General features: G+C 56.7%; 53 protein-coding genes (2 of these 53 cut by a window edge). 38 read left to right on the forward strand and 15 right to left on the reverse strand.

Annotated elements, in window-relative coordinates; translation table 11 throughout:
• From R84865_RS07685 to R84865_RS07710, 6 genes are all read left to right on the forward strand, one after another.
• Positions 1-227, forward strand: the 3' end of a protein-coding gene (locus R84865_RS07685; protein ID WP_435639312.1) for an electron transfer flavoprotein-ubiquinone oxidoreductase. It extends 1,435 nt beyond the left edge of the window; 227 of the gene's 1,662 nt are visible here — the last part of the coding sequence; its start codon lies beyond the left edge, outside the window; the stop codon is at positions 225-227.
• Positions 228-415: 188 nt separating this feature from the next.
• Entirely contained in the window at positions 416-1,516 is a 1,101-nt protein-coding gene (locus R84865_RS07690) for an iron-containing alcohol dehydrogenase family protein (RefSeq protein WP_435639313.1), read from the forward strand.
• A 275-nt stretch (positions 1,517-1,791) separates the two neighbouring features.
• Positions 1,792-2,793, forward strand: coding sequence for a FecCD family ABC transporter permease (locus R84865_RS07695; protein ID WP_435639314.1), 1,002 nt, complete (start codon positions 1,792-1,794; stop codon positions 2,791-2,793).
• The gene (locus R84865_RS07700; protein ID WP_435639315.1) at positions 2,794-3,594 is read left to right on the forward strand and encodes an ABC transporter ATP-binding protein; all 801 of its coding nucleotides are present in this window, start codon (positions 2,794-2,796) and stop codon (positions 3,592-3,594) included.
• A gap of 88 nt (positions 3,595-3,682) precedes the next feature.
• Entirely contained in the window at positions 3,683-4,648 is a 966-nt protein-coding gene (locus tag R84865_RS07705) for an ABC transporter substrate-binding protein (protein WP_435639316.1), read from the forward strand.
• A 123-nt stretch (positions 4,649-4,771) separates the two neighbouring features.
• Positions 4,772-5,314 carry a lysozyme inhibitor LprI family protein gene (locus tag R84865_RS07710; protein ID WP_435639317.1) on the forward strand — a complete coding sequence of 181 codons (543 nt, stop codon included), beginning with the start codon at positions 4,772-4,774 and terminating at the stop codon, positions 5,312-5,314.
• A gap of 217 nt (positions 5,315-5,531) precedes the next feature.
• On the opposite strand, the gene R84865_RS07715 is transcribed toward R84865_RS07710, so the two are convergent.
• Entirely contained in the window at positions 5,532-5,819 is a 288-nt protein-coding gene (locus R84865_RS07715; protein WP_435632513.1) for a hypothetical protein, read from the reverse strand.
• A 316-nt stretch (positions 5,820-6,135) separates the two neighbouring features.
• Here R84865_RS07715 and R84865_RS07720 point away from each other — a divergent pair, with 316 nt between their 5' ends.
• Together R84865_RS07720 and R84865_RS07725 are read left to right on the forward strand one after the other, a co-directional pair.
• On the forward strand, positions 6,136-6,828 hold the full coding sequence (locus R84865_RS07720; RefSeq protein WP_435639318.1) for an XRE family transcriptional regulator: 693 nt from the start codon (positions 6,136-6,138) through the stop codon (positions 6,826-6,828).
• Positions 6,829-6,843: 15 nt separating this feature from the next.
• On the forward strand, positions 6,844-7,188 hold the full coding sequence (locus R84865_RS07725) for a LexA family transcriptional regulator (RefSeq protein WP_435637201.1): 345 nt from the start codon (positions 6,844-6,846) through the stop codon (positions 7,186-7,188).
• Between the two features lie 85 nt (positions 7,189-7,273).
• Here R84865_RS07725 and R84865_RS07730 read toward each other — a convergent pair whose 3' ends face one another.
• The 7 genes from R84865_RS07730 to norR form a co-directional block, all read right to left on the reverse strand.
• On the reverse strand, positions 7,274-7,438 hold the full coding sequence (locus R84865_RS07730) for a hypothetical protein (protein ID WP_435639319.1): 165 nt from the start codon (positions 7,436-7,438) through the stop codon (positions 7,274-7,276).
• Positions 7,425-7,622: an Rz1-like lysis system protein LysC gene (gene lysC, locus R84865_RS13295; RefSeq protein WP_494337608.1), complete on the reverse strand. Its 198-nt coding sequence runs from the start codon at positions 7,620-7,622 to the stop codon at positions 7,425-7,427. The genes R84865_RS07730 and lysC overlap by 14 nt, the downstream gene beginning before the upstream one ends.
• Positions 7,546-7,890, reverse strand: coding sequence for a hypothetical protein (locus R84865_RS07735; protein ID WP_435637199.1), 345 nt, complete (start codon positions 7,888-7,890; stop codon positions 7,546-7,548). Before R84865_RS07735 ends, lysC begins: the two co-directional genes overlap by 77 nt.
• Entirely contained in the window at positions 7,887-8,444 is a 558-nt protein-coding gene (locus R84865_RS07740) for an N-acetylmuramoyl-L-alanine amidase (protein WP_435639320.1), read from the reverse strand. The genes R84865_RS07735 and R84865_RS07740 overlap by 4 nt, the downstream gene beginning before the upstream one ends.
• A complete protein-coding gene (locus R84865_RS07745; RefSeq protein WP_435639321.1) occupies positions 8,441-8,713 on the reverse strand; it encodes a phage holin family protein in 273 nt (90 codons plus the stop codon). The genes R84865_RS07740 and R84865_RS07745 overlap by 4 nt, the downstream gene beginning before the upstream one ends.
• Positions 8,710-9,054 carry a putative holin gene (locus tag R84865_RS07750; protein WP_435639322.1) on the reverse strand — a complete coding sequence of 115 codons (345 nt, stop codon included), beginning with the start codon at positions 9,052-9,054 and terminating at the stop codon, positions 8,710-8,712. The genes R84865_RS07745 and R84865_RS07750 overlap by 4 nt, the downstream gene beginning before the upstream one ends.
• Positions 9,055-9,715: 661 nt before the next feature.
• The gene (norR, locus tag R84865_RS07755; protein ID WP_435639323.1) at positions 9,716-11,305 is read right to left on the reverse strand and encodes a nitric oxide reductase transcriptional regulator NorR; all 1,590 of its coding nucleotides are present in this window, start codon (positions 11,303-11,305) and stop codon (positions 9,716-9,718) included.
• Positions 11,306-11,433: 128 nt separating this feature from the next.
• Here norR and hmpA point away from each other — a divergent pair, with 128 nt between their 5' ends.
• Both hmpA and R84865_RS07765 read left to right on the forward strand, forming a co-directional pair.
• On the forward strand, positions 11,434-12,624 hold the full coding sequence (gene hmpA / locus R84865_RS07760; protein WP_435639324.1) for an NO-inducible flavohemoprotein: 1,191 nt from the start codon (positions 11,434-11,436) through the stop codon (positions 12,622-12,624).
• Between the two features lie 730 nt (positions 12,625-13,354).
• Entirely contained in the window at positions 13,355-14,617 is a 1,263-nt protein-coding gene (locus R84865_RS07765) for an MFS transporter (RefSeq protein ID WP_435639325.1), read from the forward strand.
• A gap of 141 nt (positions 14,618-14,758) precedes the next feature.
• Here the strand turns inward: R84865_RS07765 and R84865_RS07770 are convergent, their stop codons facing one another.
• Entirely contained in the window at positions 14,759-15,742 is a 984-nt protein-coding gene (locus R84865_RS07770) for an alcohol dehydrogenase catalytic domain-containing protein (protein ID WP_435639326.1), read from the reverse strand.
• A 301-nt stretch (positions 15,743-16,043) separates the two neighbouring features.
• On the opposite strand from R84865_RS07770, the gene R84865_RS07775 reads away from it, so the two are divergent.
• From R84865_RS07775 to R84865_RS07790, 4 genes are all read left to right on the forward strand, one after another.
• A complete protein-coding gene (locus R84865_RS07775) occupies positions 16,044-17,270 on the forward strand; it encodes a pyridoxal-phosphate-dependent aminotransferase family protein (RefSeq protein WP_435639327.1) in 1,227 nt (408 codons plus the stop codon).
• Positions 17,267-18,520, forward strand: coding sequence for an allantoate amidohydrolase (locus tag R84865_RS07780; protein ID WP_435639328.1), 1,254 nt, complete (start codon positions 17,267-17,269; stop codon positions 18,518-18,520). The genes R84865_RS07775 and R84865_RS07780 overlap by 4 nt, the downstream gene beginning before the upstream one ends.
• Before the next feature lie 123 nt (positions 18,521-18,643).
• Positions 18,644-19,486: a MurR/RpiR family transcriptional regulator gene (locus tag R84865_RS07785; RefSeq protein WP_435639329.1), complete on the forward strand. Its 843-nt coding sequence runs from the start codon at positions 18,644-18,646 to the stop codon at positions 19,484-19,486.
• Between the two features lie 17 nt (positions 19,487-19,503).
• Complete coding sequence (locus tag R84865_RS07790; protein WP_435639330.1) at positions 19,504-20,652, forward strand: amidase; 1,149 nt, start codon at positions 19,504-19,506, stop codon at positions 20,650-20,652.
• A gap of 188 nt (positions 20,653-20,840) precedes the next feature.
• On the opposite strand, the gene puuE is transcribed toward R84865_RS07790, so the two are convergent.
• Together puuE and R84865_RS07800 are read right to left on the reverse strand one after the other, a co-directional pair.
• Complete coding sequence (gene puuE, locus R84865_RS07795; protein WP_435639331.1) at positions 20,841-21,776, reverse strand: allantoinase PuuE; 936 nt, start codon at positions 21,774-21,776, stop codon at positions 20,841-20,843.
• A 53-nt stretch (positions 21,777-21,829) separates the two neighbouring features.
• Complete coding sequence (locus R84865_RS07800; RefSeq protein WP_435639332.1) at positions 21,830-22,564, reverse strand: aspartate/glutamate racemase family protein; 735 nt, start codon at positions 22,562-22,564, stop codon at positions 21,830-21,832.
• A 571-nt stretch (positions 22,565-23,135) separates the two neighbouring features.
• Here R84865_RS07800 and R84865_RS07805 point away from each other — a divergent pair.
• The 3 genes from R84865_RS07805 (at position 23,136) to R84865_RS07815 (ending at position 26,389) form a co-directional block, all read left to right on the forward strand.
• Positions 23,136-24,617 (forward strand): NCS1 family nucleobase:cation symporter-1, encoded by a 1,482-nt coding sequence (locus R84865_RS07805; RefSeq protein WP_435639333.1) that lies wholly within the window; start codon positions 23,136-23,138, stop codon positions 24,615-24,617.
• Positions 24,618-24,707: 90 nt separating this feature from the next.
• The gene (locus R84865_RS07810; protein WP_435639334.1) at positions 24,708-24,866 is read left to right on the forward strand and encodes a hypothetical protein; all 159 of its coding nucleotides are present in this window, start codon (positions 24,708-24,710) and stop codon (positions 24,864-24,866) included.
• A 380-nt stretch (positions 24,867-25,246) separates the two neighbouring features.
• The gene (locus tag R84865_RS07815; protein WP_435632494.1) at positions 25,247-26,389 is read left to right on the forward strand and encodes a porin; all 1,143 of its coding nucleotides are present in this window, start codon (positions 25,247-25,249) and stop codon (positions 26,387-26,389) included.
• Between the two features lie 81 nt (positions 26,390-26,470).
• Here the strand turns inward: R84865_RS07815 and R84865_RS07820 are convergent, their stop codons facing one another.
• Entirely contained in the window at positions 26,471-27,601 is a 1,131-nt protein-coding gene (locus tag R84865_RS07820; RefSeq protein ID WP_435639335.1) for a porin, read from the reverse strand.
• Between the two features lie 729 nt (positions 27,602-28,330).
• On the opposite strand from R84865_RS07820, the gene R84865_RS07825 reads away from it, so the two are divergent.
• The 8 genes from R84865_RS07825 to R84865_RS07860 all read left to right on the forward strand — a co-directional run bounded on the left by R84865_RS07825 (position 28,331) and on the right by R84865_RS07860 (position 39,591).
• Positions 28,331-29,053, forward strand: coding sequence for an energy transducer TonB (locus tag R84865_RS07825; RefSeq protein WP_435632492.1), 723 nt, complete (start codon positions 28,331-28,333; stop codon positions 29,051-29,053).
• A gap of 87 nt (positions 29,054-29,140) precedes the next feature.
• Entirely contained in the window at positions 29,141-30,043 is a 903-nt protein-coding gene (locus R84865_RS07830; RefSeq protein WP_435632491.1) for a MotA/TolQ/ExbB proton channel family protein, read from the forward strand.
• 94 nt (positions 30,044-30,137) lie between these two features.
• Positions 30,138-30,545 (forward strand): ExbD/TolR family protein, encoded by a 408-nt coding sequence (locus tag R84865_RS07835; RefSeq protein ID WP_435639336.1) that lies wholly within the window; start codon positions 30,138-30,140, stop codon positions 30,543-30,545.
• Positions 30,546-30,772: 227 nt separating this feature from the next.
• Positions 30,773-33,631: a TonB-dependent receptor gene (locus R84865_RS07840; RefSeq protein WP_435639337.1), complete on the forward strand. Its 2,859-nt coding sequence runs from the start codon at positions 30,773-30,775 to the stop codon at positions 33,629-33,631.
• Positions 33,632-33,784: 153 nt separating this feature from the next.
• A complete protein-coding gene (gene pepF / locus R84865_RS07845) occupies positions 33,785-35,671 on the forward strand; it encodes an oligoendopeptidase F (protein ID WP_435639338.1) in 1,887 nt (628 codons plus the stop codon).
• A gap of 106 nt (positions 35,672-35,777) precedes the next feature.
• Positions 35,778-37,247, forward strand: coding sequence for a S41 family peptidase (locus R84865_RS07850; RefSeq protein WP_435639339.1), 1,470 nt, complete (start codon positions 35,778-35,780; stop codon positions 37,245-37,247).
• A 77-nt stretch (positions 37,248-37,324) separates the two neighbouring features.
• Positions 37,325-38,764, forward strand: a complete 1,440-nt coding sequence (locus R84865_RS07855) for a S41 family peptidase (protein WP_435639340.1) — start codon at positions 37,325-37,327, stop codon at positions 38,762-38,764.
• A 305-nt stretch (positions 38,765-39,069) separates the two neighbouring features.
• The gene (locus R84865_RS07860) at positions 39,070-39,591 is read left to right on the forward strand and encodes a copper resistance protein NlpE N-terminal domain-containing protein (protein ID WP_435639341.1); all 522 of its coding nucleotides are present in this window, start codon (positions 39,070-39,072) and stop codon (positions 39,589-39,591) included.
• Positions 39,592-39,683: 92 nt separating this feature from the next.
• Here the strand turns inward: R84865_RS07860 and R84865_RS07865 are convergent, their stop codons facing one another.
• The gene (locus tag R84865_RS07865) at positions 39,684-40,739 is read right to left on the reverse strand and encodes an alkene reductase (protein WP_435632484.1); all 1,056 of its coding nucleotides are present in this window, start codon (positions 40,737-40,739) and stop codon (positions 39,684-39,686) included.
• A 208-nt stretch (positions 40,740-40,947) separates the two neighbouring features.
• Here R84865_RS07865 and R84865_RS07870 point away from each other — a divergent pair, with 208 nt between their 5' ends.
• Complete coding sequence (locus R84865_RS07870) at positions 40,948-41,532, forward strand: NAD(P)H-dependent oxidoreductase (protein ID WP_435637176.1); 585 nt, start codon at positions 40,948-40,950, stop codon at positions 41,530-41,532.
• Positions 41,533-41,597: 65 nt separating this feature from the next.
• Here R84865_RS07870 and R84865_RS07875 read toward each other — a convergent pair whose 3' ends face one another.
• Complete coding sequence (locus tag R84865_RS07875; RefSeq protein ID WP_435632482.1) at positions 41,598-43,049, reverse strand: peptide MFS transporter; 1,452 nt, start codon at positions 43,047-43,049, stop codon at positions 41,598-41,600.
• Between the two features lie 262 nt (positions 43,050-43,311).
• On the opposite strand from R84865_RS07875, the gene R84865_RS07880 reads away from it, so the two are divergent.
• Positions 43,312-44,073, forward strand: a complete 762-nt coding sequence (locus R84865_RS07880; protein WP_435639342.1) for an N-acetylmuramoyl-L-alanine amidase — start codon at positions 43,312-43,314, stop codon at positions 44,071-44,073.
• A 395-nt stretch (positions 44,074-44,468) separates the two neighbouring features.
• The gene (gene ansP / locus R84865_RS07885; protein WP_435639343.1) at positions 44,469-45,974 is read left to right on the forward strand and encodes an L-asparagine permease; all 1,506 of its coding nucleotides are present in this window, start codon (positions 44,469-44,471) and stop codon (positions 45,972-45,974) included.
• 99 nt (positions 45,975-46,073) lie between these two features.
• Here the strand turns inward: ansP and R84865_RS07890 are convergent, their stop codons facing one another.
• Entirely contained in the window at positions 46,074-46,853 is a 780-nt protein-coding gene (locus R84865_RS07890) for a formate/nitrite transporter family protein (protein WP_435632479.1), read from the reverse strand.
• Positions 46,854-47,482: 629 nt separating this feature from the next.
• Between R84865_RS07890 and R84865_RS07895 the strand changes: the two genes are divergently transcribed.
• The 10 genes from R84865_RS07895 to R84865_RS07940 all read left to right on the forward strand — a co-directional run.
• The gene (locus R84865_RS07895) at positions 47,483-47,650 is read left to right on the forward strand and encodes a hypothetical protein (RefSeq protein ID WP_435632478.1); all 168 of its coding nucleotides are present in this window, start codon (positions 47,483-47,485) and stop codon (positions 47,648-47,650) included.
• A gap of 66 nt (positions 47,651-47,716) precedes the next feature.
• Positions 47,717-48,205: a hypothetical protein gene (locus tag R84865_RS07900; protein ID WP_435632477.1), complete on the forward strand. Its 489-nt coding sequence runs from the start codon at positions 47,717-47,719 to the stop codon at positions 48,203-48,205.
• A gap of 13 nt (positions 48,206-48,218) precedes the next feature.
• Positions 48,219-48,686 (forward strand): OsmC family protein, encoded by a 468-nt coding sequence (locus R84865_RS07905; RefSeq protein WP_435639344.1) that lies wholly within the window; start codon positions 48,219-48,221, stop codon positions 48,684-48,686.
• Between the two features lie 506 nt (positions 48,687-49,192).
• Positions 49,193-50,938, forward strand: a complete 1,746-nt coding sequence (locus R84865_RS07910; protein ID WP_435632475.1) for a hypothetical protein — start codon at positions 49,193-49,195, stop codon at positions 50,936-50,938.
• Between the two features lie 223 nt (positions 50,939-51,161).
• Positions 51,162-51,668 (forward strand): hypothetical protein, encoded by a 507-nt coding sequence (locus R84865_RS07915; RefSeq protein WP_435639345.1) that lies wholly within the window; start codon positions 51,162-51,164, stop codon positions 51,666-51,668.
• Between the two features lie 186 nt (positions 51,669-51,854).
• Positions 51,855-53,051 (forward strand): arabinose transporter, encoded by a 1,197-nt coding sequence (locus tag R84865_RS07920; RefSeq protein ID WP_435639346.1) that lies wholly within the window; start codon positions 51,855-51,857, stop codon positions 53,049-53,051.
• A 634-nt stretch (positions 53,052-53,685) separates the two neighbouring features.
• Entirely contained in the window at positions 53,686-54,210 is a 525-nt protein-coding gene (locus R84865_RS07925; RefSeq protein WP_435637169.1) for a fimbrial protein, read from the forward strand.
• 55 nt (positions 54,211-54,265) lie between these two features.
• Entirely contained in the window at positions 54,266-54,985 is a 720-nt protein-coding gene (locus R84865_RS07930) for a fimbrial biogenesis chaperone (RefSeq protein WP_435639347.1), read from the forward strand.
• Positions 54,986-54,997: 12 nt separating this feature from the next.
• Entirely contained in the window at positions 54,998-57,604 is a 2,607-nt protein-coding gene (locus tag R84865_RS07935; RefSeq protein WP_435639348.1) for a fimbria/pilus outer membrane usher protein, read from the forward strand.
• On the forward strand, positions 57,597-57,671 hold the 5' portion of the coding sequence (locus tag R84865_RS07940) for a fimbrial protein (protein WP_435639349.1). 981 nt of this gene lie beyond the right edge of the window; the window shows 75 of its 1,056 coding nt (coding positions 1-75); it begins with the start codon at positions 57,597-57,599; its stop codon lies beyond the right edge, outside the window. The genes R84865_RS07935 and R84865_RS07940 overlap by 8 nt, the downstream gene beginning before the upstream one ends.

Here is a 57,671-nt window from a genome sequence, read left to right on the forward strand (position 1 = left end):
ATCCGAAGATTCCTATCCAAACGAACCTGCCGGAATACGCCGAGCCCGCGCAGCGCTACTGCCCTGCGGGTGTTTACGAAGTGGTGGAAGGTGAAGAGGGGCCGCGCTTCCAAATCAATTTCCAGAACTGTATTCACTGCAAGACCTGCGATATCAAGGATCCTTCGCAGAACATCACCTGGACAGCGCCAGAAGGAGGCGGAGGCCCACGCTATCCCAATATGTGAAGGATTCGATGCGGCGGGTGGCCGAGCTAACCTGAACTGGGGTGCGCGAATAGGTCTGCGCGTAGCGTGCCCAATCGACGCTCGCCAAATTCGACAATGCGGGCGATGAGGTAGAAAGTAGCAAGATGCCGCCGTGATCGAACATCAAGGCTGGCGGCTTTCCGTACTCATGTAACGCAGGTAGCAAGATGTCTTTAGCCCCCTTTATTGTTAGACCCGGTCCCCAGGAATACGAATGTCGCGCAGGTGTCATGGATACGCTGCCCGAACGCCTTCATGCCCACGGCATTAGCAAAGCCGTGCTGGTGCATGGCAACGAATCCTGGGCCAACGCCAAGCCCTTCCTTAGCGCACTGCTCGATAGCGATGTCGAACTCAGCTTGCACGCGTTCGCCGGTGAGTCGACCTATGCGGAAGTGGCAAGAGTGACTGAACTAGTCAAGCAAACGTCTGCGCAGGCGATTATTGGCGTGGGCAGCGGCAAGCTGGTGGATGTGGTCAAGCATGTCGCTGAAGATGTCGTGCCGCTTTATTCGGTTATCATTCCTACTCTGGCGAGCAATTGTGCGCCTTGGGCACCGCTCAGCGTGATGTACAGCGACGCCGGTGTGTTCGAAGGCGTCGATTGGCTGAAAAAGCAGGTTGGCCTATTGCTGGTAGACCCGCGTATCGTTGTGACTGCGCCGGAAAAATACCTGGTGGCGGGCATTGGCGACACCATTGCTAAATGGTACGAATCCGAGCAGATTTTGGCGCGCCAGGAAACTCAGGCCAGCGCTTTCCTGCAAGCGGCCCGCGGTCATGCGTATACCTGCAAGCAGGTAATGGTGGAAGAAGGCGCGCAGGCAGTGGCCGACCGCAACGCGCAGCGTGTGTCGGATACCTTCGTCAAGGTAGCGGAAACCATCATCGCTATCAGCGGGCTGGTTGGTGGCTTCGGCGATGCCTATGCGCGCGCGACGGTTGCACATGCCATTCATGATGCGATCACCGCCTTCCCGGAAACTCACCATTATTTGCATGGCACCAAGGTCGCTTATGGCGTCATGGTCAATCTGGCGTACGAACACAATTGGGATGAAGTAGATCGGCTGCTGCCTTTCTATACCGCGCTCGGGTTGCCCAAGCGCCTGGCCGATCTGGATATCGACTATCTCGATGAAGCGCAACTGCGCAGTATGGCCGAAGATGCCCACAATGACGCGTTGCTCAAGGTATCCATGTACGACACCACGCCCGCATTGATCTATCAGGCGGTGAAGGATCTCGAAGCGCATTTTGCCGAGTAAAAATACAGAGCCCGCCGGTAGGTGGGCGTTGCGGAATACGTGAGCGCTTTATTGAGCCGGCGCATTAGCAGCTCAATTGAGCTTAGGTTACGCATCTCAGGCGTTTCATCTGCCGCTCAATGGTGGCAAAGATCGATACCCCGACTGTTCAGTCCCGCAAATAGGCATCCCCGTTGCCCATGGCTGCCCCGCCGAATATACGGCACACTTGTCGCATCATTTTCGGTAAGGATTTACCCCATGAGCGTGGCTTTAGGATAATGCGTCGCTATTGCATGGTAGTTGTTGCGCTGCTGCTGGCACTGTTCGTGATGAGCGCGGTGGCGCTGTGCGTCGGCCGCTATAGCGTCGATGGGCAGCAGCTTATGCAGCTGTTGATCGCGCCGTTTGGCGCATCCAGCGAGTCTGATCCGGTTGTTTCTGCAGTGGTGCTGCAATCGCGCTTGCCGCGCATTGTGGCGGCTATCCTGATTGGCGCAGCGCTTTCCTGTGCGGGAGCTTCTTATCAGGCAGTGTTCCGTAACCCGCTGGTGTCGCCGGACCTGCTCGGCGTGCTAAGCGGCGCGGCCTGCGGTGCAGCGGTGATGATTATCGCCGGGCTTAATCCGCTGCTGGTGCAGGCGGGGGCCTTTACGGGCGGCTTGATTGCGGTAGCGGCGGGCATGAGTATTGCGCGGGTGTTCAAGGCGCAAGGGTTGCTTAGCCTGCTGATGGGCGGACTGATTGCCAACGCGGTGTTCACGGCGTCGCTGTCGCTGCTGAAATATTTGGCGGACCCGCTGGATCAGCTACCGGCCATTGTCGACTGGCTGCTCGGTTCACTGGCGCAGGCCAACTGGTCGATGCTGACGTGGATCAGCGTGCCGATGCTGGTGCTGCTTGCGATCATGCTACGGCTGGCACCGCTGCTCGATATTCTCTCCCTTCCCGACGAAGAAGCACAAAGCCTTGGCATTGCGGTAAAGCGTCAGCGATTGCTGTTGATTGGTATTGCCACGTTGGCCTCGGCGATGACCATTTCGATGGCGGGCATTATTGGCTGGGTGGGCCTGCTGATTCCCCATGTCGCCCGACTTCTGGTAGGGGCATCGCATCGGCGTATGATGCCGGTATGCGCGGTGGCGGGCGCTCTGTGCATGGTGTTGTCGGACACACTGGCGCGTTCACTCTCGATTAGCGAAATTCCGCTGGGCGTGATTACCGAACTGACCGGTGCGCTGGCCTTTATTCTGGTGCTGTATCGAGTGGGCCGCACGCTGAATGGAGGCAAAGGCTAAATGCACAATATGGTCAACAGCGCCGCGCCGCTGCTTGAGATAGCGCAGGTCGGCTTTCATTACCGCCGCCATAGCGCCATCTTGAGCGATATCTCTTTGACTATTGAGGAAGGGGAATTTGTCGGCATTCTGGGTAAGAATGGAGCTGGTAAAAGCTCGCTGCTGAGAATTTTAGCAGGCATCACGCCGCCTTCCTCGGGAGAGGCGCGTTTGGCGGGCACGCCGATGGCTGAGTACTCGCCACGTGCAATAGCGCGTTGGCTGGCGTATGTGCCCCAGCAACGTCTCGATAGTTTTGGCTACAGTGTTCGGCAAATGGTTGCCATGGGGCGGGTGCCGCATCGCGGCGTGCTAGCACGCTTGAACAGCGACGATGATGCCTGTGTCGATGAGGCGATGGAGCGCATGGGCATCGCCGCGCTGGCGGAACGTTCGGTGGTGGCGCTGTCGGGCGGCGAGCGCCAGCGTGTGACGATCGCTCGCGCATTGGCGCAACGTGCACGCGCTATTCTGCTGGACGAACCGATGGCGGGGCTGGACCCCGGCAGCCAAGCGAGCCTGCTGCTTTTGCTGACTGAATTGGCCAAGGAAGGCCATACCATCGTGATGAATTCGCACGCTCCCGAGGAGCTGTTTGCCTACGCATCGCGCGTTATCATGTTGGATAGCGGCACGCTGGCCGCCGATGGCGAGCCTGCGCAGGTGATCAACGTGGAGCGGATGTCGCAGCTGTACGGACTGCCGCTGCGGCAGGTCGATCAGCACGGACGGCGATTTTTCTATCCCGCTAACGCGCAATAAAAAGGCCGCTGCCACAGCACCACTGTTTATGTGCTGTACGTCGAAGGGCAGGCAGCTGGCACCACCTACCTACAACCAAGTGGCCACCATGAAACGAACGCTCCACTCAACATTGGCGGCTCTGCTGGTCGCTTGTCTACCGTTTGGCTCGGTCAGCGCCGCCCCTTCGCGCATTGTGGAAGGGTGGTACGCACACAATGCCACGCTGATCATGCTGGGCGCGCAAGACGCGATTGTCGGCACGGTAGCCAAACCGTCGATGCTGCCGTGGATGTTCACGCTGCTACCTCAGCTTGAAAAGGCGCAGCAGTTTCCTTCCCCGCGCCTGAATGGTGAGGCCGTGCTAGCGCTTAAGCCGGATATCACGTTTGTGCCGAAAAGCAGCCAGATTGCGGCACCGCTGCGCAGATTGGGCCTGACGGTGAAGGAAGAGGGGTTCGACAGCTTTCGCGGTATGCGCGAGAGCCTGAACAATACCACCGAAGTGATCGATACCCCGCTGGCGCGCTCGCGTAATCAGGCCTATCAGCAGGCGCTCGAAGAAGAGCTGAGCAAGCCGCATGCGGCGGCGGCCTCACCGAAAGTGGTGCACATCGAATCGACGGCGCCGCTGCGGGTGGATGGCAGCCACACCATTATCAACGAATGGATTCGGGCGGCCGGAGGCATTAATGCTGCTAGCGCCGTTAGTGGCAACAAGCAGCCGGTCGCCATCGAGCAGTTGCTAGCATGGCAGCCCGATATCATCATCGTTGGCGGCACCGCCGGTGACCTGCGGGCGTTGCAGCAGAATCCGCTGTGGCAGCGGCTCAACGCGGTGCAGGCGGGCAAGGTCTATCGCAATCCCGCCGGAATTTTTCCTTGGGACCGCTACGGACCGGAGCTGCTGCTGCAAATCAAGTGGGCGAAGCAGATTGTTCAGCAAGGCAGTGTCGATACAGAGCAGATGGTGGCCGCCGTCACCGACTTTTATCAGCGTTTTTACGGCATTTCGCTGGCTGATAACGACGCGCGACTGATGCTGGAAGGGCGCCCGCCTGCCCAGCGTCGCTGAGTCGATTGCCAGTGGGCCATTGGCGATCTGTTGGGTTTAGAAGAGCGTCACTCGGCCGCGTTGTGGCGATACTGAATACGAATATTGCGAGTTTCCATTAACAGTGTGGAGTGGAGCGGACTCATGCGAATGGTGTCAGGCAGGGCGTTACTTACGGTGGCAGGGCTTGCGCTGAGTATCGGGGTGGTTACGCCAAATGCAGCTGCGTCTTCTCCGGTGAAATCCGACAGCAAAGAGGCGGTGCCGCACAGCACTTCCGAACAGATAGTGACGTTTCATCTGTCATGTCCCGGTAATCGTCAGACAACGACTCCCGAGGTGGAAGGCTGCTTTGGCACCAAAATAGATCAGGTCAAAGCAGTGCAAGACAAGTACATTAGCGCTATTCAGAAGAGGATCGCGGATTTAGGGGATAACGCTGATAGCGTTAAAGAAACGCAGCAGGCTTTTGACGCCGAAAACAAGGCGTGGGATGCCCTGATCGATAAGGCGAGTAACGCTTCCTACCAGCATTGGAGCGGCGGCACGATCCGCGGTACCGCCTATCGTTCTCGAATGCTGGCGTTGATGGAACTGCGGGTGCACGAGCAGTGGGAAGGCTGGTTAAAAATGGTAAGTAGGAGCGATACCCCCATGTTGCCCGAGCCACGTTTCGAAGAACGCTAAAGCATCTGTGGTCCAGGTTTGCAGCAGGCTATTGGGTCTCAATGGCTCTCCATAATCTTCGCACCGGTACGGCGCTGGAGCACCGCATCCATTCCTCACCCCAGCTTGAAACATGTGCTTCTATCGGTGCCACCTTTCGAGAAGGCAGACATGTTAGAAGCGCGAAAGGCACGCCCCATCGGGCGTGCCTTTGTTTTTAGCGGCCTACAGACTGCCATCAGTGCGTTGCGGCGTGGTTTTCCGCGGGCATCTGGAAGCCTTTATTGATTTGAGCCTGTAAATGCGGCGAAGGCGTTAGCGGAATATCCAGCTTCTGCCACCCGGGATGGTTGCTCGGGTAAGCAATGTCTTCGATTTCGATGGAAACGTGACCGCGAAATGTGCAGTTGGAGCACTCGGCGATGCCGCGAATATATACTGGGCTCATCCGTTCGCTGGTGCGCATGCCAAGAAACTTGCCGCAGTAGGGACAGGTCATACGCAGTCGGTTTTTCAAGGTGCTCATTTGCTGCCCTCCTTGGGGTGCATGATGTTGATCGTTAAGGTTTTGCGCTGTTAATGGGGCGATAGGAGCCCTGATACCGCTGTCGTGCGCATGTTACTTCTAGCGACAGACCTCATTTCGGCACCATCAAGGGTTCACGTTATGAAATCTGTCGAGCCCCTTTCGATTCGCGCGCAGTCTGCGCAGCTGCCGAAATATCTGAGGTGCTACACGCGACAGCGGTATATCAGATGAGGTATCCTCGTTGTCATTAGCAGCGTTTGCCCATTCATAATGGTTCACGTACGTGAACCTGTCAATAAAATGGTTCACAAAAATGTCCTTAGGCTTGCGTCTTAAACAGGAGCGTGAGCGTCTGGGGTTGAGCCAGACCGCTCTCGCCAGCGCCTGCGGGGTTGGAAAAACCACGCAGATCAATTACGAAAAAGATGTACGCTCTCCCGATGCCCACTATCTGCTGGCCGCTCGTGAGGCTGGCATCGACACGCACTGGGTGCTTTTTGGCGAAAGCGCCCCTTTCGACGGTTTCAGTGTCGAGGGTCGCCAGCCGTCGTCGTATGGCGCTGAGGCGGAACCGTCACGTGCGTATAGCCATTTGGCAAAGATCCCGCTCTACGACGTCGAAGGCGCTGCCGGTGCTGGGCGTACGCTCGAAAGTGAAGAGGTGGTGGGGCATTTCACGCTCGACGCCGACACCACCCAGCAGTTAGGCATTCACGGCGTACGTTTGGTTGGCGTGCGAGTGCGTGGCGATTCGATGATTCCCACGCTGGCTGATGGCGATTGGGTGGTCATCAACCTCGACGACGTCAACGTGGCGCAGGCGGGCGTGTTCCTGATTTGGGTGAGCGGTGAGCTGCGCATCAAGCGATTGCAGCGTGTTGCTGGCGGTGCCGTGCTGTTGATCAGCGACAACAAGGTGTATGAGCGTGAAATGATCGCCCCCGATCAGATGCATGAATTTGCGGTATTGGGGCGGGTGATGTTGAGACTGGGCGAAATTTCGTAAGGAGCTCGACACATCATGCGCGTTCGTTATCTCGGCCCTATGCTGCTAGGCATCGATCATCCTGCGCTGGCGGGACTGTCGCCCGACCATTTTTCGCCCAACGCTTTTGCCGTAGAGGTCAGGGAAGATGCTGGCTGCGATGGCCCTATCATTGAAGGCGATGTACTGATTGCCGAAGAGCGCGGATCGGTGCTCCACGATGATTTGGTGATTGTCGAGCAAGACGACGAATATCACCTGATGCGGGCGTTTCGTCTCAACAATCGCGTGCGTCTGCTATCGCTGAGCGGTAGCGAGGGGTGTTGGGCTCGATCTGGTGAGGTAAAAGGGGTGATTACCAGGCAGCTTCGACAATACTAGCGTGCGGGCAGAAAGATGGTGCGCACCGGGCTGCCGCTGGTCGCCGCCTGCCAGCCAGCCAGCCTTCCAAAGCATGCTGATCTGATCACACCACACCGCCAGGCGTGGGCAAAGCAGTCAGGAAGGTGCGGTAAAGCATCAAGTGATTCACGGCATCCTGAAGAAGCGCCTTGCGTTCGCCGGTCCTAACGCTACTAACAAAAATAACCAGCAGGCTGTTCACGCGCTTGCCGTGATCACTGCAACGCATCTACCAACCCATTATGTCGTGTCGCACAGCGGTGGTACTCCGCGGCCCAGCGATGCATGGTCTGAATGATGTCGGCACCGCTACCGTCGGTGAGCAACGGTAGTTGTTCAGGGCAGTGGTGCAGCAGATTTTGCTGGATCGGTACCGGTGTACTGGGCGGCGTGGTTGAGCAAGCGGATAGCATCGGGCTCAAGGCACAGACGCTGATAAACAGGCTTCTGTATCTCACGGATAACTCCTCTATCAATAACGCGCTCATTGGCATGCAGGTTGGCGAGCCGCTGCTCCACGATGTCGGCAATATGCGATTCGCGTAAAAGCGCTTTGTCGGCGACCTGCTGGGCCGCACGTTCAGCCACCAGACGCTGACTGTCGTGATGCCAGCTGGAGGTTTTCCAGCCGGCAATAAAGGCAATCGCCAGCGCGGCGGCACTGATGATCTTGGTAGTCATGACGCGCAGTACTCTGGCGCGGTAACGACATCGATCAGCAGGTCGCCCAATGCGGTAACCAAGGCTTCCTTATGAGCGAAATAAGCCGCGAGGTCCTGCGCGTTGGTAATAAAGAACAGCTCAACAATGATGCCGTGGCCATCGTCGACGAAGCCCAGGCGCGAGTGTTGCCCTGCGCCTGAGCCTTTGGCACCACGATTAGCGATACCTAACGTCGAGGCGATGGTGGTGCAGAGCCGGCTGCCAAGCGCAAAGTCCTGAGGCCGCGACAGCGTTTCGCAGCCGGTAGCAGTTGCTGTGGCGGCATTGCAATGAAACTCCAGCGCGACGTCGTGCTGCTGTGCCAGCGCAATCGCCTGCGTTAACGGCAGATTTTGGCCTTTCTCGCCGTCGGTAGCGGCAACCACGCGGCTGCTCAGGTAGTCGGCGAGCAAATCGCGAAACTCCAGCACGATATCGGCCTCGTGATAGCCGTTGGCGATCGCGCCCGGATCGGTGTCGCTGTGGCCCGCGCTGATGAGCAGCGATTTTGTTTGTAGTGACGGGGTCATCATGAGTGTCTCCTGTGAGGCAGCAGCGGGGCGAGATTGCCTCCGGTGCGAAGTAACGCGATGGCCAGTGCGGTAAGCACTCCCGCTATTGGCCATGAAATCAGGCAGGGTGTGCCGCGATAGGCCAGTGTTCCGGTGCACAGAGCAACCAGCAGCCACGCGATGATCGATACGCCGCGCCTGTAGTAGTGATAGGTGCGACGAAAGGTTTGTAAGCGCGCGATCACTACAAAGGCGGCGACATCGCCCACGCTGTGCAATAAGCCGGTCATTTTCCCCCTCCAAACCAACGTCCAAGATCGATGGTTTTGGCAAGTTCAATCACCCGCAGGCCGATAGTGATAGTGACGGCAGAAGCAACGAAAGCCGACACGGCGGTGTTGCCTAGCACGCTTTTCAAAAGCGCCGGTCCGCCCATATAGCCAATCAGAAACGAGATCAGCAGATAGGTCAGACGTTCGAACAGCGGCAGGTTCTTCGCTGACACCACGAAGAGCGTAGCGCCGCAGAAGGCACCGACCATCGCATTGGTATCGATGCCCGGTAACAGGCTGATGATAAGAGCGCTAACTGATGCAGCCCCTGTGGCTGCGGTAGTGGACGGTTCTGTCATGGTTGTCTCCAAGGCTTGAGGCATGGCGCGCGAGTTACGAGCTCCTCAGGCGGCGTCGGCAACCTGGTAGTGTTGCCTTCACTGTCTATCGGCGTCTGCCTTGCTAACTTTTGTTTAAGCTCCAAAGCACGTGTTCGTTATCCTTCGGCAATAGCTGCCGCGGTGTGGTTAATGGCTTTTCTGGTTGCTAAGTGCGGCCAGGCATTCATTGTCTGTTGAAGGGGCCAATGCATTCGGGTAAACGACGAATGTCGCGCTGGAATCTGCACTCGGTGTTGAACTACAGGGTCGGCTGACACGGCGCTGCGCTCAACGCGATAGGAGTGTGGAAGCGAGATAAAACAGCAAGGCCCACGGGAGGCCGCGTAGAATGCGGCGGCATGCGTGTGCGAAGGCGTGGCAAGAACGTCAGGACGTGCTGATAACGCGCATGGGCGCGTTGCGGGCTGGGCGAAATGCCGCTATCGGGAAGGTGGTCGGGGTCGAACCAAGGTGTTGCTATCAGCGAGCCAGCTATGGACGAGAGGTAGCGCTTTCCTACTCGATAGTCATTGCGAACACATCGCAATGTCCGAGCGGTGAATAGCGAGAGAGGCGGGGCACTGATAGCGGAGGACGTTAATGCTAAAGCGACGGAAGGCACTTCAGCGACCGCCATCGATTATTTGTCCGGCGCTCGCTTCTTGCCCGGCAGCGCAATGCCCAGACGCCCTGCCAGACGTACCAGATTAGCGCGATCCACAGCCAACGCCCGCGCTGCCGCGGAGATATTACCGTTGGCATGTGCGATGGCAAGACTAATCTGATGGCGCTGGAAGTCGTCGACGGCATCACGTAGCCCGCGCGTCTGCTGGGGTTCGCTCTGCGGTGATGGCGAAGTATCTGGCGTAGCGGGGGAAGTCAGTAGCCCGAGATCACGCTCGGTAATGGTCACCACGCCGCTGTTGTCGGCATGGCTTCTTGCCATCAGGGCGGCACGCGCAATGCTGTGCTCAAGTTCGCGCACGTTGCCAGGCCATGGGTAGTCGATCAGCGCCTGTTGGGCGGCGGGTGAAAACCGCAGCGCTCGTAGCGCCATACGGGTGCGGTTCTCCTCCGCAAAGGTGCCGGCCAAGGGCAAGATGTCGTCGCAGCGTTCCCGCAGCGACGGGACATGCAGCGGGAAGACGCTCAAGCGGTGATAAAGATCCATGCGGAAGCGTCCCGCTTTCACCTCGTCGTCGAGACTCCGGTTGGTAGCGGCCAAAATACGCACATCGACACGATGATCGCGGTCCGAGCCCACCCGCTGTAGCTCGCCCTCCTGCAACACGCGCAGCAGTTTGGCCTGAGCGCTTAACGGTAGCTCGCCAATTTCATCCAGCAGCAGCGTACCGTTATTCGCCATCTGGAATTTGCCGGGGCGATCCTGAGTGGCGCCCGAGAAAGCGCCGCGCACATGACCAAACAGTTCGCTCTCAATCAGGTTCTCTGACAACGCGGCACAGTTGAGGCTGACCAACGGCTGATCGGCACGCAGTGAGCGCTCGTGCAGCGCGCGTGCGACCAGTTCCTTGCCAACTCCGGACTCGCCGGTAATGAGCACCGGCATGTCGCTGGAGGCCACCAGGTCGATGTTTTTTTGCAGCGTGCGGAAGGCGTTGCTTTGCCCATCGAGCACAGGCCCCGCAGCATCGTGGGCTTGCAGCCGATAGGCCTCGGCACGGCGCTGCTGATCGTTGGCACGATGACGAATAGCATCGAAATGCAGCGCTGTCGAAATAGAGGCCGCCGCCAGCGAGGCGAAGGCTTCCAGCACCGGTAAATCCGACGCTGAAAAACTGCCGACCTCGAGTGAATCCATCGTTAGCGCGCCCCACAGCGTGTCATCGATGTAGATGGCACAGCCCATGCAGTCGTGTACTAGCCCTTGCTGCATGTCGATGAGCCCGTCGTAAGGATCAGGCAGAGGGCAGTCCGGCGGAAACAAATAGGCGCCCTCGGCGCGGATGATGCGCGCAAGCCTTGGATGATGCGCGATCTCGAATCGCCGCCCCAGCGTGTCCTTGCCAAGTCCATCTATTGCGATTGGTTGCAAGGTCTCGCCATCCAGTTTCAGCAGCGCCGCTGCTTCACAGGGAATCACCTGCTTGAGCACGTCGAGCAAGCGCTGATAACGCGTGCGCAATGGCATCTCCCTGCTCAGGTCGGTAAGTAGCGGCGTGAGCTGGCGCAGCAATTGCTGGTGTTGGGTCCTATTGACTGAAGTCATATCGAAAAGAGTCTTTTTGACATGTCGTTTTGACATAGTCGTGTTTTTAATTCATTGATTTATATAGTTTTTAAAGTTGGCACGCAACATGCTCTGTCTAACGTGATTCTATTCATTGGAGACCCAACATGTTGACTCAGCAACAGCGCAATATCATCGCGTCCACCGTGCCGCTGCTCGAAAGCGGCGGCGAAACGCTTGCCACGCATTTTTACCACATCATGCTCGAGGGGTACCCCGAGGTACGTCCGCTGTTCAATCAAACCAACCAGGCCACTGGTCGTCAGCCGCGCGCTTTGGCTAATGCAGTGCTGCAGTACGCTAAAAATATCGATCATCTTGAGCAACTGGATGCCCATTTGGTGAGCACCATCGTAAGCAAGCACGTGGCGCTACAGGTGCTTCCAGAACATTATCCTATTGTTGGCAGCTGCTTGCTGCAGGCAATTCGTGACGTGCTGGGAGAAGAGATAGCTACCGATGAGGTTATCGAGGCGTGGGGAGCCGCCTATCAGCAGTTGGCGGATATCCTTATCGGGCTTGAAGCGCAGCAGTATGATGCGCTTGCGGCTGCGCCCGGTGGCTGGCGGGGTGATCGCGCCTTCCGAGTAGTGCGCAAGGTGCCTGAAAGCGACGAAATTACTTCGTTCTATCTCGAGCCGGTGGACGGTAAGCCGATCATCGATTTCCAGCCAGGGCAGTTTATCGGCCTGCGAGTAGTGATCGATGGCAAGGAGTCCCGCCGTAACTATTCGATTTCATCGGCGCCCAACGGCACTAACCTGCGCGTGAGCATCAAGCGAGAAGGGCAGGGCGCGGTGTCCAATTTCCTTCACGATCACATCGGTGAAGGCGACACGCTTGATCTGTTCCCGCCGGCAGGCGAGTTCGTACTCAATGACGCTCAGCGCCCCTTGGTATTCATCAGTGGCGGCGTTGGTATCACGCCTACTCTGAGCATGGCAGAAGCCGAACTACAGCGCGGTCAGCGCGATATCGTGTTCATCCACTACGCCCGTAACGCCAGCGCTGATGCCTTCCGTCGTACGCTTGAGGAGTGGCGTGATCGCTACGCCAACTTCCAGTTGCACGTGGTGTACGAACACAGCCAGCCCAGCGAGCTACCGCAGCCCGATGCAATCGGCCGCCCCACTGAGGAGCAGCTAAGCGCATGGCTTCCCGCCGACCGCGATGTCGATGTCTATTTCCTTGGTCCAGCGCCCTTTATGGCGTTTATCAAAAACGCGCTGAAAGCGCTTGGGGTGCCTGAAGATCAGGCTCAGTACGAATTCTTCGGGCCCGAAGAAGCGCTAGTCTAGCGGGCTACTTCGGGCTCGCAGCAAGGGAATGGCCTAACGGATGAATGGTTGAGGCTTGAATTTATCTGAAGAGATGAAATAAAAGAGAGGAGCTTAGGAAAGTTTCAATGGTGATATGGCGGTAAAGAGCAGCGTGATTTGTGAGAGAATTAGCTATAAGCCGTTGAATTAAAAAAGCGAATCTAGCAAATACGTTCATCTTTGCTGCAGATGCCGCCGAACAGGCGGTTCGGCAGCATGAAATTTGATATATTCAGATGTAATTAAGAGTTCGGGATATGTCGATGCTTCTTAACGGCTATCGGCATGGTCGTCTCTTGGCCAGGGCGGCGTTGATCGTTCGGATCACTCGCCCTTGGCTCGTTATCAACAATGGGCGCGGACTAACAACTCTAATAACGTGGTCCCACAGCCCCTGTTCGGCAAGCGCCAAAATATCGCGGTTACGTTGTCCTGCTGAGGTGCCTGGTTTAGCGCTGATAGGTGAGGTGTTGCCCTGACGCTAACCTGAGCGAGCTGACTATCGCTGTCCGAAGGCGAGCTTCGCTTCGACATTGCCCCGACGCAACCAACATCCGTCTATAACGCGCTGATTTCTAATCGGAATGCTCGAGGTTAGCGTTGTTGTGCCGAACTGATGCCCAATACCCCTACATTTAGTAGGTAAATAATCGCGTTACCAACGCCAGCATGTCATTGATCGTGAAATCCAATAACAAAAGAGGAAGATATGGCCAAAGGCAATCACCCCCCGCGGGCTTTTATAGCGCTATGGCTCTCTACACTGGCCTTTGCGCTATGTTTTGCGGCTTGGACGCTGCTATCGATCGTGGGAGTTAGTCTGAAGCTGGAATTAGGACTTACCCCCTCTCAGCTCTCTTTTCTCATCGCTATCCCGGTGCTGGCAGGCTCGGTAAGCCGTCCGTTTCTCGGCATGCTTACCGAGCGCTTTGGCGGTCGCTTGATAATGAGCATTACGCTAATGGTCAGTGCGGTATTCGTGTATCTGCTGCTGTTTACCACCAGCTATATCGTGCTACTGCTAATCGCCTTGGGGCTGGGCTTGGCCGGAGGCTCTTTCGCCGTTGGCGTTGCTCACGTGTCGTCATGGTTCGACAAGAAGGAGCAGGGCACCGCGCTGGGCATCTTTGGTATGGGGATGATCGGTACAGCAGTGAATAATTTGGCGGGTCCGCTGCTGCAAGACGCGATTGGATGGCGCGGCACGATAGAAATCTATGCGTTAGGTCTGCTCGTGATGGGCATTCTATTTATCGCTATCGATCGCGATCCACCCAGTAATCAAGGTGTCTCGGCCACTATCGCTGAACGCTTGGCGCCTTTGCGTGACCTGCGCGTCTGGCGCTTCTCGTTTTTCTACTTCGTTAACTTTGGGGCTTTTGTCGCGCTCACGTTGTGGCTGCCGCAGGTGCTAATGAATATTTACGGCCTGTCATTGACCAACGCCTCACTGCTTACCCTGTTATTCACCCTTCCAGGCTCTTTAGGGCGTGGTATCGGTGGCTGGTTTTCCGACCGTTATGGCGCACGCGTGATGATGTATCTGACGCTGTCCGTCAGTTTGGTATGCGCCTTCCTGTTGAGCTACCCACCGATCAGCTACCGCATCCAGGGCGTCGATGGCCCGATCGATTTCTCTCTGACGATGGGGCTGATACCGATGCTGGTGCTGCTGTTTGTGCTGGCTTGTTTCATGTCGATGGGAATGGCCGCTGTCTTCAAATATATCCCTGCACACTACCCGGAAAGCGTCGGCACCGTAGGCGGCATTGTCGGTATGGTAGGCGGTCTGGGCGGTTTCTTCCTGCCCATTGTGTTCGGCTTGCTCAATTCGCTGATGGGGATCTGGCAAAGCTGCTTCATGCTGGTATTCGTGATTACTCTGCTAGCGCTGCTGTGGCTGCACCTGTCCATTGTTCGGTCCGGCGAAAGACGCGCGCTGCCAAACCGCTCGGGAGCGGAGCGCGTGTGAGTCGTCAGAATGAGACTGGGCTCGGGCGCTACGCCATAAAAATCACCGCCATGGCGGCGTAATGCGTCATGGCGGTGATAGAGAACACTTAGCGCTGTTAATCCGTTAATGTGCCAGCGCAGTTTGCGTCCAGAACTCGGACTACACCTTAATCAGTGCCTTGCCGCTGAAGTCGCGGTTTTTCAGCGCCTCAAGATGAACCGGCAGGTTGGCGAACTCATCGATTACCAGCGGCTCTGGCTCGATGCGCTGCGCGCTGATGTCGTTGAGCAGCTGCTGGCCGGCCGCGCTTAGGCGCTGCCAGTCAGCGTCGCTGCCATGAACATGCAGCGCGCCCAGTGCGACTTCGTGCATGGAAATGCAGCGCCCGAAGGGGGCGCTGGGCCAGTCGGGCAGGCGTCCGAGAATGGTCACAATATGCCCATTGGCACCGAGCGCATCAGTGAGCGCACGGGCGTTTTCTGGAGAAACTGCATCGACGGCGGCGTAGTAGTCGCGATCTCCTTGCCACTGTTCGCCTTCACGCAGTGATTCCAGGGTAGTGGAAGCCCCGTGCTGCTTGAGTCGCTGCCAGTGGCGCGGATGGCTCAGGGTGGTGACGTTATAACCGTTGGCAGCGGCTATCTGTACCAGATAGCGACCAACGCCGCCGCCGGCACCGGCAATCAGTAGTTTGGCACCTTCGCGCTTGGGCAGCTTATCCAGCGCGTTCCATGCGGTGAGCGCCGTGCAGGGCAAACCTGCCGCGACATCCAGTCCAAGTTCATCGGGCACGGCAATGGTGGCGCGAGCATCCACGGGGGTTAGCTGGGAGAAACTGCCGATTTTGCTGCCAAGGCTGGTGTGGTAGGCCACGCGACGACCAACCAAACTGCTGTCCACGTGGTCACCGACCGCCACAATCGTGCCTGCGCCATCCAGCCCCGGCACCATGTCTGTGGTAGCGCCCAGTGCTTCGGGCGTTTCCAGCACTTTCCAATCCACTGGATTCAGCCCGATGTAGGCGTTTTCCACCAGCACCTGATCGGCCTCCAGCGCCGGTATCTCGAGCTGTTGCAGCGTTAGGTTCGCAGGCGTAGAGCCATGCTGCCAGTGCCACGCCTGGGTGCTGTATTGGGTAGCCATATTATGTTCCTTTCATTCAATGCCTTATCAGATGTATTTCTGGTTGGGCAGAAGTAAATTCAAGGCGTAAGCCGTCGCAAGATGGCAATGCTGACATTAACGAAGGGCTTCGCGCGGTTTGTATTGCTGCCACCGCCGTCCCTGCCTGATCACTCAGCGTCGGTGAATGGTGCCGCTGGAACAGGCTAAACGACATCGTAAGAACGGGCGGTTTGAAACAAATGTTTCTTGGGTGTATATATTGAAACAAAACCAATCATAAAAGTGTCCGCCATTCGCCCAGCTTTGGAGCCAACGTCCAGTGACTTCCACCGCCGTTAACCCGCCGCACCGCCTGCTGATGGGGCCCGGTCCCATCAATGCTGACCCTCGCGTACTGCGTGCCATGTCCGCACCGCTGATCGGTCAATATGATCCCGTCATGACCGGCTACATGAACGACACCATGGCGCTGTACCGCGATGTATTCGCTACCCGCAATGACGCCACGCTGCTGATTGACGGCACCTCCAGAGCCGGTATCGAGGCGGCATTGGTGTCGCTGATTCGTCCCGGCGATAAGGTGCTGGTACCGATTTTTGGCCGCTTTGGCCACTTGCTGAAAGAGATTGCCGAGCGCTGTCAGGCCACGGTGATTACGCGCGAGATCGAGTGGGGCAGCGTCTTTACTGCAGAGCAGATCGAAGCGGCCATCAAGGAGTGCCAGCCTGCGCTGCTGGCGATGGTGCATGGTGATACTTCGACTACGATGTGTCAGCCGCTCGAAGATATCGGCGACATCTGTCAGCGCTATGGCGTGCTGTTCTATACCGACGTGACGGCATCGTTGGCAGGCAACACCTTCGCCATGGACAAGTGGCAGGTAGACGTTGCAACCGCTGGCTTGCAGAAGTGTCTGGCGGGCCCCGCCGGTAGCTCGCCCATTTCCCTTTCCCCGCGTGCGGTTGAGGCCGTCCGCCGTCGCTCTAGCGTGGAAGCAGGGCTTGCAGGGGCCGGCGATGAGCTAGGCGCCGCAGAGCGCATTCGCTCCAACTACTTCGATCTGGCGATGGTGCTGGACTACTGGAGTGACAAACGTCTCAATCACCACACCGAAGCGACCAGCATGCTCTACGCTGCGCACGAGTGCGCGCGTATTCTGGCGAGCGAAGGGATGGACAATGCAGTGGCGCGTCACCAGCGATTCGGCGGTGCCATGCTGGCTGGCGTGCAAGGGTTGGGGCTGAAGGTGTTCGGCGACAGCGCTCACCGCATGAATAATGTGATCGGTGTTTATATTCCCGAAGGCGTTGACGGCGAGGGTGTTAGAGCCGCGCTGCTTAACGACTACGCGATCGAGATCGGTACTTCCTTCGGGCCACTGCACGGCAAGATTTGGCGGATTGGCACCATGGGCTACAACGCGCGCCGCGATACGGTACTCACCACGCTGGCCGCACTAGAACAGGTGCTGCGCCGCGCTGGAGTGAAGGTGACCGGAGGCAGCGGTAGCGGTGCCGCGCTGGAGTTTTTGGAGGCGGGGCAATGAGTCAGGATGCGGCAACCGTACTGCAGCGGTGTGATCAGTTGGCGACGCTTTCCAGCTCGGCCACCGGCATTGAGCGCGTCTATCTGTCCGACCAGCATCATGCGTGCAATCAACAGGTCGCCGCTTGGGCGCAGCAGGCGGGGCTTAGCCACTGGGAGGATGCGGCGGGCAATTTCTGCGCGCGTCTGGAAGGTGCCACGCCACGCTTGCCAGCGCTGGTGCTGGGCTCGCACCTGGACACGGTGCCCAACGCCGGTCGTTACGATGGTGTGCTGGGCGTGATGATTGCATTGTGCGTGGCGGAGCGTTTCAAGCAGCGTCAGCAGCCGCTGCCCTTCGCCCTGGAAGTGGTCGGATTCGGTGATGAAGAAGGGACGCGCTTTGGTACTGCGCTGTTCGGCAGCTTTGCCTTTGTTGGTCACTGGGAGCCGCAGTGGTGGGCGCTCGAGGATAGCGATGGCGTTAGTCTTCGCCAGGCCTTTTCGACGTATGGCCTAAACCCTGACGCTATCCATACCGCCGCGCGTAACGCCAGCGACGTGCTGGGCTATCTGGAAGTGCATATCGAGCAAGGGCCAGTGCTGGAAGCGGAACAGCGGGCGCTGGGGGTGGTGACGGCAATTGCGGGCGCGCGGCGTTTCCAACTGAGCGTGAGCGGGCAAGCAGGGCACGCGGGCACCACGCCTTATGAGCTGCGTCACGATGCACTCTGCGCGGCCAGCCAAATGGTGCTGGCGGTAGAAGCGCTGGCGCAGCAAGGGCAGTGCGTGGCGACCGTCGGGCAGCTATCGGTGCGTCCCGGAGCCGTCAACGTGATTCCCGGAGAAGCGATCTTTAGCATCGATATTCGCAGCGAACGCGACGCCCAGCGCGACGAGGTGTGGAGCCAAATCGTGACGCGGCTTGAGCAGATTGCGGCGGAGCGGGGCGTTACCTTGTCGATCGATGAAACCCACAGCGCCGCCACTCAAGCGTGCAGTACCGGGCTTCAGCAAGCGATTGCCGAAGGCATTCGGCGCGGCGGCGACACCCAGCCGCGTTTTCTGTTCAGCGGCGCCGGCCACGATGCGATGGCGATTGGCAAGCTGACCGAGGTTGGCATGATGTTCGTGCGCTGCGAAAAGGGGATTAGCCACCACCCCGCCGAGGCGGTAACCGAAGACGACGTAAGCGCTGCTATCGATGCGCTTGAGCATACCGTGCTAGTGCTGGCTGAGCAGCACGCCGCGCAGCCGGAAGGCATTCGGTGATATTACGTTGAGCGTACGTATGCGGAAGTACCATTGGCTGTCTAGCGGGCATGCCGTCGCTGGCGGCGTGTCGCGGCAGGGCTTCGTCAGCGATTTCATTTCGGTGAGCAAGGAATTTCTTCAATGCCCCACATCGGACAACGCATCAATCGCTGCTACAGCGAGCTGACCCAGCAAGAGCAGCGGGTTGCCGACATCATTCTCGATCACTTCGATGATCTGGCGGTCTACAACGGCACTGAGCTGGCGCGGCTTGCTAATGTGTCCAAAGCCACCGTGACGCGGCTGTTCAAACGTCTGGGGTTTGCCAACGCTCGCGAAGTCAAAGCGCATGCCCGCGAGCTGCGCAGCCAAGGGGTGCCGTTGGTCAATGCGGCGGCCGATCAGGATGCACCGCAAGGATTTGTCGCGCATCTCGCACGCGAACAGCAAAACCTGACGCGTTCGCTTCACTCGCTGGCCGACGGTAAGTTTGACGAGGTGGTACAACTGCTTGAGCACGCTCGTCATATCAAGGTGCTGGGGTTTCGCAACAGCTACGCGGTGGCGCTGCACCTGCGCCAGCAACTGATTCAGTGTCGCCCGCAAGTGAGCGTCATTCCTCAGCCGGGGCAGGCGCTTGGTGAGGAGCTGTCAGGCCTGGGGGCCGACGATGTTGTCATCGTGGTGGGGATTCGGCGACGCCCGGTATGGTTCTCGCGGCTGATGACTCAGCTTGAGCAATCACCCGCGGCGACACTGCTGCTTGCCGATGGCACTGCGCGTGGTTATGCCGCGCAGGCGTCGTGCTTCGTTGAGCTCGCCGTTGATAGCGTATCGGCCTTCGATTCCTATGCTGCCGCGATGAGCGTGGTTAGCGTGATTGCCAATGGCGTGCTGCATCGTCAAATGCGCGCGGGACGCACACGAATTGCGGATATCAACGATATCTATGCGTCGTTGGATGAGCTGGAACACCACCACTAAAGCGCCGGGAGAATGACATGAGCCAGTGGGATAGCGCGGTATGGGCGGCCCCCGATCTGCATATCGAAGGAGCGACACAGGGACCGCTTCACTCGCTGCGTGTGGCGGTCAAGGATCTTTTCGATATTGCTGGCATCGCGACCGGCTGCGGTAACCCGGACTGGCGTCGTACTCACTCGCTGCCCACCGATACCGCCTCAGCGGTAGAAGCGTTGCTGGCGGCGGGGGCGACGGTGGTAGGCAAAACGCAAACCGATGAGTTGGCCTACAGCCTGAACGGTGCCAACGTGCACTACGGCACGCCGGTCAATCCACGTGCTCCGCAGCGTTTGCCGGGTGGTTCGAGCTCTGGCTCGGCGGTAGCGGTGGCGTTGGGGCAGGCGGATATTGGGTTGGGCACCGATACCGGCGGCTCGATTCGTGTTCCTGCAAGCTATTGCGGACTCTATGGGTTGCGGCCCAGTTGGGGAGCGATTTCGCTAACGGGGGCGGTAAAGCTGGCCCCTGGCTTCGACACGACGGGACTGCTGTGTTCTTCCTTCGAGGTGCTGTCACGCGCGGCGCAGGTGTTGCTGCCGCGGCAGCCGAAGCCGAAGCGCAACTTCAAGCGCGCGATCATAATGCTGCCTGAAGGCGTAGAGGTGCCGCAGCACACCTTGGTTCGTAAGCTCGAGCAGTTGGGGCTCGCCTGTAGCACCATCGGTCTGAGCGCTGCGACCATGGCAATTGCCAGCGACACCTTCCGAGTCTTGCAAGGGCGGCAGCTGTGGGGCGTGCACGGCGATTGGATTACCCAGACATCGCCACGTTTTGCTGAGGATATTCAGGCGCGTTTCGAGTGGAGTGCAGCGCTGGACGAGCATCAGCAAGCGGAAGCTCAAGCGCGGGCTAGCGAACTGGTAACGTGGCTTATGGAACTGACCAGTGACGATGAGACGCTGCTGTGTTTGCCCAGCACTCCGGGCGCTGCGCCGTTGCTCGATATGGCGCCAGCCGCGCTGGCCGACTACCGCGAGAAGCTTATGGGCATGACCGCCTTGGCAGGGCTGTGGGGAGCGCCAGCGCTGGCAATGCCATGGCTGAGTCAGGATGACGCGCCGTGGGGAGTATCGCTGATTGCCCCTCCCGGGAGTGATCGTGCGCTGCTGTCACTATGCGAACAGTGATAGCGCCACGGCGGCGCGCGCTGTTGAGTATCAGTTGCCCCGCGCGCCTGTGACGCTCGGCAGTAGCGCCACGCTGGCCCGTTCCGCCGAGCGACAGCGCCATGGTGTCCTAAACCGCGGCACGGTAACGCCGCTGGCATTTAGGTCGATAAGCGGTTTTGCCTAGCGCGCATAGGCGGCCCAGCCGGTTAACGTGGAATGAAGGGGTGGTGCTCGATCCAGTGACGCGCAATATCAATGCGCTTGCATACCCACACGCGGTCGTGGGCTTCAATATGATCAAGAAAACGCTGTAACGCTCTAAACCGCCCAGGACGACCAATCAGCCGCGGGTGCAGGCCGATCGACATCATTTTGGGAGCTTCTTCGCCTTCTGCGTACAGCACGTCAAAGGCGTCGCGCAGATAGCTAAAGAACTGGTCGCCGCAGTTGAAGCCGCCGGGGCTGGCAAACTTCATGTCATTGACATCAAGGGTGTAGGGCACCACCAAATGCGGCACCTTGCTGCCGTCAGATACCGCCACTTCTGTCCACAGCGGCAGATCATCACCGTAGTAGTCGCTGTCGTAGAGAAAACCGCCGTTCTCCACGACCAGCCGCCGGGTATTGGGGCTATCCCGGCCGGTATACCAGCCGAGCGGTGTCGAACCGGTCATCTCTTTGAAAATCCGCAGCGCGTGCTCCATGTGCTGCTGCTCGACGTGCGGTGCCACATGCTGATAATGCAGCCAGCGATAGCCGTGGCTGACGATTTCATCGCCGCGTTCCATTAGCGCTTGGGCGATTTCAGGACAGCGTTCCAAGGCCATTGCTACCGTGAAGGCTGACAGCGGCAGTTGGCGCTTTTCAAATTCTCGAATAATGCGGAAGAACCCTGCGCGGCTGCCGTACTCGTAGAGCGATTCCATGCTCATGTGGCGGTCCTGATAGGACTCAGCGCCAATAATGTCGGAGAGAAAGGTTTCGCTGCCGGCATCGCCGTGAAGCACGTTGTTTTCGCTGCCTTCCTCGACATTAACGACAAACTGCACTGCGATTTTGGCATTGTTGGGCCATTGTGCGTGCGGCGGATGACCAGCGTAGCCGCGCATGTCACGGGGATACTGAGTAGTGCTCGACGCCATGTTGTTGTCCTTCTAACAAATGCTAATAGAGAGTGTTTGTGGCTTGGCCGTCATTAACGGCGTGCGAGATGCGCGTAAGGGCCGCTGAGCGCTTTCACCGGTGGGGTGGCGCGATCTGCGCGCTTGGCGGGTGTTAGCCCGAGCGCTGCCAGCCCTTCAAGCTGCTGGATGGCGGCAGCCACACCATCGATGACCGGAATGCCCAAGTCATGCGAAAGCTGCTGATTCAGGTCGGCCATGCCTGCGCAGCCCAACACCAGAGCATCGATATCATCCTCGATCACCGCGCGCTGGCATTCGTTGAATAGCTGTTGGTAAACGGCCGGCTCCATGTGCTCAAGGCGGCTAACTTCCACTTCGCAGGCGCGCAGGCGTGCGCAGCTATGCTCCAGCCCGGTGTGAGCAAGAATAGCTTCAGCCATGGGCAGCGTTCTGGCCAAGGTAGTTACCACCGAAAACCGGCGGGCCAGCGCAGCGGCTGTGCGCATGGCGGCTTCTGCAATGCCAACCACTGGCACGCCGGCAAGCTCGCGGGCCGCCGCAACGCCAGGGTCACCAAAGCAGGCAATCACAATGCCGCTGCTTTCTCCTTCACGGGTAATTTGATCGACCAATGACAGCATGCCGGGCACGGCGAGCGCTTCTTCGAAATGGCTTTCGAGTGACGCTGCACCATCGCTGTTGGTCAGCATCACGATATCGGCGCGGGTACTGGCAGCGCGGGCGGCATCAGCGATCTTCTCGCTCATGGCGGTGCTGGTGTTGGGATTGATGACGTGGAGTTTCATTGGTTCTGATCAGCCTGTAACAAACCCTTGCCGGCGGCAAAGGCATAACATCCAGTGTGTTCGGTGTTCGCGGAATAGGCATCTCTGGCATGAATGCGGAACGCCTGCTCCGTGCAAGGGAACGGTGCCCTACGCTGATCGTTACATGCCAACGTTGCAGCGTGAAACGCCGAATTTATTAGGCGTCATTCGCATCGAGCTGTAAAGCGACTCCGGTTGCCGAGTTGCTGGGACGAAGGGACGAAGGGATACATAGGTGGTGGTGCGAAACATGCCGGAGCAGTAATCAGCGTGCTCACTTTTGGTGCATTTAGTGTGTTGCCGAGCGTCTCCGTGGAGCTAAGTGCATGGCAGCTGTCTCTGGAGTGTGCGGCAGTTCAGGGGTAGCAGTGTCTACGCGGCGTGTGCTCCCCATTCTTGTTTGGTGCGCGGGCTGGGCGATGTAAGCGCACGAGTAGCTGATCCGGTGTATTTATCGCGAAACGAGGGGCATTTGGCATGGCAATTGTATGAGTATTGCTACTAACGGACGTATGCTTGAAAGCGCCCGTCTTCGACAAGGAGTGGATCCATGCAAGATGCCCAACGCGCGCGCCTTCAAACGCCGGTCGGTGAAGTAGCAGAGGCGGGCATGGCGGCAGCCTCAAGCCAAGTGCCGGCGGGCTATAGTCGCCGTCTTTATAACCGTGACCTTGCCCCGGCCCAGCAGCGCTGGGGGGCCTACAACATTGTTGCGTTCTGGATGTCGGACGTGCACAGCGTGGGCGGCTACGTGGTTGCGGCGAGTCTGTTTTCGTTAGGGCTGGCGGGATGGCAGGTATTGGTAGCGCTGGTGGTGGGCATTTTCATTGTGCAGTACTTTGCCAACCTGATGGCAGTGCCGTCGCAGCAGGCAGCGGTGCCGTTTCCGGTGATCTGCCGGATGTCCTTCGGCGTGCTGGGGGCCAATATTCCTGCGCTGATTCGCGGCGCTATTGCGGTGGTGTGGTTCGGTATTCAAACCTTCCTTGCCTCGAGCGCGTTAACCGTGGTGCTACTGCGCGTATTTCCCTCCATGCAGGGGCTTACCGAAAGCAGTTGGCTGGGGCTGTCTTCGCTGGGCTGGCTAAGTTTTCTGCTGCTGTGGTCATTTCAGGCGATGGTGTTCTGGAAGGGCATGGAAGGCATTCGCCGCTTTATCGATTGGAGCGGCCCGCTGGTGTATGTCGCCATGTTCGCGTTGGCAGCGTGGCTTTTTGTTCAGGCCGGGCCGTCGCGGATTAGCTTCACGCTAACCGATAAGTCGCTGTCGATGGGGCAGCAGTACTGGCAAATGCTGGTGGCTGTCGCGCTGGTGGTGGGCTATTTCGCAGCGCCAGCGCTCAGTTTCGGTGACTTCGGGCGCTATTGCCGCAGTAAGGAAGCGCTCAAACGCGGCAATTTTTGGGGCTTGCCGGTCAACTTCATCGTATTTGCGGCGACCTCGGTGCTGATGGTGTCGGCGACTTTGCCGGTGTTCGGAGAAATGGTGTCGGACCCCATCGAAACCGTTTCGCGACTCGATAACACTTACGTGGCGCTGATTGGCGCGCTCACCTTTGTGACCACCACCATTGGTATCAATATCGTGGCCAATTTCGTGTCGCCCGCCTTCGATTTTTCCAACGTCGCGCCACGGTTGATTTCATTCAAGACCGGCGGATTTATTGCGGCGGTGGGGTCGGTCTTCCTGATGCCGTGGAAGCTATTCTCATCCCCCGAGCTTATTCAGGACACGGTAGGCATACTGGCCGCCGTGATTGGGCCGATTTACGGCATTATTCTGAGCGACTTCTATCGCATCAAGCGCGGCAAAATCGATATCGACTCCCTCTATCAAATAGGGCCAAAGGGGCGCTATTGGTACCGCAATGGCATTAATCCCAGCGCCGTTATTGCGCTGGTGCCCTCGGCACTGGTGTCGTTGATCTTCTCCTTTACGCCAGGTGTGCCGCATCTTAACGACTTCTCTATTTTTGCCGGAGCGCTAGTGGCGGCGGGCTGTTATCTGCTGCTGAGTCGTAAAGCCATCTGATCACGAGAGTGAGATATAACACACGCCGCCTGTGAAATAGTTCAGGCGCACGCTCCGCACTCATTCGCTTGCCCCTCCAAGGAGGGGCTTGTGCGTTCTGATTTTATGGATAGCTTAGCGCTGCCCGCTGCCCGCTGCCCGCTGCCCGCTGCCCGCTGCCCGCTGCCCGCTGCCCGCTGCCCGCTGCCCGCTGCCCGCTGCCCGCTGCCCGCTGCCCGCTGCCCGCTGCCACGTGCTTCGTCGCCCTGAGTGGTGCAATGCTGCCTTCCTACTCTGTTATAGCCCCAGCCTCTCAGTATCGTTCAATAAGTACTGCACGGTGACCTCAGTGCGGTTACTGGCGGCGACTGAATTGGGACTAATCTTTATTCAGAATATCGATTTACACAATTCTTAACTTTGTTTGAAATCTTATGAAATAGTGCCAAAAGTGAGATTGCTTTTGTAGTTACAATCCCGTCAAATCTTCCGGCTATTAAGAATAAAACTTAATAGAGTCACACCCAATTGTCCTCTGGTTCTAATTAACCTTATGCGTGCGCTAAAACGTATTGGTCTTACGCAGTCTAGCGTCGCTATTCGAAACTCGGGACTGCGTTAACGGGCAGTTTTCGGGGCGGGAACACATAATGAAATCCACTATTATCAGATACTTGCCGGTAAGCGCGGCAACGCGTGGCGTGGTCATGCTGAGTGCGCTGCTGGTAGGTGCACAGACGCACGCATTTACCGCATTTGAAGATGAAGATAACAAGTTAATTATTAGCGGGCGTATCGCTTACGTCTATCAATGGAACGCGGGTGGCACGAGTAGAAATGAACATGGTAATGCAGCGAGCCGCGTTAATATTGTTTATGAACGTTATCTTGGTAACGATGTAACGGTATTAGCACGCTGGGAAGAAGGCTTCGATCCGTTCTTTTCAACGTCGGAAGGCGATAATCATAAAAATCGCCATAAATATTTTGGCATCTCGCACCCCACCTACGGCACCTTGACCGTCGGGCGCCAAAATACGGTGCTGTACGACTTCGTCGATGTTTTCACCGACCAGCCCTGGTATTACGCTAACTATTCCGAGGTCGTCCAGCAGGGCAACGACTTCAACGGCGTTATGCAGCGTCCCTCCGATACGATCAAATACGAAGTCGGTATTGATAAATGGTCGCTGGGTGCCTTGTATGGATGGTCGCGCGGCGATATCAAGCACGATACCCACTATTCGCTGAACGAAGCAGGCGACGAGTTGCTTGAGCAGCATTACTCGCACGGCATGAAGCGTAAGTACATCGCGCAGGTAGGTGCTCAATATCACGCGACCAAAGAGCTGACCTTCGGTGCCGGCTATCACCATGGCCGTGTCGATGCAGGCGAAACGGCAGGCTACGATGAGCCCAATGCCAACGCCTGGAACGTTGGCGCCACCTGGACACCCGATCACTGGGTATTCAGCGCGGTGGGGGGCAAAACGCGCAATGCGGTGGGTATTGATAAAGCCTACGATCACTACGCTGCCTTCGGCGGCTACACCTTTGCTAACGCGCTGGGAAGCTGGGGCGATATCAACGTCTACTACGACTACAACCTGCGCAAGGATCAGCACAGCGACGATAAGCTCGAGCGTCATATCGTGGGTGTAGGCGCTGCGATCTGGGAAGGTCGTATCGACCTCGCACTCGATCACATGTGGTACAAGGACCGTACCCGCGACGACCAGAAGGCGCCAAATCGTCATCCTTCCACGGCGCTTTACGCACGCTACAACTACTAGGATTGCCGCCAGGCGTTTCCGCAGTGCTATTGTCGAGCACAAAAAAGCCGCCTCTAGGGCGGCTTTTAGCGTTTCGTACGACTAGAAGTCGTAGCGCAGCCTAACTTTGTTCACGTCCGGCTGGTTGTCCGAGGTGTTGGAAAACTGGCGTTCGATCCACAGACTGAATCGGTACGGGAAACGCGTCACGACACCAAGATAATTGTAGGTTTGGTCGAAGTTGCTCCAGCGAGTCGAGCTATGGGCCGCGTAGGGTTGGATTTTGCTGACCCAGTCGGCGGGCAGGTCGAAGGTGTAGCCGACAAATCCTTCCCAACTGCGTGCATTGCCAACGAAATAGTTGGATGGATCGATGTCAGGATCCACGTTGTTGGGTACGTAATCCTTGTAGTAGCCCACGGATGCTGCCAAGTGCCACTGGCCCGGTGTCCAGCCTACCGATGCACCGACCATGTGTTGGTCGAAGTCCTTTTGGTTGGACTCGCCATCGCGGTGAATCTTGACGTCCTGATAGGTATAGGCGGCGCCAAGCGTCAGATCGTCATTAACGCTGTATTGCCCCGCCAGGCCTGCACCGCCTCCGCGCCGGTAAATGAAGCTGCCGTCCCACACATCGCGGGTCGGAATCATTACTTCACCTAGCAGCTTGAAGTCGCCGAAGGTATTCTCGTAATTGATCAGACCGTCGCTGCGTTCGCCGTTGTCGTAGTTGGGATTGAAGCCGAATCCGCCTGCGGGCTGACCCTTTTTATCCTGTACCCAGTAATCAAGCGGTTTACTGATGGTTTGATAGTAAACACTTTCCTGCTTGCCGTAGGTCAGCTTTCCGTAGGTCTTGCTGGCAACGCCTCCGTACAACTGGCGGCGGTCGGTGCCCTTGCCGTTAACGTGGCGGTTATCGCCAAACCAGTGAGCTACATCGGTGCCTACCTCGTAGTAGGCCAACAGGCGCCAGTCATCGTTGAAGTAGTAATCGGCCCGGAAGCGGAAGCGCGTGCCATCGTCGACGCCGCGGTGGTTGCGCGAACCATCATCCTGGCTGCCCATTTCGTTACTGTAGGCTCCACGTACGCTGCCGCCTACTTCCAAGCTAAGATTGTTCAGGTAGGGGGTATTGTTGCCGCGCTGCAACAATGGAATTTCTGCCTGAGCCACGCCTGCATAGCAAAGCCCTAGTAGTGCGCACCCGGAAAACGCCTTCATCAGTTTCATTATGATCCCTCGGCCGGCGACTTAGCGAAATGAGACACCGGCGGCAAACGAATTGTCTTTGAAGTTCAGGAGAGGGGGCGATACCAACCTCATCTGCGGCGCCAGTCTTAGGGAAAAGTGTTACTTGCTGATTAATCTTTGGTTAATTTTTTGAGCACGGAGCACGGAGCACGGAGCACGGAGCACGGAGCACGGAGCACGGAGCACGGAGCACGGAGCACGGAGCACGGAGCACGGAGCACGGAGCACAGGTCGTCGCAGTGATGCGGTGGGGATATTGCCAGAAACCAGCGCAACGCTTAGTGGAGGCTGAAGGTCGTAGAAGATGATGCGTTAGCGTCAAGAAACCGTAGCCGTGTTGGCCCTTGGCTTTCGGTGACAGGCAGCGATGATCGGCTATCAGTCGTTATCGTAGAAGCATGACGCTTGTGTGAATATCGAGCCGTCTACTCGTTGACCTCAGTAATCTCGTTGCCTATGATCGAGTTGAGGGGATCGCAGGAATAACTCAAATAGCTGCCTGTAAGTGCCTTCATTGGGATTGTTCCCATTGCTCGATTTATCGTTGGAAGGGGCCGGGAACCTGCCTCCGAGCAATATCAGTTACTGTATTAATCCTGTTTTACAAAAGGATGCGCCTGCTTTTTTGTAAGAAAAGTTTGAAAGCACCCAAAAATAAAGAAAAAGGATGTGTGCAGAATGTCTGTAGGACGTGCAGGTAAAAGGACAATGTCTGGAGTAGAGGTGGCGGCGTTGATCGTCGTGTCTCTGCTGGTACATGTGGCGATCATTTGGTTTTTGTTAAAAGGGCCGAAGGACACTCAAGCCGAGATAATGCCTCAAGCGGCACCACCGCCCCCGCCGCCCTCCGTTGAGGTCGACCTGACACCGCCGCCACCTCCCGAGCCTGAAGCTGAAACGCCTCCGGTCGACGAAAATTCGGTCAAGACGCCGCCCAAGAAGGTCGAGCCCAAGCCAACGCCCAAACCTGAGCCGAAGCCTAAACCCAAGCCGAAGCCCAAACCTGAGCCGCCCAAGCCCGCGCCTAAACCAACACCAGCGCCCAAGCCTGCTCCTAAGCCTTCGCCCGAGCCTTCGAAGCCTTCCGCTTCTTCGTCTTCGGCGACCACTAAATCGAATGCCAACTCGAACGCTAATTCGAACAAGGTAACGCCTGCTACGTCGGGCATGCAGTCTCTGGGCAACCCGCCGCCACAATATCCTCCACTGGCGCTAAGACGCCGTATTGAGGGCACTGTGGGGCTGAAGATTCTGGTCACGCCGCAAGGACGGGCGGGGCAGGTGCAGGTCACCAAGTCGAGCGGTTCCAGTTTGCTTGACGACGCGGCGGTTAACACCGTCAAAGGGTGGAAGTTCAAGCCGGCACGGCGAGGAGATACGCCAATTTCCGGGTGGGCATTGCAGAGTATTGCTTTCCACTTACCGCAGTAAATGTCTCAACATCGAACAACGCCGCAGTGGTGGCGTTGAACATAAAGTCCTTCGAGGAATGCCAGTAGCGACGCATAGGGAGTCAACATGGCCGACAACGATAACGTCAACAATAGTTCAGGTTCAGATGCTACTTCTTCCGGAGATAATGCGGCTCAGCATGCCTCCGGCGATAGCGCTGGACAGCAGGGCGCTCAGTCTCCTTCTGCACAGCAAGGCGCGGCGCATACCGAACAGCCAACGCCACCACCGATGATGGGAGATAGCCTGCTGCAAAGTTCGTTCAGTGGCGCGGTAGTGCCGGGCGTGCTGTGGATTCTGATTGCCTTCTCAGTCGTCAGTTGGGCGATGCTGTTAATCAAAGGGATTCAGTTCAGCCGCTTTAAGTCCAGAAACAAGCGCTTTAGCCGTCAGTTTTGGAAGTCTAGCGATCTGAGTGCAAGTGCTGAAGTGGCTGCTTCGAGCAGTGCGCCGATGGCGCATCTGGCGCGCACCGGTAACGATGTGGTCAAGGGAACTGATATTCCCGAGCGTTATCGCAACCTGGGCGACAAGATCAACCGCTCTGATCGTTTGGAGCGTAGCCTCAAGCGTCAAATTCAGCGGGAACGCCGCTCGCTGGAAAGCGGTCTGGCTATTCTGGCAAGTATTGGCAGCACCGCGCCCTTCATCGGTCTGTTCGGTACCGTGTGGGGCATCATGGAAGCGCTGGTGCGTATTGGCCTGACGGGTCAGGCTGACCTTGGCAGCGTAGCGGGCCCCATCGGGCACGCGCTGATTGCAACGGGCGTTGGTATCTTCGCGGCGGTGCCGGCGGTACTGATCTATAACTTCTTTGTACGCAAGCTGAAGCTGGCGGCGAGCGATCTCGAACTGTTTGCAGAGGCGTACTATAGCCTGGCGCAGCAGAGCGACTTCCAGTCTGCAGATCATGCGACGCCTGAAATGAGCGATCCTACCCCGGGTATTGAAACCAAGGTGGGATCCTAAGCGCTAAATGCCCCTCAGATGCTGCATGCGTAGCGTCTGAGAGTGGCTGGCGGGGCCGATGCGATGGCCCCATTCAGGAATTCAGGAGTAGGTGATGGCATTTTCAAATAATTCCGGCGATGACGATGTTCTCAGCGAGATGAACGTCACTCCATTGGTCGATGTAATGCTGGTGCTGTTGGTGGTGTTTATTGTGACAGCCCCGCTGCTGACCAAGGCGATTCCGCTGAATCTGCCTAAAACGGACGCGGTGGCACCCGCCGATCAGCCCGACCCCATCATTGTTAGCATTGATAAAGCGGGCAAATATTACATCGATAAGGATGCGCTCAGTCTCGAAGCGTTGCAGCAGCGCGTAGCATCTGCGCACGAGGAGAACGAGCGTACCGGCATCCAACTGCGTGCTGATGAAACCACCGAGTATGGTCCGATTGCCAAGGCGATGGCGACCATCCAAAAAGCGGGCGTTACCAAGGTGAACGTTATCACCAGCCCTAACTGATATAGCCAGGGATTTGTCAGACGGGCGTCGCATATCAAGCGTCGCCCATAGCAAGTGCAATAAGTAGCGGCACGATATTAATAACAACGAATTTCTCGTCGCCCGGCACTATTTATCGAAAAGCACACTGCACCACTGCTTGGCGAAGCAGAGAAGTTCCTTGTGAGCGCGGTACAAAGAGCGGTTTCCGCTCAATAACAACTAACGTTCATTAGGGAATTCCAATCATGACTGGTTCTGCAATCGAACCGGCTGTCGCGGTATCTTCGCGCAGCCGTGGCGGCACTCGTTTTCCGAGGGCCACCTATTTCACGCTCGCCTCCGTATCCGCGCTGCTAATGGCGCTGGGAACCTCCGTTGCACATGCACAAGCAAGTGCTGAGGGAGCCGCTGCTCCTGCTGAAGCTGCCCCTGCCGAAGCTGCCGCTCCTGCCGATGCTGCCGCCCCTGCTGAAGCTGCCCCCGCCGAAGCTGCCGCCCCTGCTGAAGCAGCCCCCGCTGAAGCAGCTGCACCTGCCGAAGCAGCCCCTGCCGAAGCTGCTGCACCCGCTGAAGCCGCTGCTGCGGTGCCTGCGGGTAACGCGCCCACTCAGCAGTTGGACAATGTTCAGGTCACCGGCTCTGCGATTGCGCGCGCCGACGCTGAAACGGCGGTGCCTGTAACGGTTTTGAAAGCGTCGGACTTCAAGAATCAGGGCATCACCAGCACCGATGAACTGATGCGTCGGCTAAGCTCCAACTCCGGCTCGGCCTCTGGATCGCTGTCAACGGGTGGTAGTACCACCGGTGGGGCTGCTTTCGCTGACTTGAGAGGCATTGGTGAAAATAAAACGCTGGTACTGCTGAACGGGCGTCGCTTGGCCAACAACGCGCTTTACGGCACTGCTGTCGATCTCAACATGATCCCGTTTGACGCGCTGGAGCGGGTCGAGATTCTGCGCGACGGTGCCTCCGCTCTGTACGGCTCCGATGCCATTGGTGGCGTCATCAACTTCATTACTCGCAAAAATTACCAAGGCGCGACGGTTAGCGGTGATCTCAACTCGCCGACTTCCTCGGGCGGCGGCCAAAAGCAAACCTACTCGGGCACATGGGGCTATGGCGATCTCGACAAGGATCGCTTCAACATCATGGGAACCGCTAGCTGGTCAAAAAATAACGGCCTGAACTCGGACCGCCGACGCAATATCGCCTTACGCAATCTCGATGCACGCTCATCACCTTACAACTCCCCCGCAGTGATCGCGCAAGGGGATAAGCAGATATCGCCCAACGGCCCTGGCTGCTCCGGAGTTAATCAATACCCCGGCAGTGACGGCACCTGCGCCTACGACACCTCCAAAGGGCAGTATCTTGTCGATCCCAGTGAGACCAAATCACTGTTTACGGTTGGGTCGTTCAAGATTGGCGATAATCACACTGGCTCGCTGTCGTATCTGTGGACGCGCAGCAATATCGACACGCTCAGCGCGGCATCACCGTTCACCATGGGCGACGATGCCGGCTTCGTGGTATCGCCTGATTCGCCTTCATACCCGCACGGCGTGGCGGGCATCGATCCCACCAAGGACGTGGTGGCTCAGTATCGTAGCCATGACGCAGGTCCGCGTGTGATGGATAACGAGAACGACACCAAGCGTGTGATGTTCGAGCTGGATGGGCGCTTTGGTGCATGGCGTTACGACACCGCGGTGGCCTACAACGTTAACCGCGTGGATTTGACCTCCGAGGGCGGCTTCCTTAACGACGCGATGGTGGGCGATGCGATTCAGAGCGGGGCGCTCGATCCTTTCGCTGCCGATCCGGGCGCCAGCGGCCGTCGCGCACTCAACAATGCTCAGCTATATGGCAATCTGTGGCACGGCAAGAACGAAATCTACTCGTGGGACGGTCACGTTAACCGCGATATCGGCGATTGGTTCGGCGCTGGGCCGGTAGCGCTCGCCTTTGGTGCGGAAGCGCGTCATGAGCGCTTTGAAAGCATTATCAACCAGCGTGCGGGCCTTTCGAGCTCGTCCGGATTGGACCCCGACGGTTCCACCACTGCCAGCCGCGACGTTCAAGGACTATGGGCCGAGCTTAACGTGCCGCTGCTTGATTCGCTGGAAGTCACCGGCTCGGCGCGCTACGACCGCTACTCGCAGGTGGGTGACTCGACCAATCCCAAGTTCTCGTTCCGCTATCAGCCGATCGATCAGCTAGTGGTGCGCGGCTCCTATAGCGAAGGCTTCCGTGCGCCGTCGCTGTATGAGATGTATCAGCCGCAGTCGACCACCTTCTCGCCGGGCAAGATTGCCGATCCGGTGCTCTGCGCAGACGGTGCGGATAGCTGCACCAAGCAGCAGATGGTGCGTCAGGGCGGTAACCCTGACCTGTCGCCCGAGAAGTCGAAGAACTGGACCCTGGGCTTCGTACTGCAGCCGGTCGATAACCTGACGGCCACGGTTGACCTGTGGTGGATCAAGATCAGTGATGAAATTGGCGCGCGCAGCGCACGCGACGTCGTTGCCAATAACCCCGAACAGATTGTGCGTCCCGGCGGCCCCAACTCTGCCACGCCAATTAGCTATATTCCGACGCTCAATCAAAACATTGGCGAAACCGAAACCAACGGCGTTGATATCGGCCTCGACTACAAGCTTCCTTCGTCGTACGGCACCTGGGGGCTGACCCTGACCGGTACTTATGTGAACAAGTACAAGTCACGCCAGGATGGCGAGGAGGAGTGGGAGAGCCGCGCCGGCCGCTACGATCGCGACGGACTGGTGGCATTTCGCTGGAAACATTCCACTACCTTCTCGTGGGCTAATGCCGGCTGGAACGCGGCCATCACCAACAACTACATGTCGGGCTATAAGGACGAGTATTCCGACGACAACGAGCACGTGTCTTCTTACACCACCTGGGATGGATTGGTGGGCTATCAGTTCACCAAAGGGCCGCGGGTCACCGTAGGGGTGCTCAACGTCTTCAACGCCAAACCGCCTTATACCAATCAGGATGAGTGGGGTAATACCGGCTACGACGCGCGCTATGCCGACGCCGTGGGCAGGCAGCTTTACGCTCGCCTTAACTACTCGTTCTAACGGTGCGAATGAACGTATAAACGCTATCCATTGCCCTGGCAGATGCACCTTGTCAGGGCTTTTTCTAGCGTGCGAATGACTCGCTCGAATACCCACAACAGTTATCCCCGCGCCAGCGTCATGCCGTGGCGTCGGCCCGTCCAGGACAATCCTATGAACAAGCCACTGTTTTTGCCCACTGCGCTGAAACGATGCGCGATGATTTCACTGCTGGCTGCCAGCGGTCTTTCCACTGCCGGTGTGGTGTTGGCGGAAGATACGCCGCAGCAAGGCCACTGGCAGCTCGCCGATCTGTATGCCAGCGATGCTGAGTGGAACACTGCACTGAAGAAGGTGGCGGCATCGCTGGATAAGCTACCGTGCTCGGCGGACGGCGTGGTGAAAGGGCCTGCTGCGCTGGCAAGCTGTCTGGATGACGTGAGCCAAGTGCAGCGCACCCTGAAGCGCCTGTCGGTCTATGCCAGCCTTGCCGCCGATGAAGACTTGCGCAACGCCAGCGCGCAGGAGCGCAACGCGCGCGTCCAGCAGGTGTCCTCCCGATTGGGGCAGAAGCTCGGGTTTTTAGCGCCCACCTTGCTGCAGTTGCCCAAAGGAACGCTCGAACAATGGGCAGCAACGCCTCAGCTCGAGCTGCATCGTCGCTACCTGGAGCAGTTGCGCGAGCAGGCCGGGCACACGCTGCCCGCCGAGACCGAGTCGGCGTTGGCGGCGCTATCGCCGGTGATGGAGGGGGCTTCCGAGAGCTACTCGCTGCTCGCCAATGCGGATATCACCTGGCCCACGCTCACGATCGATGGCAAGCAGGTCACCCTTGATCAAAGCGCCTACGAACGCTGGCGTTCCCACCCAGATCCCGCTATCCGCAAGCGCGTATTCGATGCCTTCTGGGCCACCTGGCACCATTACACCAACACGGCAGGCTCGCTGCTGGGCACAACCGTTAATCAGCACGTCATCGACGCGCGCCTGCGCCATTACAAGAGCGCCAGAGCAGCAGCGCTGGCCGCTAACGAGATTCCTGACAGCGTCTACGATGGGCTGTTGGCCGGGGCTGAGAAGCACTTGCCTACCCTGCACCGCTATCTCGATTTGCGTCGCCGCATGCTGGGGCTTAAAACGCTCAGCTATTCCGATCTCTACGTGCCGCTAGGCGGGAAGTCGCCCACGTACACCCTGACCGACGCCAAACAGCTGCTACAGGCCGCCGTTCAGCCGCTGGGCGAGGATTACGTTAAAGGCATCGAGAAGATAAACCGCTCGCCCTGGACCAGTGCCTACCCCGCGACAGCCAAGCGCTCGGGGGCTTATATGAACGGCGCTGCCTATGACGTGCATCCGTATGTGTTGATGAACTTCAATGGCGACTACAACAGCGTTTCTACCTACGCGCATGAATGGGGCCACGGCATGCATTCGATTCTGTCGAATCGTCATCAGCCCTTTGAAACCGCAGACTACCCCATCTTTCTGGCTGAAATTGCCTCGACCACCAACGAAGAACTGCTGGTCGATCACGTGCTGCGCAGCAACGCCAGCCGTCAGCAGCAAATCTACTATTTGGCCCAAGCGCTCGACAGTCTGCGCAGCACCTTCTTCCGTCAGGCTCAGTTTGCCGAATTCGAGGCCAATATTCATGCCGCCGTGGAGCGTGGCGAAGCGCTTTCCGGCGAACGCCTGACTCGCATGTATGGTGACACCCTGCGCAAATACTATGGCGTCGATAAAGGCGTCACCGACATCGACCCTGCCTACTATGTAGAGTGGGCCTTCGTGCCGCATTTCTATTACGACTTCTATGTGTATCAATATGCGACCTCGATAACGGCCGCCAATTACTTCGCCAGCCATATAGAGCAGGGCGATACCCAAGTCCGCGACACTTATCTGAAGATGCTGTCGCAAGGCGGTAGCCAGAACCCCTATCAGCTGCTGCGCAGCTCCGGTGTCGACTTGGCTTCATCAGCCCCCTACGACGCCCTCGCGGCACGCATGGATAAACTGATGGACAAGATCGAGCAGTTGCTGGCGGATGACAAGTAGTTGGAATTGGTCAATCAGACTCCCAACCGCACCGTAGAAGCCCGCAGAATCACATCGGCGGTGCGGGTTGGGTTTTATCACTTATGATCTTGTTTAGAGCCGCCCAATGCTATCGTCGAGTAAATTAGTGCTTTGCTTCCTGCTAGCGGGGGGCTTGCCGGACGCGGCAGTTGGTGCGTCTGGGGAGATAACTAATAACTGGCGGGATATCGCACGCAGCGACTTGCTGTACCTTCATCGCGATATTTTGCGCAACCATCCCGGTGCAGTAAATGTACAAGATCCGCCGTTTTTATCGCGGGAAAAACAGGCGTTTCATCTTGCCCACAGCAGGATACCGAGCGTCAGTAACGCTGCTGGGTACTTCTGGCTAATGAGGGGATATGTGGCGAGCTTTAACAATGGGCATGTCGCCATAGCTCCCGCACAAGAGTTGCGCTTGCCCGAATCCTGGCCGGGGTTTTTAACCGAATATACCGATGACAACCAGCAGGTTGTCGTTTATCGAGCAGCTGATGCTCCCGTTCCTTTGGGGGCAAAACTGTTGTCTTGCGATGGCGTAAGCGCCGAGATGATTGCCCATCGAAACATCGGGGAATTCACCGGCGCGTGGCAACTACTCGCTCAGCGCAAGCTTTCAGGGTACCGACTGTTTTTCGACCAAGGTAACCCGTTCGTCAGTAGGCCCGTGAAATGTGATTTTCTGGCGAAGGGTGTGCGTAAGCGCATCCAACTGCACTGGCGTGAACTAACAGAGAGTGAGAAGAGCAACGTAAGCGACAGGGTGGTGCAGCCTGATAGTCGCCCTATTGGGTTAATAAGATTGAGCGACGGTACCTGGTGGCTGACGCTTTCATCCTTTATCGAAAGCGATGAATTAAATGCAGCAATCAAAAAGCTAGATGCGCATCGAAAGGAAATCATTCGGTCGTCCCGGTTGGTCATCGACCTTAGAGGCAACGATGGCGGTATGTCGGACTACGCCACAGAAGTGGTCAGGATTCTTTGGGGACAGGCCGCTGCCGACGCATTGCCAGCCCCCGACGCAGTAGACTTTCGGGCCACGAAGGATAACCTCGAGTGGTGGAAAAGTGCTTTCAGCGAATTGGTGCAGCAGCCAACGGTGCCAGACACAACCAAAAACTGGATTGCTGATGTTATCAGTAATTTGAGCACCGCCATCAAAGCAAAACATCCGTTCTATACAGAGCAACAGGTACCTAGCGCCGCCGAGCAGAATGCCAAGCACTCCGGCATAGCACCGACGGTTTACGTGTTGACTGACCACCGTTGTTATTCGTCGTGTCTGAATGCGGTGGATTACTTCCGCTCTCTTGGCGCAGTGCAGATCGGTCAGGAGACCAACGGTGATTCGCTGTACATGGATAGTCGCAAGCTCACACTGCCGAGCGGGCGATTAGCGGCGTCGGTTCCGCTGGAAGTATTACGCAATCGCCCTAGAGGCGATCTGGCTACCTGGAAGCCAGAAATTCCGCTGCCTGCGCATATAAAGGGCGATGATGCTGTAGAAAGCTGGGTGATCTCGCTACCTGAACGTTCACATGTGGTGCCGTGACCATAAAGGAAAACGCCATGCTGAGGTTCATGTGTACGTTCATGCGGAAAACGCCAGTAACCCTTTCGTGTTTGCCCATGCTGTTAGTCACTTTAAGTAGTGCAATCGCATCCAACCAGATCAACTGGACTTCCCGTGCGACTCAGGATTTACATTTCATTCATGACTACGTAAGGGCGAATCATCCTGGCATGGTCAATGAGGAAGATCCTGAGTTTGGCCCGCGTGAGTTTGAAGCTTTCCGGCTGGCGCTCGCACAAGCCTCTGATATACGCAGCTATGCCGGTTATTTCTGGCTGATAGAGCGCTACAGAGCACACTTTAACGATCTGCACATGCAGATTTCGCCTACTTCTAAAGCCCCTTCGATAGAAAGACGCTGGCCGGGATTTCTGACTCGAATGACCGCAGATGGCACGCAACGGGTGGTGGCGAGTGAACCCGGAGCGAAGATTCCCCTTAATGCCACGCTGGTATCCTGTGATGGCATTAAGGCGCAGACGCTCATGCAAACTAATGTGGGCTCATTTACTCCCAGCTGGTTTTTGAAAAGTCAGCGGTTAGCAATGGGCTATCGGTTATTTATCGACGAGGGAAATCCATTTATCCGTCGCCCAGCGCTCTGCCTGTTCGACGTTGAGGGGAAAGAGCTGAAAGTGAAGCTGGACTGGCACTCTGTCTCTCCAGATAGAATGAAGCAATACATCAGTCAGGCTCAGCGCTCTTTTGATCAGCCCACAGCCTTGCATCATCTGCCAGACGATAGCTGGTGGCTTTCTCTTCCTTCATTCGACTCCTTTGCATCTGACGACAAACTACAGCCCGCGCTTACCGCAGTGCTTAAGCAATTCAAAGCGGCGCTGCCCGCCATACAACACTCCAAGGGGCTCACCATCGATCTTAGGGGCAACTATGGCGGCAATTCTGACTGGGCAAACCAGTTAGCCACTATTCTATGGGGTGAGCAGGGCGTCACCCGCCTATTGCAAGAAGAAACCATCGATTGGCGCGCTTCTTCAGGGGTGCTCGAAGAACTGCGTCAGCGCGCGCTTTATAAAGGGCTGCCGCCCCCTTTGCGAGAGGAAATGCAAGATACTGCAATCGCGATAGCAAAGGCCCGACAGCATGATCAACCGCTCTGGAATGAACCGTCGAAGATGGAAGCCCATCGCCACAAGGTAATTCCTCTCCGCGTTCCGATTTTGCTGGTAACTGATGAGAGCTGTTTGTCGGCCTGTCTGGATGCCGTTGATTTGTTTCGTAAAGCCGGGGCAATTCAGGTAGGTAGGGAGACCAGTGCGGATACTTTCTATATGGATAACAACTTTGTGTTCGTGCCCGAAACGCCGAGTCATCTCACTCGGATCAGCATTCCCATGAAGATATATCGTCACCGGTTCCGAGGCTCCAACCAGCCATCGCGTCCCTTGCTGGAATACCAAGGCGATATTTCCTCAACGCAGGATGTAAAAGCATGGGTGAGCCTGATCCGCAGTGTAGTGACAGGGCTGGACTAGACAGCATTGGCTGCTTTATTTCGCCTCTAATGGCCTGGCTATTCCCCGGCTCGCACTGCCGTTTCAGTGGACGAACCTGAGTTTGCTGTCTGGTTATCGAGGGAAATCGCAATCGCCTCCCGCGTTGTTACCGGGTCCGTGCCTTTTGGCGGATGCTTATTCATCAGTCGCTAAGCGTTTACGAAAGCGTGCACAAGCGCCAACGGCGGCATCGTTGTGGGGAATTACTCACCAGCAATGGCGCTGCTGGACGATCCTAATTATGATTAGCGTGAATACGAATAACCAGCTTCAAGGGACATAGCATGGCAGGTAAAATATTCAAGCGGTTGACGGGTACGGTGGCCATTAGCGTTGCTCTAGTGGCGCTGACGGGGTGCAGCGGCCCGGACGACGATGCTCAGAACGAGGCGCAGCCGACGCCTTCAGTTGATAACTCGCATTTGGATGGCAATTCATCGCAAAGCGACGAAAACGTGACCTCCACGGTTTACAGTGGTCGGTTGCCCTGCGATGACTGCGACGCCATTGATGCAACGCTGACACTGCGTACTACCCGCGACAATCAGCCCAGCGGTTATACCTTGAGCGAAAAGCATCTCAAGGATGGTAAAACAACCAACGTTGAATCTTCGGTAGGGCAATGGACCAAAACGTCAGGCACCGCCGACGATCAGAACGCAGTGGTGTATCAGATTGGCTCCCAGGATAACCCGCACCAGCTGTATCTGGAGCTGAAGGGTAAAACGTTGCGACTGCTTGATGATTCTCTTGCGCTCTACAAGAAAGAGGGCGATCAGCACAGCTACGAGTTGAACGCGAAGTAAGCGAGCGCTTTGCACTCAAGCATTTGGACGCCGACAAAGCAAAACGCCCGACACTGAGAAGTGCCGGGCGTTTGTCTATCTAGCCAGAGGCGTTAATCATTGAGGCTAGGATAGTCGGTATAGCCTTCCGCGCCGCCGTCGTAGAAGGTGCTGGTATCGGGCGTGTTGTACGGGCCGTTATTGCGCAGCCGTTCCACCAGGTCCGGGTTGGCAATGAACAGCTGGCCGAACGATACCGCGTCGGCAGCGCCTTGCTCCAGCAGTGCTTCCGCACTGTCGTGGTCCAAGCGTTCGTTGGCAATCAAGGGACCACCGAACTTCTGCTTAATCAGCGGGGTAACGCTGTCATCGCCGACAAACTCGCGCGTAAACACAAAGGCGATCTGGCGCTTGCCCAACTGCTCGGCCACATAGCCGAAGGTTTCCTCGGGGTTGTTATCGTCGATGGTATTAAGGTCACCGCGTGGTGCCAGATGCACGCCTACGCGATCAGCGCCCCATACCTCGATACAGGCATCGGTAACTTCCAGCAGCAAACGGGCACGGTTTTCTACCGAGCCGCCGTATTGATCATCGCGCTGGTTGGCTGATGATTGCAGGAATTGATCGAGCAGGTAACCGTTGGCACCGTGCACTTCCACGCCATCAAAGCCCGCGCGTTTGGCGTTTTCAGCGCCCTTGCGATAATCAGCAATCACGCCAGGAATTTCGTCGAGCTCAAGCGCACGTGGGGTGGGATGTGGCGTTTCAGGACGCACCCGACGCACGTGTCCGGGGGCCGCGATCGCGCTGGGGGCCACCGGCGTTTCACCATTCAAAAAGCTGGAATGAGAGACGCGACCAACGTGCCACAGCTGCAGCACAATGCGTCCACCGGCTGCATGCACGCTGTCGGTAATCTTTTTCCATGCAGCAACCTGCTCGTCTGACCAGATGCCAGGTGTGTTGGCATAGCCAACGCCCATCGGCGTGACTGACGTTGCTTCGCTGATAATCAGTCCGGCACTGGCACGCTGACGGTAATAGTCTTCCATTAGCGCATTGGGTACACGGTTATCTTCAGCGCGCGAGCGCGTGAGCGGCGCCATCACAACGCGGTTGGGAAGTTCTAGCGCACCGAGTTTTACAGGATCGAATAAAGTTGCCATGAACCACCTCGTAAACGGGACATTTCCATTAGAGTAGAGTAACTCGAATTAAATTGCTAGCAATGTAAAATGGGCGCCCATAGTCATCGCCAATCGTCACGATTAATGACTTTTCAAAACAATAATGCGCCCCCATATCGCCTTGTATACAAGCGGCGCTGTCAGACGTTTAGTGTGCCGCTCAGTTGATTCATTAAAGGATATTGGTATGAAAGTGCTGTTAATTGATGGTGGTCAGGCCTTCGCTCACTCGGGCGGACGACTGAATCACACCCTGCACGAGGTCGCGCGCGAGACGCTAACGTCGCTGGGTCATGAGATCGAAGAAACCGTTATCGAAAACGGCTACGACGTAGCCGCCGAAGTGGAGAAGCATCTCAGCGCTGATGCCATCGTTTATCAGATGGCAGGCTGGTGGATGGGCCTGCCTTGGACGGTCAAGCGCTACATTGACGAAGTGTTTACGGAAGGCGCAGGACGTATCTATGCCAACGATGGCCGCAGCCGCCATGATCCGCATAAGCAGTACGGCAGCGGTGGATTGATGCAGGGTCGTCACTACATGGCATCATTGACGTGGAATGCACCGCTCGAAGCGTTTGACGAGCCGGGCAACTTCTTCGATGGTCGCGGTGTGGATGAGGTGTATATGCCGTTCCATAAATCGCAGCAGTTCGTCGGGCTCAAGGCTCTGCCCACTTATTTGGCGACGGATGTAATGAAAGTGCCGGAAGTCGATCGCTTCAAGGCCGAGTACCAAGCGCACCTGACCAAGGTATTTGGTCGCGCCTAGTTGCTTATGCTAGATATCAAAACGCGGGCTCGAGGCCCGCGTTTTTTTGTGCGCTGAGGGTAGGCTCAGCAGGCTTGCGGTGCTACCCGCCGAATCCATGGTACAGCGCACCACAGCAGTATTGCTGCCAATGCCCCGAACGCCGCCATGCCGAGGAACCATACCACTTCCTGCTGTTCGCTGTAGTGCGAGCCCAGCACACCGCCGCCGGCAATACCGAACGCTAACGATAGATAGAAAATCGCCAACATTTGCGATTTGAACGCTTCCGGAGCCAGCTTAATTGCAAGCGACATGCCAATCGGTGCGAGACAGATTTCGGCACAGGTAAACACAAACAGCTGTATCAGCTGCGCTATCAATGGCATTTGCTGATGGTTCTGGCCGAGGTAGGGGTAGTAGGCGATAAAGCTGGCAGCGATCAACAGCAGCGCGATCACAAACTTGGCGGCGGAGCTTGGCTGGCGATCTCCTAAACGCGCCCACAGCGCCGCGAAGCTGCCCGCAAGTACGATAGCCATCAGCGATTCCATCGAGTTGTACCAGCCAACGGGCATTTCCCAGCCGAACAAGGCGCGATCGACACGCTGGTCGAAGAACGCGATGAATACCCCAAACGATTGCACGTAGAGCGCCCAAAAGACCGCGCTGGCAAGAAAGATGGGAATGAACACCACCACGTGCTTGCGCTCATCAGTGGATACCTTTTTGGATGTCAACATCACTACAAAGTAAGCCAGCACAACGATGGCGATAACGACAAACAGCAAAGGGCCTAACCGCGAGGCGGTGAGCGTGCCCGTCGCCAACAGGAGCGCTATGACGGCGATAACCACAATGGCAGAGAGGCTGAATACGCGCTTTTCGCGTGATGAAAGCGGGGAGGGTGCGTGGCGTTCGCTATCAGGAAGGCGCTTGCGTCCGCGGGAATAGACGATAAGTCCAAGCGCCATACCGACAGCCGCAGCGCCGAAGGCATAGTGAAAGCCCGCCTGCTGTTGCAATAGTCCCGTGATGGCAGGGCCCGCCATGCCGCCAACGTTCACCGCCAGGTAGAACAGCGAGAAGGCCGAGTCTCGACGTCCGTGATCGTGTTTATAGAGCGCGCCTACAATCGCACCACAGCTTGATTTGACGCCGCCGCTGCCCACCGCCACCAGTGTTAGCCCAGCGGCTAATCCGGCCACACTCGGAAGTACCGCCAACGAAATATGCCCCAGCATCACGATGACGCCCGAATAGAAAACGGTACGTTCGTTGCCTAGTACGCGGTCAGCAAACCAGGCCCCCAAAATCGTTGAGAGGTATACCGCGCTGCCATAGGCGCCCAGCAGTCCTAACGCAGTGGATTGTGGGATGCCCAGCCCGCCCTCGGTTATTGAGCGGTACAGGTAAATCAGCAGAATGCCTTGGGTGCCATAGAACGAGAAGCGCTCCCACAACTCCATGCTGGAAAGCGTAATGAGCGCGCGCGAGTGCCCAAAAAATGAGCGTTGCTGTGAGTGCTTTGAGGTCATCTGGAATCACTTTGTTCTTGGAAGTTGATGCGATTATCGAGCTGACAGCTGTGAACGATCAGTGTCGTCTTGAGCGCTGTCTTACGGTCAATATGATTAATTCGTGCCGCCCAAGCGTAATTTTTCTTAAGAGCAGCCTAAAATTGCCGATATCTTGTGGGACGGCTGGTGTACAGCGGGGCACCCACGGTGGTTGAGTAAAAGCATGCAATAGTGTGTCTCGCAAGCTGTCCTATCACATTGACGACAAAAGGAGTTCGACATGGGTCCTCTTACTATCAATTACACTGCTTATCGTAGTCCAACATTTAATAAACGGGTGCGCTTCATTGTATTGCACTACACGGCCATCAACTTTGAGGCTTCAGTGAAGGCGCTTTCCGGCAACACCAGTTCGCACTATCTGGTACCGCGTTTGGATGACGAAAGCTACAAGGCTTCGGGGTATAGCGGTATGCAAGTGTTCAATCTGGTCGATGAAAACGACCGTGCCTGGCACGCTGGCGCCAGTACCTGGGCCAACCGCACTAACCTCAACGATACGTCGATCGGAATCGAGGTAGTTAACCTCGCCAGCGATGATAACGGCGTGTTTACCTTCCCCGATTACGAAGATGCGCAGGTAGAAGCGCTGATTCAGCTGACCTCTAATATTCTGTCGCGCTATCCCGATGTGTCGCCCAAGAATGTTGTCGCGCATTCCGATATCGCGCCCACGCGTAAATCCGATCCGGGCCCGGCATTCCCGTGGAAACGCTTGGCTGATGCGGGCGTGGGTGCCTGGTACGATGAAGATACGAAAACGCGTTATGAACGCCAGTTCAACGACCAGGGCGTGCCGCAGCAGAGCGACATCCTCAATGCGCTGCAGCAATATGGGTATAGCACCGCACCAGCCTCTACTGCCGACGGTTACAAGGCGCTGATTCGTGCTTTCCAGATGCATTTCCGTCCTAGCGACTACTCAGGAGAACTGGATGCAGAAACCGCTGCAGTACTCTATGCCTTGAACGACAAATATTGATCGCGACGGATAGTGAAAAGCGGCGCTCGCCGGCCACGAGCATTGCCATTACTCTCTTCCTCCAACAGCGCCCGCTTGCGGGCGCTGTTGCTATAGCTGACGCCGCACATTATTTGTCGGGTGTGGCATTGATAGTGGCAAATAGCGGTCAAATACGCCTTTTACGGCGAGAATTATTAGCGCTAGCTTACTGTTTTGTGGTTTCATTCGTTCTTCCCAGTCGTGGCACCATCACCGAATAGCGTTATTCCCTCCTTGGCGACAGCTGTCGGCTAGGCGTTGCCGTGTTTACTGCGTTCTGACACCGCTATCGCAGCATCAGCACTGATGTCGTACTGCAGTGACAGTAGCCACGAATGATTCGAACGACCTTATTGCCATCAAGGAGAATCGCGATGTCCTCAGACCCTTCTCAACAAACGAAGGCTGACGATAAGCGGGCTTGGCTCGATTCCCACGAGGCTGGCTACAGTAAGTCCCTCAGTAACCGACAAATTCAGATGATTGCTATCGGTGGTGCCATTGGCACCGGCCTGTTTCTAGGCACAGGCGGTCGCTTGCAAGTGGCGGGACCGTCGCTGGCGATGGTGTATCTGGTCTGCGGTATCTTCTCGTTCCTGATTCTGCGTGCGCTGGGCGAACTGGTGATGCACCGCCCCAGCAGCGGCAGCTTTGTCTCCTACGCTCGTGAATTTCTAGGCGAACGCGCCTCTTTCGTGGCCGGTTGGATGTACTTCCTCAACTGGGCGATGACCGGCATTATCGATATCACCGCTGTTGCGCTCTACATGCACTATTGGGACGCCTTCGCGGATCTGCCTCAGTGGGTGACCGCGCTGGTAGCGCTGATTGTGGTGGGGTCGATGAATCTTGTCGGCGTGAAGTGGTTTGGCGAAATGGAATTCTGGTTCGCCATGATCAAAGTGATTGCTATCGTTTCTTTCCTGCTAGTGGCTGCGGTGGTGGTCGGTGGTGGCTTCCATGTGCTGGGGCATGCGCCAGGGCTACACCTGATCAATGAAAACGGCGGCTTTTTCCCCAACGGTATCCTGCCCGCATTTGTGCTGGTTCAGGGCGTCATTTTCGCCTTCGCTGCGATAGAAATGGTGGGCATCACCTCCGGTGAAGCCGAGAATCCCAAGCAAGTGCTGCCGCGTGCGATCAATAGCGTGGTGTGGCGTATCGCCTTCTTTTACATCGGCGCGGTAGTGCTGCTGGTTCTGGTATTGCCTTGGACGGCCTACAGCAGTGGCGAAAGCCCCTTCGTGACCTTCTTCTCGGCGTTGGGTGTGCCCTATATCGGTTCGGCGATGAATATCGTGGTGATGACCGCCGCGCTGTCGAGCCTTAACTCGGGGCTGTACACCACCGGGCGCGTATTGCGTGCGCTGGCACAGGGTGGCTCAGCGCCGCCGGTACTGGCGAAGATGAACTCGCGCGCCATCCCCTATGTGGGTATCTCAATGACATTGGGTATCTATGCAATTGGCGTGGTGCTGAACTACTTTGTGCCGTCGTCAGTGTTCGAACTGGTGCTGAACATTGCATCGCTCGGCATTCTCAGCACCTGGGCGTTTATCGTTGTCTGCCAGATGGCATTTCGTCGCGCCGTTGCTCGTGGCGATGTGGCCGACGTCGATTTCAAAATGCCGGGTGCGCCAGTTACGTCATGGCTGACGCTGCTGTTTTTGGCGGCGGTGTTGGTCATGATGGCTTTCGATTATCCCAACGGCACCTTCACGGTGGGGGCGCTGCCGTTTATCGGGCTGTTGTTGGCTATCGGCTGGCGCTGGACGCGCAAGCATCGTGAGATGCAAATGCCGACCACCATTCCTTCGGTTTACCTGACCAATCGGGTGCTCGGAGAGCATGCGCGTGACAAGAAGGTTGATAAACCCTAACGCGTGTAGAGGCAGCGGCCGCTGCATAAAAAGGGCCTGTGGATACGTTACGTTGTCCACAGGCCCTTTTGTTTTGTCGCAAGGAAACGCGGCGCGGTCTTATCCGTCGCTGCGCACCTGCGCATGGCTAATCAAGGCGAAGATGAATATCCCGCCAATCATGTTGCCCAATAGCACCGGAATGAAGAAGGTAAAGATGGCGTCATGCCAGCCCACCAAACCGTTCATCATCAAAAACAGCACTTCTACCGCGCCCACGATAATGTGAGTGAAGTTCCCCAGTGATATCACGTAAGTTACCAGGAAGATCATCAGAATCTGGCCGCTTTTCAAACAGCTGAGAATCCACACCAAGGTAGCAATCAGCCAGCCTGCCAGCAGTCCCTTGGCGAACATTTCGATGGGCGTGTTATTCATCATATGCATGCCAATTCCCTTCATCGACTCGATCACCGGTGAATCGAAAATAGGCAGCCAGGTAATAATCGCTGAAGCGACCACTGCACCCACCAGATTGCCGAACAGCACGGCAAACCAGATGCGCAGCAGACGGCCAAGCCCCTTGACCGATGGGTTGCTCATAAAGGGCAGCACGGGGGTCACGGTATTTTCGGTAAAGAGCTGCTGGTTGGCCGTAATAACCAGAATAAAGCCAACCGTGTAGCCCATCGCATCGATCAGAAAACCGATATCAGTGTCGGGAAGATAAGTGTGCAGCAGCGCCCGCGCGATTAACGAAGTGCTCATGGTGATACCGCCGGCAACGGCAGACCACCACAGCGCCATGAAATCGCGGCCCAGCTCTTTCTCGCCACTCAAGCGGATCTTTTCGTGTACTGCTGCCGCCTTCGACGGCATGTTGGCGTCTTCTATAGCCATAAACGGTTTCCAATGTGAGGGATAACAGGGCCGGAAATGATAATGAGCCCGGTTGGTTGCAGAAATGATGTGCTCAAGCGCCTTCCAACACCGCATGAGCGGGCGAGTCGCCACTAGCCATAGTGCGCTCAAGTGAAACGGGTACTCCCCATGCTCGACTGACGCTACTTGTTGGATGAATGTCGAACACTGCCATTGTGCCAGTGTATGCCGGTTAGGGGGCGCGAAATACCAAGCGGCGGAGATTACCAGCGTTGAAGGGCGCCGTATACCGCATGCGCGATCCTCGGCGATAGCGTTAAGCGCGCGCTAAATAAAATCAGGTCCAGGCGGACATCGTATGATCTGTGCAACACTCGCTGCCCGCTGCCCGCTGCCCGCTGCCCGCTGCCCGCTGCCCGCTGCCCGCTGCCCGCTGCCCGCTGCCCGCTGCCCCGCTATTACCGTACCAGCCCGAAGTGCGCCACTTTTACAGGGTATCTTGCTAGCACGCTGTGATACTCCTTCTCTGAATCAGACGGTTTCCGCTCGAGGCAAAGCGACGGTAGGCGAATTCCATTCGACAAATAAGGCCTAAGGGCGAAGAATACCAGCAACGATTTATCATCCAGAAACAAGGAAACCGCCGTATGCATCCAGGTATTCTTACCATCATTATGCTGTGTGTTGATGTGTTGCTTATTGTGGGCGTATTGATTGAAGGCCTGCTAGAGCCACGTAAAGGCAACAAAATACTGGCAGGCGCATTTGTCGTGACCTTTTTGGCGATGCTGCTGGATACCTGGATCTACGCCTAGCCCGCGCGGCTCCTTGAATAATCAACGCCGTTCTTTTTCACCTTTTGGATGGAAGTTTCAACCGTTATGACAGATGGTTCTCAGCCCGCCGATTTTCCCGCGCTGTCGGCGTTTGCCCAGCAGCATTCGCTTGAAGGGCAGCAAGCTCAGCACGCTTTTTTCGCGAGCTATCGCTCGGCGGCGCTCGATGGTGCAGGTAAAGCTGAAAAACTGGTGCCGAAGATCATGTGGTCCCCCAAAGCGCTGGCCGCGTTGAGCGGCCCTTTAAGCGAACCGTTGAATGGCCTTCGCGGAGCGTTGAAAGCGTTTGATCAAAGCTATGGCAAGCGCGGCACCGATCAACTTCCCGATGCAGAGCCGCAGCGCAGTCAGGCATTGCACGCGCTGTACGATATCGTGGTACGTTCACGTGACGCAGCGGAGTCGCTCAATCACGCTATCGAGGAGCACTACGCTGAGAAGGGTGGCAAACCGGACGTCTTCAACAAGGTGCAGGCCACGCTCAACGAAGTGAACGCCCAGCTTCAGGACGGCGCTATCCCTCTGGTGCAGTAGGAGCGCTGATGCAATGAAACAGCACGAGTACCACTCCGCGGTTACCTGGACAGGTAACCTTGGTACAGGCACTTCGGGCTACCGCGACTTCGCTCGCAGTTGGGATATTGCGGTGCCCGGCAAGCCCGTCGTGCACTGCTCGAACGATCCGCTGCTGGGCGGTGATCCTGCCAAAATGAACCCCGAGGATCTGCTGCTTTCGTCTCTTTCCGCCTGCCATATGCTGTGGTATTTACACTACGCGTCCGAGGAAGGCATCGTGGTCAAAGCCTACCACGACACCCCGGTGGGAATGGGCGAAGTAGGGCGCAAAGGGGCTGGGCGCTTTCTCAAGGCGATCCTCAAGCCCGCGATCACCGTCGCGCCAGGCACTGACTTAGCCGCTGCCACTGCTATCCATCATCGCATTGACGAAGTGTGCTTTATCGCTCGCTCGGTTAATTTCCCCGTCACGTGTGAGCCGCAGTTCAGGTTTGAATGATCGCCGGCAGATCCGTGTGACGGTGATAATGGTCGCCTACCCCCCTGCCACCACTCGCGTCAGCGGCGTTTTCTTCCCTCCGTTGTAGTCTTCCGCAGCGCATTTTTAGCAGCGCTTTACGTTCTGCTGCCATGTCATTGGCCGTCTATTGCCATCGCTCTCCATTATTGTCCTGATGTGTCTTTTACTCCCGCTGAGTGTGGCATCGTGCAATATAAAGTTAACCATTTGTCATCAATAACAGGGCGGATTGATACGTTACGATGACGTTTACCTCACTTTGAGGCATTTCAAATAAGAATAATTCATAACCCTTGGTGCTGATCTGCACTAGCCTTCAAATGAAGGGGACGCATGCGATGGTCAGACAGGCCGTGTTTTGCAGCCATTATATTCGCAGTTATCGGTGCGATCAGCGCGGCGCTCTTCTTGCATTGCCTCGGGGTAAAGTGCCGCGTCGTTCGGCAGTAGCCCATTGTTCATAGTGATAACGAGAGAAAACCGCCATGAGCTACGTAATCAAGGATCAACAAAAGCTGGCTGCCATTTGGGCTGCCGCCAATGCTGAAGACTGGCCGGCCACTTATGCTGCTGCGGTCGATGCGCTGTCGGATCCCGATCACCCGGGACGTCCGGCGGAAGGAGTCGACATCGCTGTTTACACCTGGATTTCAGGTGCACAGGGGGTTAACTCTAATCAAGGCGCCTTTGCCCACTACATTCGCGATCAAACCAAGCTTCAGTATCAGCTACGTACTGGCGAAACGCCCGACGACTGGGAGGAGCGTATTCAGAATGCTTCCGACAAGATTGCTGAAAATTTCGCTAAAACTCTGCTAGGCGTTGATTTGGTCAACGATCCCGATGCGCCGCTACCGAGCGCACCGCCCACTTCAGCGGTGGTGCCGTCGATTCACGATGTGGGTCTGATTGATGCGGGCGCAGCAGCCTCCGAAGTGTTCACCGACGCCTCTTCTACCGGAGCGCCTAACTACAGTCCTTGGGCCGGTACTGCACTGTTCTCGTACCTTGGCGACACCTCGTTCTTCAACGATTGGATTGCCAACAGTGATACCAACCAGTTCAAGGTGGAAAGCGGCACCTATGACCTGATTGCGGCTGCCGAAGTGTCGACTTCAATGAAAGATGTCGGCTATGTGCTGGAAACCTTGCTGGTGGGTGAAGTACCCACCTATCTCACCACATTGGCGATTGGTCACGAGACCATTCGCCAGGCGGCAGAGACAGCGCGCGATTTCTATGTCGATTCCTACGGCAGTAGCGTAGTCGGCGGCGGCAGCATTATTCCCGGTAAGACCGATATCGGTACTGCGATCTTCAACGACGTTGCCGACGTGCTAACACCGAGCGGGCTGTACAAGGTCGGCACATTGAATGATGACGACATTACCCTCTCAAAGGGCATTATCGCCTTCAATGCAGGCGCGGGAGACGACACCATTACCGTGCCATCGCATTGGCAAAATAGTTCAGGCAATTACGGCTGGACTGTCATCGATGGTGACAGCGGCTACGATGTGGTGGATTACCATAATCTTTCCCACGGTGTGCATCTGAAATTCGACGATCAGGGCGCTTTCGACGGGCGTGCGGTTATCGAGAAAAACGGCATTGGGCTATACGGCTTCAAGGACGGTCTCTATAACATCGAAGAAGTGCACCTCACCGATCACAAGGATTCGATCACCGTTAATGATCAAATCCTGGCGCCGAGCGACGGTCTTGTGGTCGATCTGGGTAAAGGCTCAAGCAATATCGATTTCGAGCACACCTGGAATACCTTGGGAGAACAGGCTCCGCAGGGTGGCTACGAGGGAATCAGCCTCAATTTTGAGACCAACGATGTATCGTTTGCCAAACAGCTGCTGCATCTGCCAGAAAACCAGACGCACGACATCACCATCGATGAAGACTTCAATGCCGACTTCCTGGCGGCTTCTACGCTGAGCGTCGATGGTCAGGTGCTGCAGGGTAATCTGTTCGAGGGGCTGGAGAGCGATGGTTTGTTTGGCGATGGCGCCTTCGATGTTTCCTACTCACTTTCAAGCGACACGCTTTCAGGAACGCAGGATCTGGAAATCGACCTGGCCAGCACCGACGGCTTGAATCATCACCAGTTCGATATCCACAACTGGCAGCAGGGCGACTTTGGTATTGAAGTGGTTGATACCAGCGCCGCTGATGTGACTGGCGTTGCCCCAGCGGACGATCAAGCGCTATTGGCAGCGTGAACTAACGCCGCTATGTTTGCTTGTTGAGCGCAGCGGTGCATCGTGGCTATCGATCGCACACGGCGTTATTGCTCAACGTTAACCCGCCTTTTCGAAGGCGGGTTTTTTGTGCGTGAAGGAGTGGGGGTGATTACACCGTCATTGGACTACTATAGGCAGCATGCACCACTGCATGTCCACATAGGTGCTTTTTGACTGATGTACGCATCATAGTGAGACCACCATGATCAATAAAATCCTACTGTCGTTGGCACTTTTCGCTATCGGAGGTTGCAGCTCCGCGCCTTATGCTGTCACGCCGCAAACTCCTCAGCAGCAGTTGGAAGCTGCCGCTTACGCTTATCTGATCGAGCACAACAGCTCATCACTCAAGCGCGGGGCGGCAGCGTTTTGTTTAGCGGTAAGCGATGAAAATGCAGCCACCAATACCCTTCGTGATCCGTCGGCGGCAACGCTATTCGGCGTGGCTCAGCGTTTTTCCGGCAAGGTGTTGGTGCAGAGCGCGTGTCATTTATCCTCGGTGCAAACGGGGGCGCGTGCGCGAACCCAGCAGCACCGCGACGCGCTTTATATCGAAGCAGGTAATTTCCAGTGCACCTCCGCAACTCGCTGCACCTTCAAGGGCGGCTACTACGAAGCCAATGCAAGTGCGTCGCATGGTGAATACCGTGCCATCAAACAGAGCGACCAGTGGCATATCGAACCGGTTGGGCCGATAGCAACGTCCTGAAGACGGCAGCGGCCCAGCGGTAGAGGTGCTTTATTCGCCCGCCAGCTATCTAGTACACTGCCGCTCTTCGTAAGCGTTAACGTCAACCAACGCACACCTCTCCACAGCCTTGCGCTGGGGCAGGTCGTGCTTATGACGCGTGCTTGCTCCGCTGCTGTGGTGTTATCCACATCAAGGAGAAGCCCCGTGTCAGCTACTTCCCTTCCTGACGATCACACGTTCAAGCGGCGCCTTATGGGCATCGCTGTTGCGCTGTTTCTTACCTACCTTACCATCGCGCTGCCGCTGCCTATTCTGACGGTATTCGTCACTCATCATCTCGGCTTGAGTAATAGCCTGGGCGGTTTGAGCATCGGCATCGCGTTTTTATCGACGATTTTCACGCGTCCCTATTTTGGTGCTTTTGCTGATAAACATGGAGGCAAATACACCCTTGGGTGGGGAATGTTGCTGTACGTGGCTGGCGGTTTGGTGTGTTTGCTGGCGGCAGTCGCTGGTCTATCGCCGCTGCATGCGTACGCCGTGCTACTAACGGGCAGGCTGATTATTGGCGTTGGTGAAAGTATGGCGATGGTCGGGGGTGTCGCCTGGGGGCTTGCGATGGCCGGCCCACATCGCAGCGGTCGCGTGCTGGGATGGATCGGCATGGCACTATACGGTGCCTTCGCTGTGGGTTCTCCACTGGGGGTGTGGATCGATGCGCAAGCCGGGTTTGTCGGCGTGATGCTGGCCAGTGCTGCCATGCCGGTAGTTGGCTTTCTGTTAACGCGCGTCATCCCCAAGGATGTGCCGGTAGCGCACAGCAAACGTCCCTCACTGTTGTCAGTGTTGCCGATCATATGGAAACCCAGCACCGCAGTATTGCTGCAAGGCATCGGATTCGCCGCCATTGGTGCCTTCGTCGCACCGCTGTTTATCGCCCAGCACTGGCAACACATGGGCATGGGATTAAGTCTTTTTGGCGTTGGCTTTGTGATTAGCCGAATCCTGTTTTCGCACCTGCCTGATCGTATCGGCGGCTTCAAAGTGGCGTACGCCTCGCTGGTCGTAGAAGCCATTGGGCAGTACCTGCTCTGGGCCGCCACTAATCAGTGGTTGGCATTGGTCGGAGCACTGCTGACCGGACTCGGCTGCTCGATGATTTTCCCTGCGATGGGGCTCGAGGTGGTCAAGCGCGTGCCCGCGCAGCTCCGCGGTACCGCGATGGGTGGTTTTTCCGCGTTTCAGGATTTGGCGTACGGGCTTACTGGCCCGCTGGTGGGGTTATTTGTGGGCGGACTCGGCTATTCTTTCGCGTTCCTGATCGGCGGCATTGCTGCCACGCTAGGTTTGGCCATGGTGCTGGCGGCAGCTAAAGAACCTTCTGCCGACACGCTAGCCTAATGCCTTGTGAGCGGTCGTTGATTGGCCGCTCAATCTACTTCTTTCTGGCTGCCGATGCTCGATAACGCATTGTTATTAGGGTGATTTTTCATTGGTTCGTCGCAATGACGAGCAGTGAGCGCCGGCTGGTCGCTTAGGACAACGCCATAAGACGCTTCGTGCCACATTTCTTTACCGTTTTGATTGCGTGGTTCGATTTAGTCAGTTTACCCGTAATGAAATTTATTCCCTGCCGTATATGGACCTATTCGAGCATTTACCCTCCATCTCTTCCTCTCTGTGACGACTTCGTATGCCCGCGTTTTGCGGTGATGAATCGTCGCATCGGTTCCCGACAATCCCGCTCAGGTTCTGGGTTAAGCAGCGATTAAGTTCAAATGTTGAGCGGATTTTCGGCCCCTCTTTTACCGCTCGCCTTGTCGTCCTAATAACAGATATTTAACGCGTTAAAAAATAGCTCACGAATCTTTTTACAGGTAAATCGTTAGTTGGCTAGCTTAAATATCAATATTGACCAATTGTGAAACATTATGAAGAATCCGCGTCGCCATAAGAAAAGGCAATCAGGAGATCATCCTTTTCACTCCTCCTGACGAAGAACTAACAAGCTTTATGATTTCTGTGAGGAATTAACATGAAAGCAACACAAATCGCACTGGCGGCACTAGCACTCTCTGGTGCTTTGGCATCTCAGCAGGCTATGGCTGCTGCAGGTACCGTGCACTTCACCGGCGAACTGGTCGAGTCGGCCTGTAACGTAACTACCGACACTAAAGATCAGACCGTTGATCTGGGCCGTTGGCCGACTAGCCAGTTCCCTAGCACTGGCTCGGTAAGCACCTCCAAAGCGTTCAAGATCAATCTGGAAAATTGCGACGCTGGCAACTACACCATCCGCTTTGATGGCAACAGCCCCGCTGGCCGTCCTGATCTGCTGGCCGTTAAAGACGGTGGCGCTGAGGGCGTGGGTATCGAAGTGCTTGATCTGAGCAACGCTACCTTCCCGGTGAGTCAGGAAATCAGCGATCCCGCGCTGGTACAGGTAGGCGATGACGGCAAAGCGACTGTTGACCTGAAAGCGCGTTACAAGTCTTTCCAGGACAAAGTAACTGCGGGTAAAGCGGACTCCGACGCTACCTTCGCCATCGAATATCGCTAATCCATGTTGCCGGGGCATAAGCCTCGGCATTTCGAATTGTGTGGAGAGTGGCTTCATGTCGTTCGTGAGAAAACACGTTACCGCCGGTTTTGCCATGCTGGCGATGTTGTCAGTTCATGATTCTGCAACTGCGGCAATTCAAGTGCAGGCGACGCGAGTGATCTACGACGGTGAGGCAAAGGCCGCCACGCTGGGTCTGAAAAATGAGGCATCGCGTCCCTATATGGTGCAAAGCTGGCTCGACCTTGGCGATAAATCCGAAATGCCGAAGGGGTTACCCATCGTAGTAACGCCGCCCTTGATGAAGTTGGAACCTGGGCGCGAATCCTCCGTGCGCTTTATCTATTCCGGTACCGGCCTGTCCAAGGACAAAGAGTCGCTGCTGTGGATCAATGTGCAGGAAATTCCACCGGTATCGCATCAGGAAAATGTGCTGCAAATTGCGATTCGGTCACGCATCAAGCTGTTCTATCGTCCCGCCGGTATGGTCGCTGATATGGACAAGGCCGCGCATTCGCTGCAGTGGAAGCGGGAGGGGCAGTCGCTCTACGTTTACAACCCCTCGACCCTGCATATCACCTTCGCCACTTTGACCCCCAAAGGACACAAGGCCATTGGCGCCTTTGTTCACGACATGGTCGGCCCGGGCGAAACGATTGAAGTGCTTAGCGGATCAGCCGCTCAAGCGGCATTGTCGGGCACCTTCGACATCGATTACATCAACGACTACGGCGGCTATTCGCAGCTTAAGTCGATTCTGCTGACGCACCGCTAGGACTTCGTGCTCATGACACCTTTGTGCCACGTACATTGGTTGTACGGTCCTCGCGTGCCTGTTCTGCTGCTGGGCGTGTCGCTGTTGGTCACTGCTGGCTCAAGTTTCGCCGCGCAGGAATTCAACGCGTCCTTCCTACGTGCCGGGTCAGACAAGTCGGCGCTAGAGGCGGTAGAGAAGGGCGATAGCCTGCTGCCGGGTACTTATCCCTTCAGCCTGTATTTGAACGGCGAACAGGTCGATCGTGCAGATATCACCTTTGTGCGAGATGGTGCCGGAAACGTGCAGCCCTGCCTGTCTGCTAAGCGGCTGCGTGGCTACGGTGTTCGTGTAGGAGAAGTGCAAGGTGACCAGGCTGAGTGTTTCGCATTGGCGTCTCAGCTCAGTGATTCACGGATAACCTACGACGCGGGTACTCAGCGCATTGATATGTCGGTTGCGCAGGTGCACCTCGATCAACTGCCGCGTGGCGGCGTGCCTATTCAGCTGTGGGACGAGGGTATTACGGCCGCGCTGCTCGACTACAACGTTACCGCGACTCGCAACCAATACTCCGATCAGAAGAATCAGGATTACTACTACCTGAGTCTGAATAGCGGCTTCAACGTAGGGGCGTGGCGCTATCGCAATCGTTCTGTCGTGACCCGCTACACCGGTAACGGCACGCATTGGCAAACACTGGGCAATAGCCTTGAGCGCGATCTTCCGCAGTGGCGCTCGCGGTTACAGTTCGGGGATACCTATACCAACAGCGACGTGTTCGACAGCTTCCGCTTTCGCGGAGCACAGCTATCGAGCGACGACGATCAGTTGCCTTACAGCATGCAAATGTATGCGCCGGTCATCCGTGGTAACGCATCGTCCAACGCGCGGGTCGAAATCAAGCAGAATGGCTTCACCATTTATTCCGCCAATGTCGCGCCTGGTCCTTTTGAAATCAATGACATAACACCGAGCAGTTTGAGCGGTGACCTGCTGGTGCGCGTGATCGAGGCGGACGGCTCAGTACACAGCTTCACGCAGGCGTATTCAGCGGTACCCAATATGCTGCGCAAAGGTATCTGGCGCTATCAGCTAACGGGTGGCGAATACCGCAATGGCGGTTATCTGGATGACTATCATCCTGCGTTTATACAGATGACGGTCGGACGTGGGCTGAGCAATGACACCACGCCTTTCGGTGGTTTATTGGTCGCTGAACATTATCGTGCGGCAAACGTAGGAGTCGGCAAAGGGCTAGGGCTGGCGGGCGCCATGTCGCTCGATCTGACGGTCGCTTCTACCACCATCGCGAATGGCGAAGATAATACCGGTGGAAGTTTGCGCTTTCTCTACTCCAAATCTCTTAACGGCTGGGGCACCGAGTTCCGCCTGATTGGACACCGTTATTCGACGTCGCATTTTTATGATTTCGCCGACGCGGCCGCCGAGCGTGCGCAATGGCGTAACGGCCGTTACCAGTATGATTACGATGATAATCACGATATCAACTTTGTAGGTGTTCCCGATTGGACCGAGCAGCGCCGACGCTCGCTCGAGAGTAGCCAGTTCTATAATAAGCGCTCGCAGCTTCAGCTAGCCGTAACGCAAAACCTGTGGAACAACGACCAGATTTACGCCAATTGGACCTCCCAGAATTACTGGCACCAGGGGCGCAGTCAGCGCAGTTGGCAGGTGGGTTATAACGGCCACGCTTCGTCGCTGAGCTACGGCCTGTACTTCCAGTATTCCAGCGGCCGGTTTACCGATAGCGAACGTATTATCGGTGCCAATCTCTCCATCCCGATTGGCACGGCAAGCCGTACGCCCATGTACATGAATTCGTATGCCAGTCATTCGAATATCAACGGTAATGCAGTTCAAACCGGCGTTAGCGGTTCAGCGCTGTCGGACAACCGCCTCAGCTATAGCGCGCAAGCGGGACATAACGCGGGTGGCGGAAATAATGCCTCCGTTAACGCGGACTACCAAGGGTCGGCTGGCGATATCAATGGCGGTTACTCCTACGGTAATCATTATCGTCAGGCATCGTTGGGCGCTGCCGGCTCGGTGGTGGCGCACAGTGGCGGCATTACGCTGGGGCAGCCGCTGCAATCGACCACCGTGCTGGTGGATGCGCTAGGGGCTGAGGGTATTCGTATCGAGAACCAGCAGGGTATCGAAGTTGGTCGCAGTGGTTATGCGTTGGTAGGCGGTTCAGCACCTTATCGCCGCGATCATGTTGCACTCAAATCGGAAGATATTGGTGCCAACCTGGACGTGCCTAACACCACGCTCGATGTGGTGCCCACGCGAGGTGCGGTGGTGCGAGCGAGTTTCGATACACGCTCGGGACGTAGTGTGCTGGTGGATGGTCATCTTCCCGACGGTTCGCCTATTCCGTTAGGGGCCAATGTATTTGGCGCTGATGGTCGCTCCCAGGGAATTGTTGGTCCTAATGGACAGGCGTTCATCACAGGTGTGAGCGACGGTCAGGCGTTAACAGTACGGTGGGGCGAAGACGCTCGCCAACAGTGTGACCTGCAGCTGTCGTTAGCCGCTCAACCGGCATCCGCGACAGCGGGCTACGACAGAGCGACAGCGCTTTGCCAACCTAAAGAGAGAGTCGTTAATGAGTAAGCAATGTGTGTTGCGCGGGATCAGCGTGCTGATGCTGTTGCTGGTCTCGCAGGCAAGTTGGGCGCTG

This window comes from Carnimonas bestiolae (genome assembly GCF_051251145.1).
GTDB classification, from domain to species: domain Bacteria; phylum Pseudomonadota; class Gammaproteobacteria; order Pseudomonadales; family Halomonadaceae; genus Carnimonas; species Carnimonas bestiolae.

Coding starts and splice junctions, on each gene's coding strand:
- R84865_RS07690 (WP_435639313.1), top strand. CDS start 416: ATGTCTTTAGCCCCCTTTATTGTTAGACCCGGTCCCCAGGAATACGAA.
- R84865_RS07695 (WP_435639314.1), top strand. CDS start 1,792: ATGGTAGTTGTTGCGCTGCTGCTGGCACTGTTCGTGATGAGCGCGGTG.
- R84865_RS07700 (WP_435639315.1), top strand. CDS start 2,794: ATGCACAATATGGTCAACAGCGCCGCGCCGCTGCTTGAGATAGCGCAG.
- R84865_RS07705 (WP_435639316.1), top strand. CDS start 3,683: ATGAAACGAACGCTCCACTCAACATTGGCGGCTCTGCTGGTCGCTTGT.
- R84865_RS07710 (WP_435639317.1), top strand. CDS start 4,772: ATGCGAATGGTGTCAGGCAGGGCGTTACTTACGGTGGCAGGGCTTGCG.
- R84865_RS07715 (WP_435632513.1), bottom strand. CDS start 5,819: ATGAGCACCTTGAAAAACCGACTGCGTATGACCTGTCCCTACTGCGGC.
- R84865_RS07720 (WP_435639318.1), top strand. CDS start 6,136: ATGTCCTTAGGCTTGCGTCTTAAACAGGAGCGTGAGCGTCTGGGGTTG.
- R84865_RS07725 (WP_435637201.1), top strand. CDS start 6,844: ATGCGCGTTCGTTATCTCGGCCCTATGCTGCTAGGCATCGATCATCCT.
- R84865_RS07730 (WP_435639319.1), bottom strand. CDS start 7,438: ATGCGTTGCAGTGATCACGGCAAGCGCGTGAACAGCCTGCTGGTTATT.
- lysC (WP_494337608.1), bottom strand. CDS start 7,622: ATGCTATCCGCTTGCTCAACCACGCCGCCCAGTACACCGGTACCGATC.
- R84865_RS07735 (WP_435637199.1), bottom strand. CDS start 7,890: ATGACTACCAAGATCATCAGTGCCGCCGCGCTGGCGATTGCCTTTATT.
- R84865_RS07740 (WP_435639320.1), bottom strand. CDS start 8,444: ATGATGACCCCGTCACTACAAACAAAATCGCTGCTCATCAGCGCGGGC.
- R84865_RS07745 (WP_435639321.1), bottom strand. CDS start 8,713: ATGACCGGCTTATTGCACAGCGTGGGCGATGTCGCCGCCTTTGTAGTG.
- R84865_RS07750 (WP_435639322.1), bottom strand. CDS start 9,054: ATGACAGAACCGTCCACTACCGCAGCCACAGGGGCTGCATCAGTTAGC.
- norR (WP_435639323.1), bottom strand. CDS start 11,305: ATGACTTCAGTCAATAGGACCCAACACCAGCAATTGCTGCGCCAGCTC.
- hmpA (WP_435639324.1), top strand. CDS start 11,434: ATGTTGACTCAGCAACAGCGCAATATCATCGCGTCCACCGTGCCGCTG.
- R84865_RS07765 (WP_435639325.1), top strand. CDS start 13,355: ATGGCCAAAGGCAATCACCCCCCGCGGGCTTTTATAGCGCTATGGCTC.
- R84865_RS07770 (WP_435639326.1), bottom strand. CDS start 15,742: ATGGCTACCCAATACAGCACCCAGGCGTGGCACTGGCAGCATGGCTCT.
- R84865_RS07780 (WP_435639328.1), top strand. CDS start 17,267: ATGAGTCAGGATGCGGCAACCGTACTGCAGCGGTGTGATCAGTTGGCG.
- R84865_RS07785 (WP_435639329.1), top strand. CDS start 18,644: ATGCCCCACATCGGACAACGCATCAATCGCTGCTACAGCGAGCTGACC.
- R84865_RS07790 (WP_435639330.1), top strand. CDS start 19,504: ATGAGCCAGTGGGATAGCGCGGTATGGGCGGCCCCCGATCTGCATATC.
- puuE (WP_435639331.1), bottom strand. CDS start 21,776: ATGGCGTCGAGCACTACTCAGTATCCCCGTGACATGCGCGGCTACGCT.
- R84865_RS07800 (WP_435639332.1), bottom strand. CDS start 22,564: ATGAAACTCCACGTCATCAATCCCAACACCAGCACCGCCATGAGCGAG.
- R84865_RS07805 (WP_435639333.1), top strand. CDS start 23,136: ATGCAAGATGCCCAACGCGCGCGCCTTCAAACGCCGGTCGGTGAAGTA.
- R84865_RS07815 (WP_435632494.1), top strand. CDS start 25,247: ATGAAATCCACTATTATCAGATACTTGCCGGTAAGCGCGGCAACGCGT.
- R84865_RS07820 (WP_435639335.1), bottom strand. CDS start 27,601: ATGAAACTGATGAAGGCGTTTTCCGGGTGCGCACTACTAGGGCTTTGC.
- R84865_RS07825 (WP_435632492.1), top strand. CDS start 28,331: ATGTCTGGAGTAGAGGTGGCGGCGTTGATCGTCGTGTCTCTGCTGGTA.
- R84865_RS07830 (WP_435632491.1), top strand. CDS start 29,141: ATGGCCGACAACGATAACGTCAACAATAGTTCAGGTTCAGATGCTACT.
- R84865_RS07835 (WP_435639336.1), top strand. CDS start 30,138: ATGGCATTTTCAAATAATTCCGGCGATGACGATGTTCTCAGCGAGATG.
- R84865_RS07840 (WP_435639337.1), top strand. CDS start 30,773: ATGACTGGTTCTGCAATCGAACCGGCTGTCGCGGTATCTTCGCGCAGC.
- pepF (WP_435639338.1), top strand. CDS start 33,785: ATGAACAAGCCACTGTTTTTGCCCACTGCGCTGAAACGATGCGCGATG.
- R84865_RS07850 (WP_435639339.1), top strand. CDS start 35,778: ATGCTATCGTCGAGTAAATTAGTGCTTTGCTTCCTGCTAGCGGGGGGC.
- R84865_RS07855 (WP_435639340.1), top strand. CDS start 37,325: ATGCTGTTAGTCACTTTAAGTAGTGCAATCGCATCCAACCAGATCAAC.
- R84865_RS07860 (WP_435639341.1), top strand. CDS start 39,070: ATGGCAGGTAAAATATTCAAGCGGTTGACGGGTACGGTGGCCATTAGC.
- R84865_RS07865 (WP_435632484.1), bottom strand. CDS start 40,739: ATGGCAACTTTATTCGATCCTGTAAAACTCGGTGCGCTAGAACTTCCC.
- R84865_RS07870 (WP_435637176.1), top strand. CDS start 40,948: ATGAAAGTGCTGTTAATTGATGGTGGTCAGGCCTTCGCTCACTCGGGC.
- R84865_RS07875 (WP_435632482.1), bottom strand. CDS start 43,049: ATGACCTCAAAGCACTCACAGCAACGCTCATTTTTTGGGCACTCGCGC.
- R84865_RS07880 (WP_435639342.1), top strand. CDS start 43,312: ATGGGTCCTCTTACTATCAATTACACTGCTTATCGTAGTCCAACATTT.
- ansP (WP_435639343.1), top strand. CDS start 44,469: ATGTCCTCAGACCCTTCTCAACAAACGAAGGCTGACGATAAGCGGGCT.
- R84865_RS07890 (WP_435632479.1), bottom strand. CDS start 46,853: ATGGCTATAGAAGACGCCAACATGCCGTCGAAGGCGGCAGCAGTACAC.
- R84865_RS07895 (WP_435632478.1), top strand. CDS start 47,483: ATGCATCCAGGTATTCTTACCATCATTATGCTGTGTGTTGATGTGTTG.
- R84865_RS07900 (WP_435632477.1), top strand. CDS start 47,717: ATGACAGATGGTTCTCAGCCCGCCGATTTTCCCGCGCTGTCGGCGTTT.
- R84865_RS07905 (WP_435639344.1), top strand. CDS start 48,219: ATGAAACAGCACGAGTACCACTCCGCGGTTACCTGGACAGGTAACCTT.
- R84865_RS07910 (WP_435632475.1), top strand. CDS start 49,193: ATGAGCTACGTAATCAAGGATCAACAAAAGCTGGCTGCCATTTGGGCT.
- R84865_RS07915 (WP_435639345.1), top strand. CDS start 51,162: ATGATCAATAAAATCCTACTGTCGTTGGCACTTTTCGCTATCGGAGGT.
- R84865_RS07925 (WP_435637169.1), top strand. CDS start 53,686: ATGAAAGCAACACAAATCGCACTGGCGGCACTAGCACTCTCTGGTGCT.
- R84865_RS07930 (WP_435639347.1), top strand. CDS start 54,266: ATGTCGTTCGTGAGAAAACACGTTACCGCCGGTTTTGCCATGCTGGCG.
- R84865_RS07935 (WP_435639348.1), top strand. CDS start 54,998: ATGACACCTTTGTGCCACGTACATTGGTTGTACGGTCCTCGCGTGCCT.